The organism is Pseudaminobacter salicylatoxidans (assembly GCF_003148475.1).
GTDB classification, from domain to species: domain Bacteria; phylum Pseudomonadota; class Alphaproteobacteria; order Rhizobiales; family Rhizobiaceae; genus Pseudaminobacter; species Pseudaminobacter salicylatoxidans.
This window is the reverse complement of sequence record NZ_QGGG01000005.1, coordinates 226324-283994: the sequence shown is the minus strand read 5'-3', so window position 1 is coordinate 283994 and position 57671 is coordinate 226324. Positions and strand designations below refer to the sequence as shown.

At 62.6% G+C, this 57671-nt stretch carries 47 protein-coding genes, 2 pseudogenes and 2 riboswitches (1 of these 51 running past the window's edge); of the genes and pseudogenes, 23 read left to right on the top strand and 26 right to left on the bottom strand.

Annotated features, from left to right (window positions below):
• The first annotated feature begins 112 nt into the window (after positions 1-112).
• Entirely contained in the window at positions 113-454 is a 342-nt protein-coding gene (locus C7441_RS09615) for an ArsR/SmtB family transcription factor (protein ID WP_109612670.1), read from the top strand.
• A complete protein-coding gene (locus C7441_RS09610) occupies positions 451-1377 on the top strand; it encodes an SRPBCC family protein (protein ID WP_109612669.1) in 927 nt (308 codons plus the stop codon). The genes C7441_RS09615 and C7441_RS09610 overlap by 4 nt, the downstream gene beginning before the upstream one ends.
• Positions 1378-1538: 161 nt before the next feature.
• Here C7441_RS09610 and C7441_RS09605 read toward each other — a convergent pair whose 3' ends face one another.
• The 5 genes from C7441_RS09605 to C7441_RS09585 form a co-directional block, all read right to left on the bottom strand.
• Positions 1539-2480: a choline ABC transporter substrate-binding protein gene (locus tag C7441_RS09605; RefSeq protein WP_109612668.1), complete on the bottom strand. Its 942-nt coding sequence runs from the start codon at positions 2478-2480 to the stop codon at positions 1539-1541.
• A gap of 61 nt (positions 2481-2541) precedes the next feature.
• On the bottom strand, positions 2542-3369 hold the full coding sequence (locus C7441_RS09600) for an SDR family NAD(P)-dependent oxidoreductase (protein ID WP_109612667.1): 828 nt from the start codon (positions 3367-3369) through the stop codon (positions 2542-2544).
• Entirely contained in the window at positions 3370-3867 is a 498-nt protein-coding gene (locus C7441_RS09595; RefSeq protein ID WP_019170019.1) for an acetone carboxylase subunit gamma, read from the bottom strand.
• Between the two features lie 6 nt (positions 3868-3873).
• Positions 3874-6069, bottom strand: a complete 2196-nt coding sequence (locus tag C7441_RS09590) for a hydantoinase B/oxoprolinase family protein (protein ID WP_109612666.1) — start codon at positions 6067-6069, stop codon at positions 3874-3876.
• 10 nt (positions 6070-6079) lie between these two features.
• Positions 6080-8209 carry a hydantoinase/oxoprolinase family protein gene (locus tag C7441_RS09585; RefSeq protein ID WP_210205623.1) on the bottom strand — a complete coding sequence of 710 codons (2130 nt, stop codon included), beginning with the start codon at positions 8207-8209 and terminating at the stop codon, positions 6080-6082.
• Between the two features lie 194 nt (positions 8210-8403).
• Here C7441_RS09585 and C7441_RS09580 point away from each other — a divergent pair, with 194 nt between their 5' ends.
• The 7 genes from C7441_RS09580 (at position 8404) to C7441_RS09550 (ending at position 15178) form a co-directional block, all read left to right on the top strand.
• Positions 8404-9165, top strand: coding sequence for a helix-turn-helix transcriptional regulator (locus C7441_RS09580; protein ID WP_109612664.1), 762 nt, complete (start codon positions 8404-8406; stop codon positions 9163-9165).
• A gap of 63 nt (positions 9166-9228) precedes the next feature.
• Positions 9229-9906, top strand: coding sequence for an RluA family pseudouridine synthase (locus tag C7441_RS09575; RefSeq protein ID WP_425326571.1), 678 nt, complete (start codon positions 9229-9231; stop codon positions 9904-9906).
• 8 nt (positions 9907-9914) lie between these two features.
• Positions 9915-10541, top strand: a complete 627-nt coding sequence (locus C7441_RS09570) for a class I SAM-dependent methyltransferase (RefSeq protein WP_109612663.1) — start codon at positions 9915-9917, stop codon at positions 10539-10541.
• A 282-nt stretch (positions 10542-10823) separates the two neighbouring features.
• A complete protein-coding gene (locus C7441_RS09565; RefSeq protein WP_170125071.1) occupies positions 10824-11495 on the top strand; it encodes a GntR family transcriptional regulator in 672 nt (223 codons plus the stop codon).
• Positions 11496-11506: 11 nt separating this feature from the next.
• Entirely contained in the window at positions 11507-13045 is a 1539-nt protein-coding gene (locus C7441_RS09560) for an ABC transporter substrate-binding protein (RefSeq protein ID WP_109612661.1), read from the top strand.
• A gap of 55 nt (positions 13046-13100) precedes the next feature.
• The gene (locus C7441_RS09555) at positions 13101-14135 is read left to right on the top strand and encodes a succinylglutamate desuccinylase/aspartoacylase family protein (protein WP_109612660.1); all 1035 of its coding nucleotides are present in this window, start codon (positions 13101-13103) and stop codon (positions 14133-14135) included.
• Positions 14135-15178: a threonine aldolase family protein gene (locus C7441_RS09550; RefSeq protein ID WP_109612659.1), complete on the top strand. Its 1044-nt coding sequence runs from the start codon at positions 14135-14137 to the stop codon at positions 15176-15178. Before C7441_RS09555 ends, C7441_RS09550 begins: the two co-directional genes overlap by 1 nt.
• Before the next feature lie 154 nt (positions 15179-15332).
• Here the strand turns inward: C7441_RS09550 and C7441_RS09545 are convergent, their stop codons facing one another.
• Together C7441_RS09545 and C7441_RS24030 are read right to left on the bottom strand one after the other, a co-directional pair.
• Positions 15333-19076: an autotransporter domain-containing protein gene (locus C7441_RS09545; protein ID WP_170125070.1), complete on the bottom strand. Its 3744-nt coding sequence runs from the start codon at positions 19074-19076 to the stop codon at positions 15333-15335.
• Entirely contained in the window at positions 19073-19285 is a 213-nt protein-coding gene (locus C7441_RS24030) for a hypothetical protein (RefSeq protein WP_170125069.1), read from the bottom strand. Before C7441_RS24030 ends, C7441_RS09545 begins: the two co-directional genes overlap by 4 nt.
• Before the next feature lie 400 nt (positions 19286-19685).
• Here C7441_RS24030 and C7441_RS09535 point away from each other — a divergent pair.
• The 3 genes and pseudogenes from C7441_RS09535 to C7441_RS09520 all read left to right on the top strand — a co-directional run.
• Positions 19686-20377: pseudogene (locus C7441_RS09535) on the top strand (IS3 family transposase); the annotation flags it as partial.
• Between the two features lie 667 nt (positions 20378-21044).
• Positions 21045-22391, top strand: a complete 1347-nt coding sequence (gene ltrA / locus C7441_RS09525; RefSeq protein WP_244916101.1) for a group II intron reverse transcriptase/maturase — start codon at positions 21045-21047, stop codon at positions 22389-22391.
• Positions 22392-22624: 233 nt separating this feature from the next.
• A pseudogene (locus C7441_RS09520) lies at positions 22625-23064 on the top strand (IS3 family transposase); the annotation flags it as partial.
• A gap of 145 nt (positions 23065-23209) precedes the next feature.
• On the opposite strand, the gene C7441_RS09515 reads toward C7441_RS09520, so the two are convergent.
• The 7 genes from C7441_RS09515 to C7441_RS09485 form a co-directional block, all read right to left on the bottom strand.
• Positions 23210-24346: a helix-turn-helix domain-containing protein gene (locus C7441_RS09515; protein ID WP_244916100.1), complete on the bottom strand. Its 1137-nt coding sequence runs from the start codon at positions 24344-24346 to the stop codon at positions 23210-23212.
• A 311-nt stretch (positions 24347-24657) separates the two neighbouring features.
• On the bottom strand, positions 24658-24918 hold the full coding sequence (locus C7441_RS24535; RefSeq protein WP_342353269.1) for a Kazal-type serine protease inhibitor domain-containing protein: 261 nt from the start codon (positions 24916-24918) through the stop codon (positions 24658-24660).
• Between the two features lie 202 nt (positions 24919-25120).
• Positions 25121-25624: a DUF1269 domain-containing protein gene (locus tag C7441_RS09505; protein WP_109612655.1), complete on the bottom strand. Its 504-nt coding sequence runs from the start codon at positions 25622-25624 to the stop codon at positions 25121-25123.
• 219 nt (positions 25625-25843) lie between these two features.
• On the bottom strand, positions 25844-26257 hold the full coding sequence (locus C7441_RS09500; protein ID WP_244916099.1) for an efflux RND transporter permease subunit: 414 nt from the start codon (positions 26255-26257) through the stop codon (positions 25844-25846).
• A 16-nt stretch (positions 26258-26273) separates the two neighbouring features.
• Positions 26274-28109 carry an SLC13 family permease gene (locus C7441_RS09495; RefSeq protein ID WP_109612654.1) on the bottom strand — a complete coding sequence of 612 codons (1836 nt, stop codon included), beginning with the start codon at positions 28107-28109 and terminating at the stop codon, positions 26274-26276.
• Positions 28110-28282: 173 nt separating this feature from the next.
• Positions 28283-29485 (bottom strand): M20/M25/M40 family metallo-hydrolase, encoded by a 1203-nt coding sequence (locus C7441_RS09490; RefSeq protein ID WP_109612653.1) that lies wholly within the window; start codon positions 29483-29485, stop codon positions 28283-28285.
• A 52-nt stretch (positions 29486-29537) separates the two neighbouring features.
• A complete protein-coding gene (locus C7441_RS09485) occupies positions 29538-31088 on the bottom strand; it encodes an AbgT family transporter (protein ID WP_109612652.1) in 1551 nt (516 codons plus the stop codon).
• A gap of 461 nt (positions 31089-31549) precedes the next feature.
• On the opposite strand from C7441_RS09485, the gene C7441_RS09480 reads away from it, so the two are divergent.
• Positions 31550-33277 (top strand): hypothetical protein, encoded by a 1728-nt coding sequence (locus C7441_RS09480; protein ID WP_109612651.1) that lies wholly within the window; start codon positions 31550-31552, stop codon positions 33275-33277.
• A gap of 507 nt (positions 33278-33784) precedes the next feature.
• Here C7441_RS09480 and C7441_RS09475 read toward each other — a convergent pair.
• From C7441_RS09475 to C7441_RS09425, 11 genes are all read right to left on the bottom strand, one after another.
• Complete coding sequence (locus C7441_RS09475; protein ID WP_109612650.1) at positions 33785-34642, bottom strand: sigma-70 family RNA polymerase sigma factor; 858 nt, start codon at positions 34640-34642, stop codon at positions 33785-33787.
• On the bottom strand, positions 34632-35096 hold the full coding sequence (locus C7441_RS09470; protein WP_109612649.1) for a carboxymuconolactone decarboxylase family protein: 465 nt from the start codon (positions 35094-35096) through the stop codon (positions 34632-34634). The genes C7441_RS09475 and C7441_RS09470 overlap by 11 nt, the downstream gene beginning before the upstream one ends.
• A 159-nt stretch (positions 35097-35255) precedes the next feature.
• Positions 35256-35555 (bottom strand): I78 family peptidase inhibitor, encoded by a 300-nt coding sequence (locus C7441_RS09465; protein WP_109612715.1) that lies wholly within the window; start codon positions 35553-35555, stop codon positions 35256-35258.
• 82 nt (positions 35556-35637) lie between these two features.
• Positions 35638-36621, bottom strand: a complete 984-nt coding sequence (locus C7441_RS09460; protein ID WP_109612648.1) for a HesA/MoeB/ThiF family protein — start codon at positions 36619-36621, stop codon at positions 35638-35640.
• Complete coding sequence (locus C7441_RS09455) at positions 36618-37229, bottom strand: thiamine phosphate synthase (protein ID WP_210205622.1); 612 nt, start codon at positions 37227-37229, stop codon at positions 36618-36620. Before C7441_RS09455 ends, C7441_RS09460 begins: the two co-directional genes overlap by 4 nt.
• Positions 37226-37996, bottom strand: coding sequence for a thiazole synthase (locus tag C7441_RS09450; RefSeq protein WP_109612646.1), 771 nt, complete (start codon positions 37994-37996; stop codon positions 37226-37228). The genes C7441_RS09455 and C7441_RS09450 overlap by 4 nt, the downstream gene beginning before the upstream one ends.
• Position 37997: 1 nt before the next feature.
• On the bottom strand, positions 37998-38195 hold the full coding sequence (gene thiS / locus C7441_RS09445) for a sulfur carrier protein ThiS (RefSeq protein ID WP_109612645.1): 198 nt from the start codon (positions 38193-38195) through the stop codon (positions 37998-38000).
• 15 nt (positions 38196-38210) lie between these two features.
• Complete coding sequence (locus C7441_RS09440; protein ID WP_109612714.1) at positions 38211-39173, bottom strand: FAD-dependent oxidoreductase; 963 nt, start codon at positions 39171-39173, stop codon at positions 38211-38213.
• Positions 39174-39381: 208 nt separating this feature from the next.
• A riboswitch (TPP riboswitch) is annotated at positions 39382-39483 on the bottom strand.
• 163 nt (positions 39484-39646) lie between these two features.
• Positions 39647-40873 carry an aromatic ring-hydroxylating oxygenase subunit alpha gene (locus C7441_RS09435; RefSeq protein WP_109612713.1) on the bottom strand — a complete coding sequence of 409 codons (1227 nt, stop codon included), beginning with the start codon at positions 40871-40873 and terminating at the stop codon, positions 39647-39649.
• Between the two features lie 141 nt (positions 40874-41014).
• Positions 41015-41227 carry a hypothetical protein gene (locus C7441_RS09430; protein ID WP_146201442.1) on the bottom strand — a complete coding sequence of 71 codons (213 nt, stop codon included), beginning with the start codon at positions 41225-41227 and terminating at the stop codon, positions 41015-41017.
• Between the two features lie 209 nt (positions 41228-41436).
• Positions 41437-41610, bottom strand: a riboswitch (cobalamin riboswitch).
• A 140-nt stretch (positions 41611-41750) separates the two neighbouring features.
• Positions 41751-42866: an anhydro-N-acetylmuramic acid kinase gene (locus C7441_RS09425; RefSeq protein ID WP_109612712.1), complete on the bottom strand. Its 1116-nt coding sequence runs from the start codon at positions 42864-42866 to the stop codon at positions 41751-41753.
• A gap of 833 nt (positions 42867-43699) precedes the next feature.
• Here C7441_RS09425 and repA point away from each other — a divergent pair.
• The 4 genes from repA (at position 43700) to C7441_RS09405 (ending at position 49158) form a co-directional block, all read left to right on the top strand.
• On the top strand, positions 43700-44941 hold the full coding sequence (gene repA, locus C7441_RS09420) for a plasmid partitioning protein RepA (protein ID WP_051131359.1): 1242 nt from the start codon (positions 43700-43702) through the stop codon (positions 44939-44941).
• Positions 44942-44952: 11 nt separating this feature from the next.
• The gene (gene repB, locus C7441_RS09415) at positions 44953-45996 is read left to right on the top strand and encodes a plasmid partitioning protein RepB (RefSeq protein ID WP_109612643.1); all 1044 of its coding nucleotides are present in this window, start codon (positions 44953-44955) and stop codon (positions 45994-45996) included.
• Positions 45997-46217: 221 nt separating this feature from the next.
• The gene (gene repC, locus C7441_RS09410) at positions 46218-47699 is read left to right on the top strand and encodes a plasmid replication protein RepC (protein ID WP_244916098.1); all 1482 of its coding nucleotides are present in this window, start codon (positions 46218-46220) and stop codon (positions 47697-47699) included.
• 229 nt (positions 47700-47928) lie between these two features.
• Complete coding sequence (locus C7441_RS09405; protein WP_109612641.1) at positions 47929-49158, top strand: RHE_PE00001 family protein; 1230 nt, start codon at positions 47929-47931, stop codon at positions 49156-49158.
• Positions 49159-49170: 12 nt separating this feature from the next.
• Here the strand turns inward: C7441_RS09405 and C7441_RS09400 are convergent, their stop codons facing one another.
• Positions 49171-50094, bottom strand: coding sequence for a LysR substrate-binding domain-containing protein (locus tag C7441_RS09400; protein WP_109612640.1), 924 nt, complete (start codon positions 50092-50094; stop codon positions 49171-49173).
• A gap of 172 nt (positions 50095-50266) precedes the next feature.
• Between C7441_RS09400 and C7441_RS09395 the strand changes: the two genes are divergently transcribed.
• The 6 genes from C7441_RS09395 to C7441_RS09370 form a co-directional block, all read left to right on the top strand.
• On the top strand, positions 50267-51892 hold the full coding sequence (locus tag C7441_RS09395) for a GMC family oxidoreductase (protein WP_109612639.1): 1626 nt from the start codon (positions 50267-50269) through the stop codon (positions 51890-51892).
• Between the two features lie 29 nt (positions 51893-51921).
• The gene (locus C7441_RS09390; RefSeq protein ID WP_109612638.1) at positions 51922-53028 is read left to right on the top strand and encodes a mandelate racemase/muconate lactonizing enzyme family protein; all 1107 of its coding nucleotides are present in this window, start codon (positions 51922-51924) and stop codon (positions 53026-53028) included.
• Positions 53025-54515 carry an aldehyde dehydrogenase family protein gene (locus C7441_RS09385; RefSeq protein WP_109612637.1) on the top strand — a complete coding sequence of 497 codons (1491 nt, stop codon included), beginning with the start codon at positions 53025-53027 and terminating at the stop codon, positions 54513-54515. Before C7441_RS09390 ends, C7441_RS09385 begins: the two co-directional genes overlap by 4 nt.
• Positions 54516-54552: 37 nt before the next feature.
• Entirely contained in the window at positions 54553-56142 is a 1590-nt protein-coding gene (locus C7441_RS09380; protein WP_109612636.1) for an ABC transporter substrate-binding protein, read from the top strand.
• A gap of 99 nt (positions 56143-56241) precedes the next feature.
• Complete coding sequence (locus C7441_RS09375; RefSeq protein ID WP_109612635.1) at positions 56242-57198, top strand: ABC transporter permease; 957 nt, start codon at positions 56242-56244, stop codon at positions 57196-57198.
• Positions 57199-57208: 10 nt separating this feature from the next.
• Positions 57209-57671, top strand: the 5' portion of a protein-coding gene (locus C7441_RS09370; protein ID WP_109612634.1) for an ABC transporter permease. The gene runs 365 nt beyond the window's last position; 463 of the gene's 828 nt are visible here — the first part of the coding sequence; it begins with the start codon at positions 57209-57211; the stop codon falls past the right edge of the window.

Genomic DNA, 57671 nt, shown 5'->3' with positions numbered 1-57671 from the left:
TTCAGCAACAGAAACCGATGGCTCTAACCCCTCGCGTGCATCGAGGTCAAAACTTAGCTGATTGGCGAAGTTTTTGCTTGCATTGCCGACAAATCGGAAGATAGTTAGCAATATGGCTAAGCATGATCCCGATCTCTCCCTGCTCTTCCATGCCCTGGCGGATCCGACCCGCCGGTCGATGTTGACCCGCCTTGCCGAAACACCTGCGCGGGTGACCGATCTGGCCGGCCCCACGGGACTGCGACTGCCCACCGTGATGCGCCACCTTTGCGTGCTGGAGGAAGCAGGATTGATAACCACGTCCAAGGATGGGCGGATACGCACCTGCGCTATCGTCCCCGAGGCTCTGGATCCGATGCGGACATGGCTCGACGAACAGCGAGCCATCTGGGAGGCCCGGCTCAACCGGTTGGACGCATTTGTGATGAATGTGATGAAGGAAAGCGAAAAATGACTCAGAACCTGGCTACAAACACCACGATCGGCGCAGCGTCTGATGATGGAAAGAACCGTTTTGCAACGCTCACCTTCGAACGGGATGTGGCGGCGCCGGTAACCGTGCTGTGGGAAGCATGGACGGCCCCGGCGGCGCGGGCGACCTGGGCTGCGCCATCTCCCTCGGTCAGCGTGGAATTCCAGGAGGCCGACACCAGGGTGGGCGGTCGCGAAATCTCGCTCTGCAAGGCAGAGGGCCAGCCCGATATCCGCTGCGAGTGCGGTTGGCTGGCGTTGCAACCGGCGGTGCGCAGCGTGAACTATGAAGTGGTCTCGTGCGAAGGCGCGATACAATCGGCAGCACTGGTCACGGCCGATTTCTCAGGCTCGCATGAACGCAGCCGGCTGGTCGTCACGGTGCAGCTTTCTTCGCTGGCGCAGGACATGGAGGCAGGCTACCGGGAAGGCTTCGGCGCGGGCCTGGACAACCTCGCGCTCGCGGCCGAAAGAACCATGGTGCTGCAGCGGGTAATCCGGGCACCGCGATCCGTCGTGTGGGGCGCCTGGATGAACCCCGAGACGTTGCCGCAATGGTGGGGACCGGAAGGTTTCTCCTGCCGTACGCAAAGGATAGACCTGCGGACCGGCGGTGAATGGGTTTTCGACATGATCGCGCCGGATGGCACGGTCTTCCCGAATCACCACCTTTATATCGAGGTACGGCCCGAGGAGAGGCTCGGCTATACGCTGCTGTGGGGCGAGAACGGGCCGAAACATGCCGACGCCTGGGCCTCGTTCGAGGATCAGGACGGGGCGACGAAAGTCACGCTGGGCATGGTATTCAACACGGCTGCCGAGTTTCAGGATGCGAAGGGCTTCGGTGCCGTGGAACTGGGTCTGCAGACTCTGGGCAAGCTGGAACGCTTCGTCACATCCCGCTGAATGCCGCCAACGGAAAGCGAGGGAGGCGAGGCTCCCCACGCCTCACCTCACCAGCGTTGAGATTATCCGGCACCACGCGTGGCCTGATCGGCCACAGACGATGATATCACTGACGAGCACCGCAGTGCCGCCCTTCAAACTGCCAGCGCCAGTCGCCGATTTTACGATCCTATATGGCTTTCCACGGCCTTTGCGGCGTCGTCGCCAGAGAAGGTGGTGACGCCTTCCAGCCAGGGTTTGACGACTTCGGCGTGCGTTTTCAGCCATTCGGTTGCGGCAATCTTGGGGTCCTTCCCGTCATCTAGAATAGCGCCCATCATTTCGTTTTCCATTTCGAGCGTGAAACGAAGGTTGGAAACGAACTTTGTGACATTGGGACATTCGGCTCCGTAGCCGGCACGAATGTTGGTGAAAATCTCGGCACCACCGTAATTGGGGCCGAAATAGGCATCGCCACCTGACAGATATTCGATCTCAAACCTCGAGTTCATCGGGTGCGGCGCCCAACCGAGAAAAGCGATCCACTGCTTGTTGCGGACAGCCCGCTCGACCTCGGCCAGCATGCCTTGCTCGGAGGATTCGACCAGTTCCCAGTCCTTCAGGCCAAAATCGCCCTTGCCGATCATGTCGAGGATCATGCGATTGCCGTTGTTGCCTGGCTCGATGCCGTAAATCTTGCGGCCGAATTTGTCGGCGAACTTCTGCAGGTCGGAAAAGTCCTTCACACCGTCGTCGGCCACATATTTCGGCACGGCGAAAGTGTATTTGGCGCCCGTTAGGTTCGTGCCGACCACCTCGATCGACTTGTCGTCGAGATAGGGCTGGCGGTCTGTCTCCATGCTCGGCTGCCAGTCGCCCAGATAGACGTCGATGTTCCTGGCCTTCATGCTGGCATAGGTGACCGGGATGGAGAGAAGCTGGGTTTCGGGCTGATAGCCCAGCGCCTCCAATAAGACCGAGGCTGTGGCCGTGGTGGAGGTTATGTCGGTCCAGCCGACATCCGAGAAACGAACCCGTTTGCAGCTTTCGGGTTCGATCGCGGAGGCGGCGCCCGCCTGCACTATGAAACCGAGGGTCAAGGTGGCAAAGGCAAGTCTGCGCATGCTTCTTTATCTCCTGCTGTTAAGTTTCCCGTTATCGTTGTCGGCATGAGCGGGCGAGTCGCTACCAGAGCGACCCGCCCGTGATCTGAATATTCTCCATGGTTATGCCCTTGGCCTCCTCGCGGCACAGGAAGGCTGCAAGGGCTGCCACCTCCTCGGGCTGGATGATGCGCAACTGGGGGTTCTGCGTGGCGATGTCAGCCATCGCATCTTCCAACGTGCGGCCCTTGCCCTCGCGCGCCACGATCTGCTCGACATTGCGGCGCATGAGCTCGGTCTCGACCCAGGTCGGGCTGATCATCACACAAGTCACGCCATGCGGCGCGCCCTCCAGCGCCACGCAGCGCGTGAGGCCGAGAAGCCCGGACTTGGAAGCGCAATAGGCCGGATTTTCCTTCCAGCCGACGCTGGCGGCCGTGGAGCCGATATTGATGATGCGGCCGAAACCGCGCTCGATCATGCCGGGCAGCAGCCGGCGCGTCACCCGGAAGGCGCCGTTGAGGTTGGTGTCGATGATCTTCAGCCACAGCTCGTCCGAATGGCCGCTGACCGGATGCTCGGCGGTCGTGCCCGCGGCGTTGACGAGGATATCGGCGGGTCCGCAGTACTTGTCGGCCGCGCCGACGAAATCGTCGATCACGACGGTGTCGCGCACATCCAGATGCGCGGCGAAAACCTTGCCGCCATGGACTTCCAGCGCGCTTCGGACCTCAGCGATTTCCACCGGGTCCGGATAGGCGGCGGCATCTCCGCGGCGCCCCGCCATCTCGTTGACATAGGAACCGACGGCGACATTGGCGCCCTCCCGCGCCAGCGCATGGGCGATCGCCAGCCCCTGCCCCGTCAGTCCGCCGGTGATGATGGCGCTACGCCCGCTCAATGTTCCCATTCATTTTTCCTGTGGCAAAGGTTGTTTCAGCCAGTCGCGATAGAAGCCTTCGAGGTCGGGCTCGAAATCGTGCACGATCGGATAGCCGGGCGCTGCTGCCTCCACCTCGTGCAGCGTGCCGCATTCGGGGCAGATGAATTCACGGATTTCCATCCATTGAGGGTCCGGAATGTCGCTGTTGGGGTATATTTCCGACAGCGCCTCCTCGGTGTTGCGGACATTGATCGCCGCCTTCAGCTTCCAGTTCCTGCGATAGTCGCCGAAGGAGTGGCCGCATTCGCATTTCGTCACCCGCTCGTCAGCGCTCTGGCAGATAAACAGATGGTCGCTGATCGGAAGCAGGATGCGGTCGTCCCACGTGACGCGATCCTGCATCACCGCGATATATTTGAAAAAGCGATCGTCATCCTTGTAAGCGCTCATGATGCGCCGGGTCTGCGGCCAGGGCAGCCTGCCCGAAACCAGATCGTGAACGACTTCCTTGCTGTACGAGGTCATGGGACGTTACTCCGCAGGCAGGGTGAACTTGGGATCGAGCTTCCAGAAGTCGCGGAAGTCGGAGGCAAAGCGAGGCGACAACTTCATCGCACTGGCATACATCTTGCGCACTTCGGGCGCGAAGTCGGCCGCCTCAACGCGCTTGCGCTCCGAGGCGATCCACTCTTCCACGGGAATCGCCTTGCGAAGCCGCGTCTTGCGCATCTCCGCGCGGCGGGTGCGCGTGGCCTCCAGGTCGGCAACCGGCATGCCGTCGTCATCTTCGCTCAGGATAATGCCAAACACGCTTTCCGCCGCTTCCTGCGTCAGAAAACCGTTCTCGACGTCCCATGCCGTCTTGACCGGATCGCGCTCCAGCACGTCGCCATAGCCGCCGCCGCCATTATAGGAATGGGTGAAGATGTCGCCGGCCTTGTGCGGCGCGGTGATGTAGGGCCCTTCCAGCGTGACATGCTCGCCCTCGAAACGGCGCTCCAGATCGGAAACATGCGGGTCGGTTCCCGGCGCATGCGCCAGCGGCTCGCGCTTCTCAGCAAGCTCGTTGATGTTGGAACCGCGCACCGCACGGTGCTTCTGGCATGTCGGCGCGGGATAGCCGCCGCACATGCCGCCATTGTCGAACACGCGCGACGAATGTTCCGACGTAACCAATCTGAGATGGTCGGTCTTGTTGACCACCCAGGTGGAGATGAAGGAGCAGCCGCCGCGATATTTGCCTGCACCGCCCGAATTGGGAACGATGGAGCGACCGATATAGACCATTGGCATGGTCTGTTCCCAGATCTCGATATTGCCCATATCGGATTCGGGGTTCCAGCCGACATAGGCCGTATCGAGCCCGTCCTTGATGGCGAGCGCACCGGAGCCGGCGGCGGCGCATTCGAAATGCGCCATGCCGAACTGGGTGCCGTACTGGCTTTTGCCCCCCATCTCGATCATCGGGCTGTTGACCTGCCCGACGAACACTTCCTCGACATAGCCGCGCGCCAGGAAGCCACGCGACAGCAGCCGCTGGAACACGCCATAGGCCGGCAGAAGCAGCGCCCAGGACGTGGCGGTTGCGACCATCTCATTGTCGGGGTTGGTCCAGGTGCCGTGCGGGAGTTTCAATTCGGTCGCCATCCAGGCGCCGTCATTGACCAGCCCCTCGAAGTTCATGTGCTGGGTGAGCGTCACGAACATGCCGCCGTCCATGCCGGCCGGCGTGCAGTTCATGGAGTGATAGCCCCAGGGCTGCGTGCCGTCGAAATCCAGCGTGATCTTACCGTCCGTCGAGACCTCCATTTCCACCGGAATGTTGTAGAGCCAGTTCGGGTCGCCCAGCGGCTGGAAGCCTGGCTTGCCCTCGGTGACATGGCCATAGAAGGTGTGGCCGCGATATTTGCCCGGCACGGTGAGATGGCGGGTGCGCGCAAGCTGCCCGCGTCGCCCTTCCTCGATGAACTCCTTGGAGACCTTCATCCAGTAGTCGAGGCCGATCTCGTCGATCAGCGCCTTGACGCTTTCGCGCATGTCGATGCAGGAGGCCACCTTGGCCTTCTCGTCCAGCACCCAGTAGATGGGCATGCGCAGATTGCGCTCGCAGCGTATGACATAATCGCGCCGGAGCTCGTCGTTCTCGCCGACCTTCTCGGCGCAGACGAACAGGCCCTCGGTGAAACGCTCCTGTGCCAGGCAGACGTCGCCGCCGGGCGTGATGCCGCCGGCCTCAAGCTCATGGCAGACCGCGCCCGCCCAGCCGACCAGCGTGCCCTCGTAGAAGATCGGCACGACATCCATCACGTCCGGCACCTGCACTGTGCCGATGAAGGCGTCGTTGTTGGCGAAGATGTCGCCCTCCCGGATACCGGGATTGTCTTCATAGCCGTTGCGGATCATCCACTTGATGAACCGGCTCATGGTGTGAACATGCACCATGATGCCGTTGGACAGCGCGATGGCGTCGCCTTCGGGGGTGTAGATGGCGACCACCATCTCGCCCACCTCGCGCACGCCGGGCGAGGCGGAGATGCGGCGGGCCATTTCGCGCGCCGACACGCAAAAGGCGCGCAGCTTGGTGTGCAGCGTCTCGAATTTCAGCGGGTCCTGGCTGCGCAGCGTAAGCTCGGTAATGCCGTCGTAGCAGCCGGTGGTTTCCATCAGTTGCTCGGATTCGAGCAATCTTTCGCGCAGGCGTGCCGGTGAAGCTGATCTGTTCAGCATGGCCCTCTCCTCAGGCGTGGTTATAGTGCAGCAGCGTCCATTCATCGACGAAGACACGGTCTTCGGGATGGACGACGAGCGTGGTTGCGGGATGTTCGATGATAGCCGGTCCGGCCACTTCATGGCCGGGCTGCAGCAAATCCATCTCGTAGAGATTGGCCTTGTGCCAGCGCCCGCCGATATAGGCCTCGCGCACGCCCTTGTGCGCCGACGCCGGATCGGACTTGCCGAGCGGCCGCCTGGCCAAAGTCGGCTTGACCTTGTCGGCAGTGGCGATGAGACCCAGTTCGGTGATCGAGAAACCGGCTTCGCCGTAACGCGAGACGCGATGATTGACCTTGGCATAGACCGCCTCGAACTCGGTCAGCACCTTGCGCATGTCGTCCGCATTGCTGATGGCAGACAGCGGCGCCATCACCTCCACGTCCTCGAGCTGGCCGGTGTAGCGCATCATCAGGAACGGCGTGGTGGTGATCTTCTCCCGCGCATGGCCGTCGGCGATCATCTCGTCCACCGCGGCCCTGGTGAGATCGTCCCACACCGCCGTCACGCGCGCGCCGAAGGCTTCCAGCGCCGCGTCATCGGCCTTGGCCGGTATGTCGATCTGCGTCGAAACCGAATGGCGGCGCATATAGTCGGCCGTTGTACAGCCGAAGGCCGAGAAGGCGGCCGCGAACTGGAAGGTGATGATGTCCTTGAAGCCGATCCCGCGCGAGCAGCCGGCAAGGTGCAGCGGACCCGAGCCACCATAAGACAAAAGCGTGAATTCGGAGGGGTGGATGCCCTGCCCCGAAATCACCCGGCGCAGTGCGTTGTTGGCATCCGCTTCCAGCATGTCGATCATACCTTCGGCGGCTTCCTCCACACTAACGCCGAGCAAGTCGGCGCATTTTTCCTTGAACGCCTTGCGCGCCTTCTCGACCTGCAGGACGACCTTGCCGCCGAGGAAATAATGCGGGTTGAGGCGACCGAGGATGGCGTCACAATCGGCAATGGTCGGCTCCGTGCCGCCCTTGGCGAAACAGATCGGACCGGGGTCGGAGCCCGCACTTTCAGGCCCGAGCGAAACCTTCTTCGTCAGCGGATCGACCTTCAGGATCATTCCCGCGCCCGCGCCGATCGTGTCGAGATGCAGCGTCGGCACGTTGAGCTTGAAGCGGTCCATCAGCGGCTCGTTCTCGATGCGGGTCTGGCCGCGCGTGATGACGCCCATGTCGAAAGAGGTGCCGCCCATGTCCGAGCAGATGAGCGAGTCGTTGCCGATCAGCTTGCCCACATAGGCCGCGCCCAGAATGCCGCCGATAGGGCCGGAGATCATCGTTTCGTGCAGGCGCGGATGGTTGATCGAGGTCAGACCGCCGAAAGAAAGCAGCGTCTGCACGCCGTATTTGAAGCCGTATTTCCTGGAGACGTCCTCGATGCCCTTGAGCTGCTTGCGGCCGCGCGAGGTGGCGTAGGCCTCGATCAGCACCGAGTTCAGCCGCGACTGTTCGCGAATGACGGGGCGTACTTCATGGGAGGTGTAGACGGTGATGTCGGCGCCTGCCTTTTCGATCTCCTCGCGACAAATCTCGGCTATACGCTGTTCATGCACCGGATTGACGTGGGAGAAGATCGTCATGATGCAGATGGCATCGACCTTGTCCGCGATCAGCTTCCTGGCCGCAGCCCCGACCTCATGCTCATACAGCGGAATAATGACATCGCCGAAATGGTCGACGCGCTCGGTGACGCCATGCGTGCGGCGGCGCGGCACCAGCGGGTCGGGATGGTGATGGGTGATGGCGTGGAGCCGGTCAGCATAGGAATAGTCAGCCCAGGCCTGTAGCCCGCGCCCCATCAGGATCATGTCCTCCATGCCCTTGCTGGTGATGAGCCCGAGCTTTCGCCCGGTGCGCGACAGCAGTGTGTTGAGCATTCCGGTGCCTGAATAGAGCACCACGTTGACACCGGAAAACAGCGTCTCCAGCGAGATGCCCCAGGCATCGGCCGCGTCCTCGGCAGAGGTCAGGAAACCTTCGGCCTCATCGAGGGGAGTTGTTGCCGACTTGCCAATCTTGAAGTTGCCGTCGTGGTCCACAAGGATCGTGTCGGTCATGGTTCCGCCGGCGTCGATGCCGATAACGATGGGCTGGTTCACTGTCATCTCCCGAAAAGCTGGCCAGTATTGGAAGAGCCTAGCGCCGCGCGGCCGCGCCCGGCCATATGCCTAAAGGCACCCCCTCGCCTTACCCTTCAGGGTCGCCGCCACGCGGCGCGGGGGTTGCCTTGGCCCCCCATCCTGTCGAGACTGCGCGCCATTCGCGCTGGAATGTCTGGAAAAAGGATGCAGGGATGTGGGGAAAGCTGGCCGGGGCAATCGGGGCGGTGGGCACGGAGCGGCATATCGATTGCCTGATCGACCTGATCGGCGCCGACACCGCCCACGACCTGGTGACGGTCGCGCGCTATTCGGCCACCCGCAAACCCGAATTCGTCAAGCACCGGGGCTTTTCCGACGAGATGGTGCAGCACTATCTCGACAGCTACTACGTCTTCGACCCCTTCTACGCTTCATGGCGCGGCGAGCGGCGGCTCGGCATCATGCCGCTGAAGCGGCTGGCCGGCGACGAGGTCAAGCGCGGCCAGTATATTGCCGGCTTCCTGGCGCAATCGCAGATCTGCGACGAGGTCGGCATCATGCTGGCCGATGGCGGCGACTGGTGCCTGGGCATCTTTCTGGATCGCACAAGCCGGCCCTTCAGGGACAGGGAGATCGCGCTGCTCGAGGAAAGGCTGCCGGTCTTTTCCGCCCTGCACGCGCTCGACATCAAAGCGCGGGGCCCGGATTTCCTGCGCACTTCGGCACCGAGCGGTCCCGCCGCCTCGCCACGCACGCCCTGCATCCCCGGCGGTCTGTGGCCGGCGCTGACCCAGCGCGAGCGAGAACTGGTGCAGCTCGTGCTCGCCGGCCACCCTACTGCGGCCATCGCCAGGCGGCTCGGCATTACCGTGGGCACGGCCAAGAACCATCGGCGGCGCATCTACGAGAAGCTCGACATCACCACCGAGCGTGAATTGTTCCTGCAATTCTTCGAGTTCACGTCGCACGATTGAAGCCCCGCCCCTCATGCTACCTTCCGATAACGCTGTTCTCCGCACGGCTTGATTCCATGCTATATGGCCGCCATGAATTCGTTGTCAGGTGCATTTCCCGTCTATAATCCGCCGCTGGAGCCCTATGTCTCGATCCTCCATCGCGACGCGGATCTTCTCGTGCTCGATAAGCCGAGCGGTCTTCTTTCGGTGCCCGCGCGCCACCCCGCGCTGGCGGACAGCCTGGCAACGCGCGTTCAGGAAAAATTTCCGCAAGCCCTGATCATTCATCGACTGGACAAGGACACGTCCGGCCTGGTGCTGATGTCCCTAAACCGCAAGGCTCATGCCGCGGTTGCGGCGCAGTTCGAGGCGCGCACTACGAAGAAATCCTATGTGGCCGTAGTCTGGGGGCGGGTCGAGGATGAAGAAGGACTGATCGACCTGCCTTTGGCCATCGACCCGGACAACAAACCCCGGCATCGCGTCGACCATGACAACGGCAGGCCCGCGCAGACGCGCTGGCGCGTTCTCGGATATGGCGAGAACACCACGCGCCTGCGCCTTTTCCCGTTGACGGGACGCACGCATCAGTTGCGGGTGCACATGAAGGCGTTGGGTCACGTGATCCTGGGCGACGAGTTCTATGCCGACGGCGCGGCTCTGGCGGCCGCAGACCGCCTGCTTCTCCATGCCGAAGAGCTGAGCTTTCGTCATCCCCGTGGCGAGGACGTTACTTTCAACGCCCCCGTGCCCTTCTGAGAGCAACGATGGCGCAAAACATCGACACAACATCCCTGATCGTCGATTTCGTCGGCGGCGCGGTCGGCCACCGTTTTCGCTCCGGCGAGGGGCGTGGACAGGCGCTGGCGAAAGCCGCAGGGTTTTCGCGCGGCGTCACGCCGGAAATCGTGGACGCGACCGCGGGCCTCGGCCGAGACGCGTTTTTCCTGGCGTCGCTTGGTGCGCGCGTCACCCTCGTCGAGCGCTCCATGACGATGCATAGCCTCCTTGCCGAAGGGCTCGATCGCGCCCGACAACAGGGCGGGCGGTACGCCGAAACGGTTGCGCGGATGACGCTGATCCATGGTGACTCATGCGCCCTGCTGCCGCAATTGAACCCGCAGGTGGTGTTGGTCGATCCTATGCATCCGCCGAGCGGCAATACGGCCCTTGTGAAAAAGGAGATGCGGCTGATCCGCGAAATCGTCGGCACGGATCCCGACGCCTCGCAATTGATGCAGGTCGCCCTGGAGACTGCGCGCAACCGCGTGGTGCTTAAATGGCCCATGCGTGCGGAACCGATGCCAGAACTCCCCAAGCCGTCCCATCAGATCCTGGGGAAGAGCATCCGTTACGACGTCTTCGTGAAAGCCAGGATCGGCAAAACAAGCTGATCGATTCAGGAGGACACGGCACTGCCGTGCGCAATCGCCTCGCCAGCCCTCCCACCCGGCTTGGCCTGGAGGAGGACCGAAGGATTTCGACAAGGTCTCGCTCACGAGGTGCCCCGCTTGCGCCGGATGCGCCGCAATGGTGCGCTCCGGTCGGCGACGCCCGGTTACCGGTTCGGTCGAAGCTCTCCGGAACCGCGTCGAGCTAATTCTTTTAGGCCAGGATGCAAAGTTCATATTGACAATTGTCGACAATCGGCAATTGTACATCACAGGAAGATGATAATGAAACTTGAAAAGCTCAGTCTCGTGGATCGTGCCGTTCAGCAGCTGCGCCGGATGATCATTGGTGCCGTATTGCACCCAAATCAGCGCCTCACCGAACAGGAACTATGCGCCAACATGGAGGTCGGCCGCGGCACGGTCCGCGCTGCCCTTGCCGCGTTGACTGCGGAGAACCTGGTCGTGCGCAGGCCTTATGCCGGCTGGGCCGTGCAGGCGGTGGACGACAATGTCCTGAGGGAAACCTATGAAGTCCGTGGCGCCCTTGAGGAACTCTCCGCGCGTCTTCTTGCCAGACATCTGGATGAGCCTGCGAAGGCGCAGTTGCTTTCCTCTTATGAGCACCTCATCGCATCAGAGGCCGACGGAACGGCGGAAGAACGCCTTCGCGCCGATCTGGCCTTCCACGCCGGCATCGTCCGGACAAGCGGCAACGATCTTCTGATCCGGCAGTATGAGAGCATCTCCGGGCGAACAGAATGGCTTTATCGCTGGTCCGAGAAGAACTGGCCGCGGCGGATAAACCTTATCGACTGGCACAAGCCAATCTTCGAAGCGATCCTCGCGGGGAACGAAGAAGCCGCAGCGCTCGCGGTTCGGTCCCATACCTACCGGAGCCTGCATGACGACATGCGGGATCTCCAGAACAAGTCAGTCCAACAAGATCAGGAATAGGAAGTCATAGCATGCCCATCTATCAGCCTGCACTTACCAGACGCAACTTCCTGGCTACCGGCGCCGCCGCTGGGCTGCTTCTGCCATTGGGCATGGCTCGGGCCAGTACGCCCCGGAAGGGCTCGGAGTTTCGTCTGGCAATGGCTGGCGGCAGCTCTGACAATTCGCTCGATCCGCGAGCTTTCACTCAACAGGTGCAGCGGGTTATCGGCGTGGCGGTTTGCAACCAGCTCGTCGAAATCCTTCCCGACGGGAGCCTGATCCCTGAGCTTGCCGAAAGCTGGGATAGCTCCGATGCAATCACCTGGGTTCTCAAGATCCGCGAGGGAATTTCATTTCACAACGGCAAATCGCTCGACGCGGAGGACGTGGTCTATTCGATCAACCTCCACCGCGGCACGGACACGACCTCGGGAGCGGCTTCCCTTTTCAACGCCATCGTCGAGATCACGGCCACCGGACCGCATGAGGTCACCCTGAGGCTGGAAAGCCCCAATGCGGAATTCATGCGGACCTTCTCAGATTATCACGCAATGATCGTGCCAGCCGATTTCAAGGACTGGGAAAACCTGACGGGCACCGGCGGCTACATTCTGGAAGAGTTCCAGCCGGGTATCCGGGCGACGCTGAACCGCAATCCGAACTATTGGAAAACGGATCGCGCCCATGTCGACCGGGTTGTCCTTACAGTCGTCAATGACGCCGCCGCCCGGCTCTCCGGCCTTCAGAGCGGAACCGCGGATGTGATCAACCAGGTCGATCGGAAGGTCGCGGGCCTCCTCGAGCGTAACAAATCGGTGGAACTCGTCCGCTCACCCGGGGCGGTGCACTGGACGTTCATATGCGCATTCAACGCCGAGCCCACCAGCAACAACCATATTCGCCAGGCGCTGAAATATGGCTGTGACCGGCAGGCAATGCTCGACGTGGTCATGAAAGGGCTCGGCTCGCTGGGCAACGATCATCCGATCTCGCCAGACAATCCGTATTACAACAGCGCGCTGGAACAGCGGAGCTTCGATCCTGACCGCGCCAGGTTCCATCTCAAGGAAGCCGGGCTCGAGTCGCTGTCGATCGAGCTTTATACGTCGGAGGCAGCTCTGCCCGAGGCTGTCAGTCTTTCCGAGGTCTATCAGAGCAAGGCCGGTGCCGCGGGAATCAACCTGAACGTGATCCGGCGTCCCCCGGATGGCTACTGGACTGATACCTGGATGAAGAAGCCGCTGGCGGTATCCAGTTGGCTGAATCGTCCGATCGACCAGACGTTATCGCTGATATACGGCACGGACTCGGCCTGGAACGAGAGCTACTGGTCCAATTCGCGCTTCGACACGCTCCTGGCCGAAGGCAAGGCCACGCTGGACTTCGACAAGCGCAAGGAAATCTATGGCGAGTTGCAGGCCATCCTCCATGATGAAGGCCCAAGCGTGATTCCGGTCTTCGCTGATTTTCTCGATGCGAAGTCGGCCCGCGTCAAAGGCTTCGAGCCCAGCGGTGTTGCCGACCTGTCCGGTGATCGCATCATCGAGCGTGTCTGGATCGAGGAATAGAGCTACCCGTCGATAACGCAGCTTGGCCAACATCCTCCTTCAACAGAGAAGTCACATGTCATTGTCAACGGTCTGGACCGAGGTCGACCTGGAAGCCCCGGGTCGGCAGGTTGGGTTCATTCGGGTCGAGCATTCGGTGCATCGTTCCGCCTACGGGACGATCGCGCTGCCCTTCGCGGTTTTCGCCAACGGCAGCGGCCCGACCATTCTTCTCATGGCAGGCTCGCATGGGGACGAATACGAGGGACAGCTTGCCCTGACCCGGCTGATCCGCACTCTCGACGTCAGCCGCATCCGGGGCCGAATTCTGGTGTTGCCAGCTGCCAACCAGCCTGCGGTAAAGGCAGGCCGGCGTACCTCGCCGCTCGATAACGGCAATCTGAACCGGTCCTTCGGCGACCGCTTTGCGGATACGCCGACGGGCCAGATCGCAGCCTTCATCACCGAAGAACTGCTTGCCCGCTGTGACGTCTTCCTGGACCTGCATTCCGGGGGAAGTTCCCTCGACCACATCCCCTGTTCCTATGCAGACCTCGGAACGGACAGGTCGATGGCGCAAAGGACTTTCGCCGCCCTTGAGGCGATGAACGCCCCGCTGTCCTGGGCGCAGGCTGGCTGTCCGGAGGGACCGGTTGCCGGACGGGCCGCGGTTCGCAAACGCGTAATGCACCTTTCGGGAGAATTCGGCGGCGGCGGGAGGCTCGACCATGGTGCGCTCGACGTGGCTGAGCGCTGTATCTACCGCCTGCTTGATCATCTGGATATTTTGGAAATGGAAGAGAAATGGCGCGCCGACATCCGCACGCGCTTCGTTTTCAACAGTCAGGAACATTTCATCTATGCGCCGCAGGAGGGCGTTTTCGAACCGCTCGCCCGCCTGGGCGAGACCGTGGAAGCGGGACAACTCGCGGGCTACCTGCATCGCCCGGAATTGCCGATGGATCCTCCGGTAGAGATTCGCTTCAAGGCCGAAGGAACCGTTGCAGTCATTCGTTCGATGGGCCGTAGCGAGCAGGGCGATTGTCTGTTCCAGTTGCTGGGCGAGACGAGGCGCGAAGAGATTCTCGAAATGATGGAATCGATGCCTTGATGGACTTCCGTTCAGACAATACCTGCCCCCCTGCCCCGGAGGTGCTCGCCCGGCTTCAAAACTCTCTTGCCGTCGGAGAATCCGCCTACGCCGAGGACGAAATATCCGCCGCCACCAAGGCCCGGCTCAGCAGGATCTTCGAGCGCGAGGTGGATTATTTTCCCGTCTTCACCGGCACGGCGGCCAATGCCCTGGCCATTGCGCAGCTTTCGGGCAGCTTCGGTGAAGTGGTTTGCAGCGAAAGCTCACATATATTCGCCGATGAATGCGGCGCCGTGGAATTTCATTCCCAGGCGCGGCTTCGTCCCATTTCTGGCAATATGGGCAAACTGGTGCCGGAGAGCCTCCCACCTCTGACCGACAGCGGGGATGTGCATCGCGGCAGGCCGACCGTGCTCTCGCTGAGCCAGAGCACGGAGACCGGGCTGGCCTACCGTCCCGAGGAAATCGTCTCCCTCACGCAAAAGGCCCGAGCCGCCGGGGTAAGGGTACATATGGATGGCACTCGCTTCGCCAACGCCCTCGCTTTCACCGGCGCCACACCGGCTGAGCTGTCCTGGCAGGCGGGGGTGGACGTGCTGTGTCTCGGGGCGACCAAGGGTGGTGCGATCGGGGCCGAAGCGGTCATCTTCTTTTCCCCTGAAGACGCAAAAGAATTCCGCAGGATGATGAAGCGCTCGGGCCATCTCGGCGCGCGCATGTGGTTCCTTTCGGCCCAGATCTCCGCCTGGCTGGAAGACGATTTCTGGCTGCGCTCAGCACGTCATGGAAACATGATGGCCGCCCTTCTTGACAGGTTATTGCGGGCGAAAGGTATCCAGCCACTTTATCCCGTTGAAGCGAACATGATTTTCGTCGAGATGAGCGCCGGCCAGAGCGTGAGGCTCAGCGAAATGGGCTTTCTTCACTATCTGGCCGTGCAGCCAGACGGACGTATTGCCGTCCGTGTTGTGACCTCGCAAGCGACCCTGGAAACAGAGGTTGAAGCTCTTGCTGACGCCATCGGGAGATGTCTTGCGACTTCGGCGGGGCGTCTGGCCTGAAACGACCTGCGATCGTGTTTCACAAGCGGTATTGCTGAGCAGTTTCGATCTGATCGCGAACGCGCTGGCCGACGCGGGCGCAGAACTGGCCTCGCGCCCATGCGTCCGCGCCGTGGTTTCCCGGTGCGAGCGATGCCTCGTTGGTCCGATCTCCTCAGAACCTGACGTTCAGGTCGACCTTGAAGCCGTTGTCGCTGGTCCGGCTGGCGAGCTGGCCGCGATAGGACAGGCCGAGCGTCGCCGACGGCGCGACGGCGATGTCGAGCCCGGCCTCGATGACGGCGGCATTGCGGGCGATCGGCGTGCCGGCGATGGTGAACGCGTTGCCACCGGCAAAGGCCAACCCCGCCTCTGGCGTGACAGCGCCGAAGGCATGACGCAAGCCCAGCATGGCGCGCGCCGTTGCCGGCACGGCGCCGAGCGCGACATCGGCCTGCGCCCGGATGCCGAGCGTGGTGAAGGTCGCGTCCGTCGTCTGGCTGGCGCCGTACAGCGCGGCCGCGCCGCCGTCTTCGCTGAAGGCTGCGGTGCGCAGCTTGACATAGGCAAGGCTGGCGAACGGTTCGAACGACACCGCCTGTGTGTCGATGCGATAGCCAAGCTCGCCGAAGGCCTGGAAGCTGCCGGCATCATAGTCGGCGCTCAGCCTGTCGGCGAAGCCGGGCAAGGCGACCGATCGAGCTGTCTCTACGTCGTGCCATGTATAGGCAAGGCCGGAGCGGAAGCCGAGCTTGCCCCAACTGGTGCCGGCATAGGCCCCAAGGTGATAATTGTCGCTGGAGCCTGACGCCGCCCGTTCGCTGGCGTCGAAGCCGGCATGGCTGTAGCCGGCCACGATGCCGAGCCGCCAGGTCTCGAAGGCCAGCCCGTCGACCCCCATCAGGAGGCCGCCGGTGTCGTGGTCGAGGCCTGCCGCATTGCCGTCGCCGTCCGCCTTGCCCCAGGAGCCGAAGGCATTGCCCCAGGCGGCCAGGCGTTCGGTGCCGGCCGGGGCCAGTTGCGGCCCGTTCTCGCCATAGGCCATCACCGGCAGGGTGGCGGCGCCGACGCCCTCGAAGGCGGCGCGCAGGCGGTCCGTCACCGCATCGCGCAGGAAGCGGCTGTCATCGAGCAGGACGCCTCTGGCCGAGGCGTGAATCTCGCCCGAAAGCCGGTCGAAGGCGGCGCGGGCCTGCCTGGCATCGAGCATCAGCAGGGCATTGTAGAGGGCAAGTTGCGGGCCGCTCTGCCGCAGCTCGTCGAGCCCACCGGCGGTGGCGATCTGGTTGGGTGTTTCCGCCACGCTGCCGAATAGCGGATCGGGGGTCAGATCCTTGACCTTGATGGTCAGGTCGACGGCGTTGGCCTGACCGTCGAGCTGCAGGTCGAGGAAGGCGGACTGCGTGAGCGCATCCGCGAAGCTGCCGGAAACGCCGCCGGCGGCGGTCAGGATCGTGTAGGTCTGGCCGGTCCGGTAGCTGGTCTCCGGGTCGAGGGCGATGACCGCGACATGGCTTCCGGTGACGGTTGCCGTGCCGCTGGCGGCGACGCGGTCGGAGCCGCCATTGCCGGCGATCTCGACCTCGTAAATCGAGCCCGGATGTAAAAGCAGGTTCCCGGCAACCGTCAGCGTGCCGATCGAATTGCCCGGCGCCAGCCGCCCGCCCGAGGCAACCGTCACCAGCGACCCCGCTCCCGCGCCCACCGTGCCGGAGCCACCGAGCGCGCCGCCGGCCAGGACGGTCATCGTTCCGCCGAGCGTGCCATTCACGGAGAGCACGCCGCCATGAACGGTCGCGGCACCCGAAAAGCCGGCGCTGTTACCATTGAGGATCAGCGTCCCGGCACCGCTTTTTGCGAACGAGCCGATGCCGCCGATATTGGCGGCAAGCGTGGCTGTGTCCGTGAAATCGGCGATGATCCGGCCATCGTTCTGGATTGACGGCGCAACGAACGTTCCGGCTGTTGCGCCGCCGCCTATGTTGAGGATGCCCAGCGCTCCAATGGTGACGGGCCCCGTTGCCGTCACGATGCCGGCATCGGTGACGCTCAGTTCGCCAGCCTTGTCGATCTGGGCTCCGATTTCGAGCCCGACAGTCGCCAGCGACGAGTTCCGGTCGGTCACTGCCACCGACGATGCGTCGAGCCCGGTGGATGCCGTATCCGCTGCAATGAACGTGTCGCCGGTGACATTGACGGTGCCGCCTGCCGAGATTGTCAGCAGGCCGGTGCCACCGGCAATGGCATTGCCGACCGCGAGCCCATTGCTCACGTTCCATTTCGAGCCGGCACCCGTTACGACAGCGCTTGCGCCAACGATCGGATTCTCGATGATGGCGCCGCCTTCGCTTTCGAAGATCGCGCCGCCACTTATCGTCAGCGTGGCAGCCGTGTTGGCGATGCCGATGAAAGTCGGGCCATCGGTGACCGTCACAGTCGTCCCGAGCCCATCCGCGATTAAGTCTCCACCGATGAAGAGCAGATCGGTGTCGAAATCGGCGCCCCCTGAGATGTTCAGCGTTCCCAACACCCCTGCGCTCGCGAGGCCAGAAACGCCCGTGGAAAAGGAAGCACTCGATCCCACAATCGCTACCGTCGCGTCCTCTTCAACGATCAGGTCGCCGCCGATAGCGCTCGCGCCGGTCAGCGTCAGCGAGCCATCGACGACCACCAAGGAGCCGGTCCCGCCGATCTGGCCGCTGAAGGTGGTCGTAGCGCCAGTCTTTCCGACGGAAAGCATAGTCATGTCGCTCGTCGCGCCGATGGTCACCTTGCCGCCGCCGAGGGCTCCGTCAGCCAACGAGCCGATTTCGGCAACGACGGCGTCGGCGATCTCGAGCGCGGCGCCCGCGTCCACGAGATAGTCGGAATCAGGTGAACCCGCCCCGGGGCCAGCGATCTCGAGCGTGCCGGCGGAGATGGTCGTGCGGCCGGAATAGAGACTGTCCCCGGACAACGTCAATGTGCCGGTACCGATCTTGGTCAGGCCGAGCGCATTGGTCGCGCCGTCTTTGAGGGAACCGCTGAAAACAGTCGAAGAATTATCGCCTCCCACCGTCAGGATCGCATCCGCGCCGCCATCGTTGGTCACGAGACCGGCTCCCGACAGGGAGGCAACAGTCTGGTCGAAGCCGCCAAGATCCAGTACGCCGCCGCCGAGAACCGTGAAGCCGCTCGCAGCGGAGAACGCCCCGGCGGCACCACCCGCCAACGTGCCGTCCGAGACCGTGGTGGTGCCGGTGTAGATATTGCTGCCGGTAAGCGTGATCACGGCGTTACCCGACTTGATCAGCGATCCGTCGCCGGCAATGACGTTGCCGACCACCGTATCGATACCCGACTGCTCCAGTGTCAGGGAACTGCCGCCGGTCACGCCGATGTTGCCGATGAGGTTGCTCGTGGCTGCGCCGAAGGTCAGTGTGTTTAAACCGCCGACGAAAGTGATGGCATTGGCTCGAGCGCCGGCACCACCATCGGCGCGACCACCGGCAACATTACCGGTCGAACCGATAACGATGTTCAGGCCCTGACCGATGATGCCCGCGCCTCCCGCTCCTGCAGCCCCGTGATTATAAGCATTGCCACCGGTGCCGCCATCGCCGCCGCTCACCGCGCCGTCGATCGTGAGTGCGGCACCACCGACGATGTGGATTCCTGCGCCCCCGCTTCCGCCGTCACCGTCTGCGGGTTGGGGGGAATTAGCAAAGCTTCCACCGTTGCCTCCCGCCCCGCCATCGCCGCCGGTTACGTGGCCCTGCACCTGAACGGAGATGACGCCCGAACTCTCAAGATAAAGACCAGTGCCTCCGGAACCCCCACCGCCGCCGATAAACGACGGACTGTTGCCACCGTCACCGCCTGAGCCGCCGGTGACGTTGGTAGCGAGGGTTCCGAGACTTCCGGGGGATGCAACGATCACCGCCCCCCAGCCGCCGGCGCCTCCGCCTCCGCCGTCGCCGCTGTGGATGCCGGTGCCGCCATTGCCGCCTCGTCCTCCCGTGACCGCAGAGGCCGGCAGAATGCCACCGACATGGCTATGCGCGCCGCCGCCACCGCCGCTGCCAGCACCGTTGCCAGTATTGGGATCAGTCTGTCCGGCTCCACCGGCTTGTCCAGGTATACTTCCACCCGCTCCCCCTGGAATGTTTGGAGCGTTTTCGCCAGCCGAACCACCATTCCCGCCAGTTTGTCCGGCGCCCCCACCGCCGCCCCCCAGATACCTACCGGCATAGCCACCGGTGCCGCCTGAGCCGGTTGCGGTATCGCTGCCTCCTGTGGCTCCACCTGCACCGCTTGTGTTGCCGCCATCAGCAAATGCCGTGCCGGGTGACATTGTGGCCAGAGCGGTACTGCAAGCAAGCGCCAAAAGCCAAGACTGCGAGCGGTCGGCCATGTCATTCCCCCCTATGCGACACCTAGGCTCATAGAAAATCTCCATTCTCTTAGCAATCGCAGATTGCAACAAGGTGGCCTGCTGCCGGTTTCGTGGACACCGAGATAAGGTGTTTAACGGAACTGGAGAGTTGGAATGCAGAGAAGGAAGTTCAGCCGCGAGTTCAAGCTTGAGGCGGTGAGACTGGTGAAGGAACGAGGCGTTGCAGTGGCCCAGGCGGCTCGTGACCTTGATCTCTACGAGAATGTGCTGCGCAAATGGGTGCGCGATCTGTCGATGGATCCGCAGCATGCGTTTCCCGGCCATGGCCAGATGAAGCCGGAGCAGCAGGAGATTGACCGGCTGCGCAAGGAAGTGGCGAAGCTGAAGGCGGAGCGCGACATCCTAAAAAAGGCCGCAGCCTACTTCGCGAGGGAAGCGATATGAGGTTCGCTTTTATCGCGAAGCACCGGAACATCTGGCCGGTGGCATGGCTTTGCAGTGCGCTCGATGTGTCTCGCTCGGGCTTCCATGCCTGGCTCAAACGCAGCCCCAGCACGCGCTCCCGGCACGACGAGGTGCTGGTGACGGCGATCGATCGCAGCTTCAAGAGCAGCGACCGAACCTATGGTGCCCGTCGCGTCTGGCACGATGTGCTGGCCGAAGGGCTGTCCTGCGGTTTGCATCGGATCGAGAGGCTCATGCGTCAGAACGGGCTGCGTGCCCGGCCGCGCCGCCGTGGGCTGCCGAAAGACACCGGCGAGCGAGCGGCAGTGTCGGACAATCTCCTTGATCGCGCTTTCGAGGCCGCGGCTCCGAACCAGAAGTGGATCGCCGACTTCACTTACAGTGCGCCTCGTCCCGGAGGGTCCGGGGTGCATATGACTGGAATGCATTGAGAAAGGAGGACTTGAAGAATGCCTGCTCCCTGCTGTGAGGGGGCATGAGCCCAAGCGGCGGTGACCTGCCGTCAACTGGCAGGATGACGTAGCCCGCAGGTAAAGGGGATTGAGGCGAAGCCGTTACGCCGAGATGGTTCCCGAGGCTGTAGCACTGGAAGGTTGAGGAACACGAACCGGTTAATCCGCATCCGAGGGCTGAAATGTCGCCTTCGCCTACACGGCTTAACAGGCGAAATGCTGATGTTGTCGCCGGAGACGTATGACGGCGGCATCCGAATGTGGGCGTACATGTAGGCCGCCTGCAGGGAGCCATGGGAGAACACAGTCAGACCATGGCAGCGGCATCGACTTGCGGGACGCAAGGATAAGGACTGCGACCGGCAACCTCCCCAGTGCGTGGAATGTCCAGCATATGAACGAGGGAAGGCATGATGGAATGCCCACGATGTTCTGCGTCGCAAGGGAGTTGACCCTGATGTCCATCATGCTGGCGGAGTTCCCGTAGTAGTCCGCGGCAGGGAAAGCCTGCCACATGGCGAAGGGGAACAGTTCAATCTGCTTGGAGTGCAAATTATCTGACCACACGAGGTGAAGACCTTTGATAATCAGCGAAATGCAGCACAAGCTCGCAACGTGGGCCGAATGCGATACGACCCGTCGGTTTGATCGTCTTCTTCGGCTCATTGCTGACCGGGAATGGCTCGCCGAGGCCGCTCGGATCGTTCTGGCGTCGAGTGGCGCACGGACACCGGGCATTGACGGAATAGATAAGCGACGGATGCAGGCCGGACTGGGTCGCCATCTGGACGACTTGCGGACAAACCTGCTGAAAGGCACCTATCGCCCGAAGCCGGTCAAGCGGATCTATATCCCGAAAGCCAATGGCAAGCTACGACCACTGGGTATACCGACCCTGACAGACCGCATCGTCCAGCGCGCCATGCTGATGGCCATGGAGCCTATCTGGGAGAGCGACTTTCATCGCTTATCCTACGGCTTCCGGCCGGAACGCAGCGTGCACCACGCTGTTCGCACCGTGAAGATACAGTTGCAAGATGGCGGTGGCACGAAGGGACGCTGGATCATCGAAGGTGATCTGGCGAGCTACTTCGACACCGTTCATCACCGGCTGCTTTTGCAATGCGTACGGCGGCGGGTGCGGGACGGACGGTTTGTCGATCTTCTCTGGCGAATCCTGAAGGCGGGCCACATTGATCGTGGTCTGTTCTCGGCCTCCAGCGAGGGTGTTCCGCAAGGCGGTGTGTTGTCGCCGCTCCTGTCCAACATCATGCTCCATGAGTTTGATGCTTGGCTGGAGGCGAAACACCTGAACCGGAAAGCCCGCAAGGATCGCTGGGCATGGAACTTCGGCATTCAGCAGGGACGCCCCATAACGGTTCGAGAGAACCGGCAATGGAAACCTGCGATTGCCTATTGTCGCTACGCCGATGACTTCGTCGTCATCGTCAAAGGGACGAAGTCACATGCCGAGGAAATCCGCGGGGAATGCCGGGCCTTTCTGGAAGACCGCCTGAAGCTGACGTTGAATATGGATAAAACCCATATCACCCACGTCGATGACGGGTTCGTCTTTCTGGGGCATCGGATCATTCGCAAGCGAGGGTCGAACGGGCACATGTCCGTCGTTACGACGATACCCAAGGAAAAGGCCAGGGCGTTTGTTCGCAAACTGACCGAGACCCTTTCCGGCAATCATGATGTTGGCAAGGTCGACATGGTGGACCGCCTGAACCGTCAACTGGTGGGATGGGCGGCCTTCTACAAGTTCACCGACTTCACAGCACGCACCTTCCGGCACATCGACCATGTCGTGTTCTGGAAACTGGCGCACTGGCTGGCGCGGAAATATCGGTCACGCATCAAGCCTTTGATGCGGAGCTGGTATCGAGCGTCGGAGCGTCGGCAAGGCGAAAACCTGGCTTGTCTACGGGACGAGTGAACGTGGGCACCGTGTCGGAAAGGCACTGCGCCGGCTGGTCTCAAGTCCGAAGGCGCAGTTCCGGTGGCGGAATCCGGAGATCAATCCATACATCTTCCGGAGCGAAACTCGCAGCACCGTCACATCGCGATATCATGATGTTGCTATGGCCATGGGCCAAGCTTGAATGGAGAGCCGTATGCGCTGAAAGGTGCACGTACGGTTCGGGGAGGAGAAGCGCAGCAGCGCTTCTTACTCCACTCTGGACCGCCGAAGGTTGGCTCTACGTTGCCGCCGTCGTCGACCTGTTCTCCAGGCGTGTTGTCGGCTGGGCGATGAAGGTGGAGATGGCGGCACAGCTCGTCACCGACGCTCTCATCATGGCGATCTGGAGGAGAGGTCGACCCGACAGCCTGCTGCATCACAGCGACCAGGGCAGCCAATATACGAGCGAACAGTTCCAGCGCCTGATGGCCGATCACGGCATCACCTGCGCGATGAGCCGGTCGGGCAACGTCTGGGACAATGCTGCGATGGAGAGCTTCTTCTCGTCACTGAAACCGAGCGGACAGCTCGCAAGGTCTACAGGACGAGGGATGACGCCAGGGCCGATGTGTTCGATTACATCGAGCGCTTCTACAATCCCCGGCGACGGCACTCGACACTGGGCTATATGAGCCCCGTCGAGTTCGAGGGAGAAAGCTATGTTAGCTTAACCTGGTGTCCGAAAAACCGGCAGCAGGGCAAGGTGAGGAAGCGACCGCTGTGCTTAAACCGCCTTAATCAGGCGCCGCGCTATTGCGCCAGCTCTGCTCGTTCTCGTCGGAAACATGCATCGGTCAGCCTTGAAGCCGGCGCAGCAGTGTACCCCAACGTCTGGATGGATCGAGCTCCTCGATCTCGGCATGGAGTTTGACACTGCCCTCGCCCAGACCACGCATCCTGACCTCGCTGGGGCTGTAGCCGAACTTTCGTTTGAAGGCGCGACTGAAGTCGGACCCATCGCTGAAGCCCCGCTCTTCGGCGATGTCGAGAATCCGTCGCCCATCGCTTTGATTGGCCAGCGCCGCATGGGCGTCTACCAGGCGACGGTGCTGGATGTAGTTCACCACCCCGCCTGAGGGCTCGAACAAGCGGTAGAGCCGCGTACGCGAGATGCCGAGCGCCCGCCGCAACATTTCGGCATCGAGATCAGGATCGTAGAGATTGGCCGACACGAACCGGCGCGCTCTTTCGAGCAACACCGTGCCAATGGGATCGTGCGCAGCGTCAAGATGGTCGACGGTGGGCGCAACGCAGGCGGTGATCATCGCCTTGGTCGCGGAGGCCAATCCCCACAGGTCTCCCGCGCTCAGCGCAGGCAGGCTCGTCGCCAATCCGATCATGAAATCCGCAAAAAGCCGACCCATCCCTGAATCGAGCGCGGTGAATTCGGCGGCGTCCAGCTTGCCTACCGCATCGCGGCAAAAATCGCGGGGCACGATCAGGATCAGCATTTCGCTGTCGGTAACTTCGCCCTCGAAGGACCGGCCGAGCGGGTGCAGTTGCACCAGCCCGGCATTACAATCGAGCACCTTGGTCGGCGTCACCGTACGTGAACGACCATCGAGCAGCAGCGTCATCACCCAATGGTCGAGCGGATCGCGGCGAACATGCCTTGGCGGGTTGGCGAACCGAAGCCCGGCCGTGCGTATCCTCGAAAAGCCAAGGCAACCAAGATCCCAGATGACCTGCTCGCCGTCAAAGCCGTGCTCCGAGCCGTCAGGCTCATAGAGCGAAAGCATGGGCGCAAAATTGTCCCGCCACCAGGAAAACTGGTTGCCAAGCGGCAGTTTCGATGTCGAGAACCCGAAGCCGTGAAGTTGCTGTCTGGTCCGCCTCGCTGCATTTCGTGTGGAGTCCGACGCGCCTGGAAGGTTGGATGGCGCACCGGAAGACTGCCCGCTAAGATCGAAAGCTGATGCCTCGATGCTCATACTTCCTTCCCCAGAAAGTAAGCCCACCCCTTTGCAATACCGCCCAGATTGCTCAAATCGAGCTGTAGACTAGCAGAAGATCACAGGATTCGAAAAGGCGATTTTCAAGGATGGTTTAGGGTGGTTTACCAAAGATGTGGCATCCAGCGACCAGACTACCATCCCATCTGATTCAAACGACATCTACGGAAGCGCAGGCAAGGATCGCTTGCACAAGAAATCCCTCACCCCAGGGCAGAACACGCGCTCTGTTGCCCGCCCCTGCCCTTGAACTCCTGATACGCCGCATCATCCGGCCACCATCCGTCAGTTCAGCGGCAGCGCCCCTGATGCACGATGCGGAACCCGTCGGAACGGGCGAGACAGCTGTTGGAGAATGTGCGCCACCGGCTTCCCCTCACCGCGCAGACAGGTGCGTATACCATCGTGCAGGCAGGCTGCGGCCTGATCGGACGGCACTGGCCGCTGTGAATGACGCGGAAGCCATCGGCACGCGCCAGGCATGCGTTGGAGAAGGTGCGCGTACGGTCTGCGCGCTGTCCGCATACCGGCGCATATTCGAAGCTGCACATCTGCGGACGCGAGGGGGCCGGACCGGGACCGGGTGGCGGGGGAACACAGGCAGACAAGATGCCTGCGACCATCAACAGCAAGGCTGCTGGTTTGACGCGAAGGCTGCTCATGACAGTCGATCCCTTTGAATCCTGATCTCGGGAGCCTCGCGTGCTCCGCGACCGGTGGCCGCCCGCGTCGGCTACCCGCGCCAACCCGCATTCAGCTTGCCGCGGTGGCCGATGCCTTCTGCAAGGCTTCACGCAGAACCTGCTCCTTGGTCTCATCGAGCGAGGTCTTGAGCACCACGCCACCAAAGCCGGAAATTTCCTTTAGCACCTTGTCGGCGGTCATTTCCTGCACCAGCACGAAAAGTGCGGCGTTGTCGGGTTGAAGGCTGCCCGAAAGCTCCTTCATGAAGGCATCGTTGATACCGAAATCGCTCAGTGCTCCGCCAAGCGCGCCCGAGGCGGTGCCGACGGCAACGCCGAGCAGCGGATTGAGAAAGAGCACGCCAATCAACAGCCCCCAGAAGCTGCCCGACACGGCTCCCGCCACGGTGGTGTTGAGCAATTGGTTCAGCTTGATCTTGCCAGCTTCATTCTTGGTTGCGATGACCGCGTCGCTGATCTTGATAAGGTATTGTTTCTGCAGATCGAACAGGCGTTCCCGTACCTCCTCGGCCTTGGCTTCCGTAGGATACACGATGACGATCAGATCAGACATGACGGGCTCCGGTTTGTAATCGAGTGAACAAACGCAGTGCGTTGCGAACGCAAACTATAACGCGCAGAACGTGTGGAAGGGATTAGCGGTGCGTCCCGTAGCTACGCACTGCGTTTCATGCTGGGCGGCGATGGCCAGCATTGTCCGCCCACGTCCCGCGGGCAGAGCAACGCGCCCGGGGAGTACGCTTTCCATAAGGCAGCAAAACCTCGCCACCGCTCAGCCAGTCATAGCAGGTTCGGCAAGCGAGAGCTTCGACGGAACGCTGGCGTGGCCGGGAGGAATGCGGAACCACAATACATAGAGTGCCAGCAGGAAGATCAGCGTCAGAGCCGCGGCAACCACCAGGCCGCCAATGACCGTGAATGCCAGCGGCGCCCAGAACGGATCGCGCATGATCGGCAGCATGCCGAGGATGATCGACCCCACCGTCAGGAACACCGGCCGGACACGCGCGGCGGTGACGTCGATGACGACCTGCCAGGACTTACCCGTTTGCTCCATTCTCGTGTCGATCTGGTCGATCTGCACGACGGAGTTTCGCGCGATCATGCCGTGCACCGCGATGAAGCCGACAGGCGTGTTCGTCACCAGCATGATCAGCACGACGCCAATCAGTCCCAGCGGCACCATGGTCCGGCGGTCGCTGTCAGAAACGCCAGATCAACGGCACGATGAAAACCGATACAACGAAGAACCAGATCAGCAGCGGCAGTCCGAGCTTCCAGTAGTCGCTGAAGGCATAGCCACCAGGCCCCATCACCATCAGGTTCGTCGGTGTGGCGATGGGGGTCAGGAACGCGCCAGCGGCCGCTACCGCCGTGCTCATGAGTACGGGACGCGGCGAGATGCCCATCGTCGTTGCCGCTGCCACGCCGATCGGAATGACGATCAGCGCTGTCGCCGTATTGCTGATGAGCTGTCCCATGATGGCGGTAAGCAGGAACAGTCCCGCCAGCAGCGCCATCGGACCAGCGTCTCCAACCATGTAGACGAGGTATTCGGCCATCAGCCTGGCCGCCCCGGTCTCCATCATGGCCGTGGACAGCGGCATCATCGCGCCGACCAGGATTACCGTCGTCCAGCTGATCGCACGATAGGATTGCTCGACATTCATGATTCCCGACAGGATGATCGCGGCGGCAGCCAGCAGGCCGGCCACGGCGGGCGGGACGATGCCGGTGGCGAGCAAGAAGACCATGGCGAGCAGGATGACGATCGCCTGCCGGGCGCCGGGGCCCATCGGCACCGCCTGGCGACGCACCAGTTCGGGCGAGCTGACGACCAGCACGTCCGGATCGTCCAGGTGGATATCCAGCGCCTTCCATGTGCCTTGCAGCAGCATGGTATCTCCCGCCTGCAACGTGATGCCCCCGGCATCCCCGGCGGCACTGGCGGCGGCGATCTCGGCACCGCCGCGCTGGACGGCCAGGATGATCAGGTCACCACTGTCGGTAACCATGCTCGGAAAGACCTTTTGGCCGATCAGGCCCGAACGCGGTGGGATAACGACCTCGGCGAGGCCGGAATGACGGTTGAACAATGTCTCCTCGCCCTGCCCGGGCTCTGCCTGCTCGCGAAATGCGAGATGCATCGTGGCGGCCAATGAAGCGGTTGTTTCGGCATCGCCGCGCAGCAGCAGGTGGTCGCCTTCCGCCAACAGGGGCCGGCGGATCGGGCCCGCCGTTTCGCCGTCCTGCACGGCCACGAGCTGCAGGCCCGGATATTCGGCCAGGCTGATCGACGATGCCGCCAGACCGACATAGGGCGACGTCGCACGGATACGCAGCTGGTAGATGCCGCCGGCTAGGCCGTACTGCTCAACCAACGTCTTGGCATGGCGGCTGAAATCGGCCGGCATCGTTGCGCCGTTGCGCTCGGGCAGGAGCTGCCTTCCGAAGAGGACAATGATGGCCATCGTACCGGCAAGCAGCGGCACACCGACCAGCGCGAACTCGAAGAATCCGAAGGCGCCGACACCTGCATCGCTGGCGGCTTCCGACACCAGCACGTTTACCGGCGTTCCGGTCAGGGCCAGCATGGAGCCGGCATGCGCGGCAAAGACCAGCGGCATCAGGAGCTGCGATGAGTTGCGCTTGAGCCGGACCGCGATGACGACCACCACAGGCAGCAATGCCGCAACCGCGCCGTTGACGCTGATCAGCGCTGTGAGCAGCGAAACAAGGAGCATGGTCAGCAACAAAAGCCGCGTCCGGCTTTCTTCCCCCGCCCCGCGGATTAGCAACTGGCCGGCCCAGGCGGTTACCCCTGTGACCTCGAGCCCGGAACTGACGACGAACAGCGAGGCGATGAAGATGACGGCTGGGTCGCCGAAGCCGCCGAGCGACTGGTCAAGCGTCAGGACGCCCGTGGCCCAGAGCGCCAGAGCGACGCCCATCGCCACGAGGACGACCGGAAACCTGTTCCAGACGAACAGCACGACGGCAACGGCAATGATGGTGGCGGTATAGGCTATGGGGCTCAATCGCTCAGTTCCTCATCGGGTCATCACACGGCCGTCGATTCCCTCTGATGCAGGTCCCTGTCGCAGCGCCGGCACCTCCGAGCTTTTTTCGGTCACCTGAGAGTTCATCAGCGGCGTCAGGCAAGCCGCCATGACGGCTGGAGCGGAGGTCGCATGCGCGACCCCTCGATCTGTCAGTCTTCGAGTGTCGCCATCAGCACCCCGATACGACATCCTTTCTCAAACTCCGGAAGGTTCACATATTCCTTGATGGTGTGGATCTCGGCCTGGCCGGCACCGATGGTGATTGTCGGGATGCCATGTTTGTCGAGCCAGTTGGCATCCAGACCGCCATTGGAAAACAGCAGGTTCGGCTCGATGCCCAGCGCCTTGAGCGCTCTGGTGGCACGCCCTACAACGGCGCTGTCTTCGTCCAGCCTGAAGGGCGGATAAGACGTCGCGTAGCTGAAACTCACTTCGGCCGTGTCGCCTTCGTGATCGACAACGGCAGCCTTGGCCTTGCCGAAGGCCTCCTTGTAGCCTTCGGCGATCTGCTTTGCGAAGGCGGCTTCAGGGCTGCGCGCCTCGCCCCTGATGAAGGCATAGTCGGTGACGACATTGGTGGCATCGCCGGCCGGCTTGCCGTCTTTTCCGCCGAATATGCCGACATTGCTGGTGCCGCGGCCATCGTCCTTGACGACCTTGCCGAACCAGCCCGCGCGCTTTGCCTCGACAAGCCCCATGGCGCCAACCATCGTCGCCGAGATACCCTTGTCGGGCGCAACACCGGCATGCGACGCGCGGCCCCTGATCTCGACTTCCCAGTTTTCCTGCCCGACCGCGCCGATGATCAGGTCCGAGGCGGACTGGCCATCCACATTGATGCACATGACAGGCCCGCCAAGTTCAGCCAGATTCAACTCGCGGGCGCCATGCAGGCCGCTTTCTTCGCGGACGGTGAACAACAGGGTGATCGGCGGATGCGGAAGCTTGTGCTTGATCAGCGTCTCGGCAACGACGACGAGAACCGCGACGCCGGTGCGGGCATCGCCGCCAAGGGCGGTGGTGCCGTCCGAAACGATACGATCACCCTCGCGCCGCGGTCTGGCTCCGGCGCAGAGCGGCACCGTATCGAGATGGGTCGAGAACAGGAGGCGCGGTCCCGGCCGCGTGCCGGGGATGTCAACAATGAGATTGCCGGTCTCGGTCGGCAGCGGAATGCGCTTGTTGGCGTCATCGAAGCGAATTGCAGAAGCCGGCACTCCGACCTTTTGCAGGGCGTCGCTGACCGCCGCCGCGATATTGGCTTCATGGCCGGTCACGCCTTCGACCGAAAGGAACCGCATCAGATGCTCTTCGGCGGCAGCGACATCGAGATGTTGCGAAGTGTTGCTCATGACCTCATCCGATCGTTTGATTGTTGCTTGGTTTCGGGCTAGCCGGCGATCGTCACAGCCCCCATGGCAGACCGAGGGCCTTCCAGACGGCGAACAAGGCGGTCCACAGCACGAATATCCACACCACGTAGGGCAGCATCAGCGAGACCAGCGTGCCGACGCCGGCCGATTTGTCGTATTTCTGCGCAAAGCCGACGACGAGTGCGAAATAGGCATTGAGCGGGGTGATCGCGTTCATCGGCGAATCGCCCACGCGATAGGCCGCCAGCACGGCTTCGGGCTCCACGCCCAGCTTCATCAGCAAGGGCACGAACACCGGCGCGAAGATCGCCCATTTGGCGATCGCGCCCGTCAGCAGCAGGTCGATGATGGCGACGACGACGATGAAGCCGATCAGCAAGGGCAGCGGGCCGACATTGGCCGACTGCAGGACACCCGACAGGCTGAGCGCCATCACCGTGCCGATGTTGGTGTAGGTGAAGTAGGCGACGAACTGACTGAGAACGAAGAAGAGGAAGATGGTGTTGCCCATGTTCCGGATCGATTTCTCGATCGCTGCGATCACGTCGCTCAGGGTGCGCACGGTACCGGCGCCGATGCCGTATGCCCAGCCGGTGACCAGGAACATCAGCATGATCAGCGCGATGAGACCGTTCATGAACGGCGAGTTGCCGATGAGTTCGCCCGTGTCGGGATTGCGCAGCGGCCCCCACGACGGAAGTGTCAGCAGGCAGAATACAACGACCAGCCCGATCAGGCCGAACAGGGCGAATCTCAGCCCGCGCGTCTCGGTGTCGGAGAGCGTGGTCCCCGGCCCGGTGGTGGTGCCCTCGGCGGCCAGTTTCGGATCATAGGCGCCCAGGCGCGGCTCGATCATGCGATCGGTGATGAACGCGATGATCACCGTCAGAAACAGCACCGATACGGCGGAAAACCAGATGTTCGACGCCAGTCCGATCGACCTGTTGGGGTCGACGAGCGCGGCGGCGTCATTGGTGAATTCGACCAGCACGGCGTCGAGCGGCTTTATCAGCATATTGACCGTGAAGGCGCCGGCCACGGCGGCGAAGCCGAGGGCGAGGCCGGCGAGCGGATGGCGCCCGACCGCCATGTAAGCGACGCCGGCGAGCGGGATCAGCACCAGATAGCCCGCATCTGCGGCAACGCTGGCGATGATGCCGACGAAGGACAGGATGTAGGTCAGTGCCCAGCGTGGCGACACATGCACCAGCTTGTGGATGAGCGCGGTGACCAGTCCCGATTCCTCGGCCACGCCGGCGCCGATCATGGCGGCGATCATGAGGCCGACGGCGGTGAAGCTCATGAAATTCGGGACGAACGATTCATACATGAAGCGGATGCCATCGGCGTCCAGCAGGCTTCGGATGGACGCGCTTGCCTGTTCGATCGCATGCGTTTCGGGATTGATGCGCTCGAAGGTGACCGTCGCGCCGAACGCTCCCAGCAACGCCGACAGAACGATGACGATGGCAATGAGGATGAGGAAGATGACGACCGGGTGAGGGACCATGTTCCCGACGCGCTCGATCCCGTCGAGAAACCTTTGCATCGTCGTTTTTGGCGCGGCATTCGAGGTGGACATGACTTGCCTCCCTTGCGTCGAAGCTTTGCGCGCACGTCATGAAAATCCCGGCGGATCTGAAATATCCCGGACAAAATCCTGCGCGGACAACAATTCAATGAATCGCACGCTTTTCGGGCGGCGATGAGTAAAGCGCTATGTTTTCATGTTTTTAGCGCGCCGAAGCGCCAGCGGGATTAGCTTAAAATTCCAAAATTATGCACTCCGTCCTATTTTTCCGGCAAAAGCGCGAGCAGGCTTTGCAGTTCGCTCAAGTGGTGCAAAATAATACGACAGACCGCTCTTATTCCGGCGAACTGTCTCAGGTCGGTTCAGTGCCACTCACCTGCAAGGGCGAAAGGAGCAACCGTGAGCGATCTCATTCTCATTGCCTTCTACACCCGGATGGTTGACCTGAGCGCGCACAAGGAACCCCTATCGCGGCGACAAAGCCCGGCTGGGACCAAACGGATAGCGGCCGCATGAACAGCTACGCCCCCGATGCCCACCCTGTGCTTGCCGCGATGACCGGCCTGGACGACTTCCACCCCCTCAACGCGGCCGAGATGAAAATAGTCGCCAATCTGAGGTCGGGAGCCTTTGAAAGGCTTGGCGACGGCTTGCGCCCGGCCTGGGATGACCCTGCACGAACGGTTCGCGCGGGGCTGTTGCGCTTTCTCATCCTGAGCAATGACAGCTCCTTTCCCATGCATGAGAAGGGGTTGAGCGTCAGCGGCGCCCGGGTCACGGGCATCCTCGACCTCGAAGGCTGCCGCATACCCCGCGACATCCGTCTCAAGGACTGCTTGTTCGACTCCTCCCCCGTGCTCCGTTCAGCCATCATCGACAATTTGTTTCTCGATGGCTCTGCTTTGCCGGGCTTGCAAGCCGACAGGATCGAAGCACGCGGCGGTCTTTCCGTCCGCGGAGCGACCGTGACCGGCGAAATCCGGCTTTCCGGGGCGCGACTGGGCGGGAATATCGAGGCGGATGGCGCAACGATTACCGCGCCGGACGGCATTGCGATCACTGCCGATGGCCTGGAGGCCAATGGCGGCATCCTGTTGCGGGGCGCCGAAATACGCGGTGGCGTCAATCTCTCGGCGGCGCGCCTCGGCGCCGACGTCAATGCAGTTGGTGCGCGGATCGAGCGTCCCGGCGGTGTTGCCCTGGACAGCGATGGCATCGCGGCGCGCGGCGACCTGGCCCTGAGGGGGGCCACCGTGGAGGGTGAGATCCGAATGCGGGGCGCGCATTTCGGTGGGGACGTCGACCTCACATCGGCAACGCTTTCCGAGCCCGGCAGCTATGCGCTGAGGCTTAATCGCTCGCGTATCATCGGCGCCTTTCTCCTGTGCCGGGGGGCGTCGGTCAGAGGCACGCTCGATCTGACGGCCACGGAAATCGGCGCGATAGACGACGAACGAGCCTGCTGGCCACAGAAAGGTGACCTCCTGCTCAACCGATGCCGATACGGGGCCTTCATCGGCGGGCCGGTCGATGCGGCAAGCCGGCTGGACTGGCTGTCTCGCCAGGTGCCCGAGCGCTGGGAAGAAGATTTCTGGCCGCAGCCTTACGAGCAGCTTTCGACCGTGCTGCACGAGATGGGCCACAACGAGGATGCCCGCGCCGTTCTCATCACCAAGGAAAGGCTGCAGCGGCGCGCAAGGCGCGCACGGGCGAAGAACCTCGTCCTACGGTTTGCCCTGGCACTCGCGGACGGCATCCTGGCAGTGACCCTCCGCTATGGCCGCCAGCCCCTCCTGGCGCTGATCTGGCTGGCGCTGTTCTGGGGCATCGGCGTTGCTGTGTTCGGCTTCGCCCAGTATAGCAGCGCGCTGAAGCCCAACAGCCCCGTCGTCCTGCGATCGCCTGAATGGACGATGTGCAGGCTCGAACAGAGCGAAAACCGCTACATGCCTTCGATCGGGCAGGTCATGGCCGGGCGCGCGCTGGCCGGGCAGACCCAGCTCTCCTGTTTCCTGAACCAGCTTGAAGCTTCGAGCTATCCCGAATTCAATCCGTGGATGTACTCCCTCGATGCACTCTTACCGGTTATCGAGATTGGCCAGAAGCAATATTGGCGACCCGACCCGTCCAAGCCCAACGGGACGCTTACCTTGAATTACTACTACTTCCAGGCGGTTATAGGCTGGACCTTGAGCCTGTTGGCGGTCGCAGGGTTCTCAGGCCTCGTGAAATCGAGATAGCCAGTGCAGCCGATCTTCATCTTCACCGGATCCGCACCGCATGACCGTCGCGGCGCGCAATTGCAGGCCGCTTGGCGGGCAATTGCGCCCATTCGCTCGCAAACGGGCTGGAACTCGCTCATATCATAGGCTGGATCGGCCTGTTGACGACTGCCGGCGGCGCAGTGATGGCCCTGGACAGAACGACGTGAAGCGCTTGTTGCTTACTCGACCATGAGCCATCTCGGCTGTGCGCGCACTTGTCATGGCTGATTTACCGAAGCGCTACAGCCGCACGAAAACCGCGCATTGTTGCCCACCTCTGCCGTTTCTACCAGTCCGCTCTCACGCCAATCGTCATGCCGAGGAATCCTGGACATCGAGCCAGCCGCATGCCTGGCGCAGGCTCGATACAGGGATTGGCCAGACCTACCCCCCTCTGAGTGTTCTATTATCCTGTCGTGATCTGCGTGACGGCTATCTGAACGGGGAAGATAAGGCCCGGACAATTGCGCCCGGTCTGTCAGCTCAATGGAGCCCCAAACCAACCAGCTTGTCCGGATTCCGGGTAATGTAGATGACGGCGATGCGGCCGTCGACGATCTCCAGCGCCGTGGTCTGGGGCGGACCGTCGATGCGGCTGATAAATCCCGGAAGTCCATCGATGGTGACAGGCTCCAGATATTCCATTTGCGCACCGTGTTTGCGGGAAAGACTTTGGAAGAGACGGATAAGCCGACCGCGTCCCTGAATGACATTGGGGAAGGAAAATACCTTGCCGCCACCATCCGAGCGCAGGTTGGCGCCTTCGGCGAGCAGGATGGAGAGCGTGCTCGCATCTCCTGACCGGCATGCGTCAAAAAAGGCGCGTGTAAGTGCCCTGGCCGCGTCTCTGGGAACGGTATAGCGCGGCTGATCAAGGCGTACATGAGCCCGGGCGCGACTGGCGAGTTGCCTCGTGGCAGCGGAGGTTCGGTCAATAGTCCTGGCAACTTCGTCCAAAGGCTGACCGAAGACATCGTGCAGCAGGAAGGTGACCCGCTCGAGGGGCGACAAACGCTCCAGGGCCAACATCAGGGTCAGCGTGAGATTATCCTGCCGAAGGGTGTCGTCGTCTTCTTCGATCAGCGGTTCGGGCAGCCAGGTCCCGGGATAGGTTTCACGCCTTGCCCGCGCCGATTTCATCTGGTCGAGGCAAAGGCGCGAGGTCACGCGCGTGAGCCAGGCAGCGGGTTCTGTAATCTCGTAGTGATCGGCGGACTGCCAGCGCAGCCAAACTTCCTGCACCACGTCCTCCGCCTCGACCCGCGAGCCAAGCATCCGATAGCCAAGGCGCAGCAAACGGGGCCGCTGCGCCTCGAAGATCGTGACAGGATCAGGCGGCATTGGCCTGCCGCGGGGCTGGAAGCGTGGTGGGATGAGGTGCCCGAAAGCCAACCTGCACCCGGTTCCAGATATTGATGGCGCCGATGGCAAGCGACAACCAGGCCCGTTCGTCGGGCGTGAACGCCTCCTCCACCAGCACCCAGTCCGCATCCGGCGCACCGGTTTCGGCAACGCGTGTAAGCGCTTCGGTCCAGGCCAGCGCGGCCCGCTCGCGTTCCGAATACAGTGTGCTTTCGCGCCAGGCCGGCAGCATGTGAAGCCGCAGGGGTGTTTCGCCGTCCACCAGTGCCTCGGCGGTATGCATCTGAATGCAATAGGCACAGGCATTGATCTGCGAAGCCCTGAGCTTCACCAAATGCAGAAGCTGCGGCTCAATGGGGCTGGCCTTGATTGCGGCTTCCAAGGCAAAGAGCTGCTTGAACCCGGCATCGGCGCGCTTGATGTAATCGGTCATTCGAGGTGTCACTGCTTTCTCCTTTTCACATTGACACCTGCTTGACGATACGGCGTCATCAAATGTGACGTCACCCATCATTTTTTTAGGCAAGGTCGTTCGCGCAAACCGGCAACCAGCCCGCGAAGATCACGTTCTGGCGGCCAAGCAGCCGCTGGACTATCCGCATACCGCGCGGACGATCTTGCCTGTGTTCGGGTCCGTTTCGATCGTCACACGCTCCTGCCGGAAATCCATGGTGACGGGGTCGCCCGGCTTGACCTGGCGCACCATCGTTGCTCCCGTCAGACGCCTGGCTTCATCATCGGTGATCCGCTCCCTGCCGGCGAGGGCCTCCGCCGCCTGCCGGTCACAAAGGCCCGGCTTCGGGCCGGCGGCATCGGCATCGCTCTGGCACCCGGCGGCCGCGAGCAGAAGAAATGTCCCGGCAAACCCGGCAGCGTAACGCGTTGTAATCAAGGTCGTAATCCTCTCCAAATGGAAAGCCGCATGCCAAGCAGATCAATGCGGCGGCACCGAGGCTGAAGACGCGTGACGCCGCCTAGCGACCCTGATCCTCGCCGGCTGCAATCAACGCGATCGGACCTGCCCAGGTCGGCCGCAGCGCTTCGGCGGCCCGCCAGGCGCGAAGTCCCGAGCGGCAGCATAGCACCACGCGGGGCCCGTGTGGCAGCCGAGTGGAACAGCCAGGAAAATCGTCCACGCTCAAGCGCAGGGCATCGGCCCGCAGGCTTCGCGGCGCTTCCTCGATCGGCCTCAGTTCAACGAGAATATCCGTCGCCAGCAACTCCTGCCTGCCGATGAACGGAAACGGGATTTCGGCTGGCTCCTGCGCCTTGTCGAAGCGAAAGGAACGAAAGCCGAAGGTTTCCATGTCGATGGAGACCAGTTGTCCCAGCGGGGAAGGTTCGATACCCGCCAATATGGCAATGGCCATTTGTGCCTCCATGGCGCCAAGCGTGCCAACAAGAGGCCCCAGAACGCCGGCCGTGGCGCAGGTTGCAGTGGTTTTCGGCAGACCTGGAAACAGGGCGCGCACCGAAGGGGCCGGGCCGCAGAAGCCACCCGCATAACCGCTCAACCCCAATGCGGATGCCGAAACCAGCGGCTTTGCAAGCGCCTTGCAACTATCGGAGAGGGTATAGGTGACAGCGAAGGAATCCGCGCAATCGAGCGCCAGGTCGACCCGTGACATCAGGGCGGCGGCGAGCGTCGGGTCGAGTGCGGCGGCGATTGCGGTGACTTCGACATCCGGATTGAGATCGACAAGGCGCGACCTGGCGGCCTCGACTTTCAGCCGTCCGATGTCGCCTTCGGTGAAAAGCGGCTGCCGGTGCAGATTGCCGCGCTCCACCTTGTCGGGATCGACCAGCGTGATCCGGCCAACGCCCCCGCCGACCAGATATTGCAGGGCAGGACAGCCCAGCCCTCCGGCCCCGACGACCAGAATATGGGACTTGCGCAACCTCTCCTGCCGCTCGCGGCCCATCTGCGGGAGGATTTCCTGGCGTGCATAGCGGCTCATCGCGCAAATTCCCGCGTTGCCGTGAGCCATTCCCGAACGCGTTCGGCGGGATTCCGGTTGAGCGTGATGTCAGTCACCACCGAAACGATATCGGCGCCGGCCTCAAAGACGCCCGGCGCGCGCTCCACGCTCATGCCACCGATTCCAACGAGCGGAATGGCGCCGATCTTGCTCTTCCATTCGCCGACACGCGGCAGTCCCTGCTGGTGCCATTTCATTTTCTTAAGGATCGTCGGATAGACGGGACCGAGAGCGATATAGGCGGGATCGACGCGCAGCGCGCGGTCGAGTTCGGCCTCGTCATGGCTGCTCACACCGAGTTTCAACCCACCGGCATGGATGGCGTCGAGATCGGCTTCATCGAGGTCCTCCTGCCCCAGATGGATGAAGTCGCACCCTTCATCCAGCGCCAGCTTCCAGTAGTCATTGACGATAAGCTGGCAGTGGTGGGTGCTGCAGATCTCTCGCGCGGCGCGGATTTGCGCACGTAGAGTCGTTTGCGGCTCATCCTTGATGCGAAGCTGGACGAGCCTGATGCCGAGCGGTACCAGGCGTTCGATCCAGCTCACATGATCGAATATCGGGTAGAACGGGTCGAGAGCCATCACAGCAACGCCTTTCCCAGAAGCGGTGTGGAGGGGACGGCCATGTCCAGCGCGTCTATCGGATCTGCCTCGAAGGCAAGCCGCCCCGCCTCGACCGCCGCCGCGAAGGCGCGCGCCATCGCCACCGGGTCGCCGGCCTTGGCAACCGCGGTGTTGACGAGCACGGCATCATAGCCAAGCTCCATTGCAGCAGCGGCATGGGACGGCACGCCCAGTCCCGCATCAACCACCAGCGTGATGTCGGGGAAATGCGCCCGCATGGTTCTGAGCGCATAGGGATTGTTGAGCCCGCGCCCCGAGCCGATGGGCGCGCCCCATGGCATCAGCACCCTGCATCCGGCCTCGACGAGCTTTTCGGCCACGACGAGATCGTCGTTCATATAGGGAAAGACCTCGAAACCCTCGCTGCAAAGAATACGCGCGGCTTCGACGAGACCAAACGGATCGGGCTGCAGCGTATCGCTGTCGCCGATCACTTCCAGCTTGATCCAGGAGGTCGCGAATACCTCGCGTGCCATGCGCGCGGTGGTGACGGCCTCGCGGGCGCTGTGGCATCCGGCGGTGTTGGGCAGGATGTGCGTGCCGAGTTCCTTCATCAGCGCCCAGAAATCCTGACCCGCGCGCATGTCGCCGCTTTCACGCCGCAGCGAGACCGTCACGATCTCGCATGTCGATGCCCTCACCGCATCGGCGAGAATAGCGGGGGAGGGATAGCGCGCCGTGCCGAGCAACAGGCGGCTGCCGAAGCGCTTGCCATAAAACTCCAGCATGTCAGCCTCCCTGCATCGGGGCGACGATCTCGACCCGGTCGCCCGGTTGAAGCGATACCCCGTCACGCTGGTCCACGGAGACGAACTCGCCATTGAGGGCGGTTGCGACAATGGCGTCGGCAAAATCTATCTCGGCAAGCAGCGACGCGAGATCCGTTGACGCGGTCTCGTGGGATTTGCCGTTGAGGACGATTTTCATGGGGAGACTCCTCCATCAGTTCGGGGTGGACGCGGCCGCAACGGCCATGTGCGCAATCGCCGGCGACAGCAGATAGCCGTGCCGGTAAAGGCCGTTGACGTAGACGGTGTTGCCGCACCGCTGCACCCGCGGCAGATTGTCGGGAAAGGCAGGCCGCGCATCGACGCCGGTCTCGAGGATTTCGGCCTCGCCGAAGGCCGGATGCAGCGCATAGGCCGCGCTCAGAAGTTCCAGGGTAGAGCGCACGCTGATATGTGCGCGCCGGTCGCCCTCGATCATGGTCGCGCCGACCATGTGGACGCCCTCCCCCCGCGGCACGATGTAAAGCGGTATGCGCGGATGCAGGAACCGCACGGGGCGGGAAAGATTGAGATCGCGCGAGCGGATGACCAGCATCTCGCCCCTCACCCCGCGCAAATCCGGCAGACGGTCGCGGGCGGCCAGACCACGGCAATCAATGGTGATGTCCGCATCGAGGGCGACGTCGCCGGCGTCGACGCCGAGCCGGAAGATCGCGCCCTGCTCGCGCAGCTTCTGCGCCAGCTCCACGAGCGCCTTGCGCGGATCAAGATGCCCCTCATCCGCGAAGAACAGTCCTTGCCGGAAGCGGCCTGCGAGATCGGGTTCCAGCTCGTCGATGCGGTCGCCGTCGACGACTTCGGAAGCTTCCGTGCGCCGCGCGAAGCGGTGCAGTTCGGCCATGTCGCGGCCTTGGCAAAGCACGAGCGTGCCCCGACGACGCACGCCGGAAACATGGCGCTCCCACCAGCCGACGGCCTGCTGACCGAGCCGTATGACCTGCTCCCCGGCACTTTCGCCTTCACACCACGGAGCGAGCATTCCGCCCGCATACCAGGAACAGCAGTTCTCGCCGATAGCGGACCCACGGGCAATGAGTGTGACGTCGTGGCCCTGCTCTGCGAATTCGGTGGCGGTTGCGAGGCCCGCCACACCGGCGCCGATGATCGCGACCCGCATCATCGACCTCCAGCAGGATCGACACGAACGGCGTTGCCGTCAGCGCCTGCAATGAGGACGCTGATCGGGATGAAGGAGGCTTGCAAGGTCGTCTGGAAGACAGGCGTTTCTTCGTTCATCGTACCGTTTCTCATTCCAGGCGGAATTCGAAACGTCATGAACGCTATACGGAGACTTCTGCTCCGGCAGGGAAACTGCCCTGGTTCGCGACATGCCAAACTCCGTTCCCTACGCAGGTATTACCCGGATCAGGTTCAATGGGTTGGCACGGATCGCACCTCTCAGCCTTACGGCACCCCAACGAATTTTGCTTCGCTAGGCATAGGCCGGAATGGCGGAAGGATCAAGAGCAACGGAAAAAGCGTGATGGGAATGCTGCTGCGACCGGAGGTTTTCCGGGCTCGCGCGACCATGCCGGCACGCGATGCCGGCATGGTGCTTTGGAGGTTCGGGAGCGTGGCGGTCCCTTTACGTCAAGGCCGGCTGATTTCGTCGAGATACCAGCCTATATAGCGCAGCTCATTATACTCCATCGGAGCGATCGGACCCGGCTCGAAGAAGCGGGAGGCGACACCGCGCGCGGTGTGCTCGATGATCTTCTTGTCTTCCTCGGTGGTAACCTTCCACAGCCAGGTCAGCTTCTCCAGATCGTAGTCGCGGCCCTCCTCGGCGTCGCCGCGCACCAGCCAGATCAGCTCCATTTCGCATGTATCCACCGTCTTGGGGATGAAGCGATAGATCATGCCGTGGTCCGGATAGCAGACGAAGAAGCTCGTGCCGCCGAGATGGATGGAGGTGACACCGCCATCATAGTCGGTGAAGCGGCCCATCAGCGGCGCCACCGGCTTGCCGTCCTCGCTGCCGGTCGAGACGCCGTCATAGAGCGCGTAGCGGAATGTGTGGATCGCCTCCTGCCCGTTGATGGAGGTCTGCCAATGATTGCCGCTGCCGATCTCCACGCCCAGCGCGCAGGTGCGCCCTTCCATCGCCTGGTTGAGCTTCTCGATCATTTCCGGCGGTTGCTCGAGCGCATGGGTCTGCGAATATTCGGGATGCGCAGGGCCGCAATGATAGCATTCGACATAGTTCTCGACCGCCAGCTTCCAGTTGGCATCGACGGCGTAGGTCTGGCGGTACGCCACTTTCGCCTCGCCCCAGCCATACTGGCCGCAACTGGTGCGCAGCGACTGCTCGATCGGGTCGAAATCGAGCGGATTTTCGGCGAATGTGATGAAGACCAGCCCCGAGGCGACACGCACATGCAGCTTTTTCAGCCCATGTGCCGAACGGTCGAAATCCTTCGGCATCAGGCGTGCGGCGCGCAAGCTGCCGTCATTGGAATAGGTCCAGGCGTGATAGGGGCAGACGAAGAATTTTGCGTTGCCCTTGGGCTTGGTGCAGACCTCCGCGCCGCGATGGCGGCATACATTGAGCATGGCATGGACGCTTCCATCCATGCCGCGCGACAGAATGATCGCCTCGTTCTCGATCCTGAACAGTTCGAAATCGCCCGGATTGGGAATGACGCTTTCATGCGCGAGACAGTGCCAGTGACGCCTGAAAAGACGCTCCATGTCGCGCTCATAAATGGCAGGATCGCTGTAGAACGCCCGCGTCAGGCCGTGTCCCGGCTGGTGGGCCGCCACGAGTGCATCGATCGGATCGTTACTGGCATAGTTCTGAATGGAAATTACACCCATGGCGGCATCCTGTCTGGCTTGGGTTGGGAAGAATGAAGGCGGTGCCGGCAGCATCCGGCTTGCGGGCGAATGTCACAGGGGCGCTGGCCCGCCTGCGCGGGCTTCTCACGAAGATTGCGGATGCGCTGGTCATCGTGCGCCTCAATAGGCTGGAAGCCGGGAAGGGCCGGCACTGCCAGCCAGCGCAGACAGCAGCATGCGCAGGCGGCGGACGTCCGGATGAAGCGGCGCACGGCGGTCGATCAGCCCGATCTGATTGCGCGCGGCCGCCGCAAGATCGGCGCCGACCGGAACCGACATCAGCCAGTCGATGAATATTTCCGCGGGCGGCGGCAGCGGCGAGACGGAAGCCATGACGCGCGGACCGGGCCGACACCGCGTCCCGTCGGCGGATGGGCAACCGGCGGCCGCACCTGCCCGCTGCACCGGGATCGGAGGATTGCCCGTATCCATGTCCTGTCCTCGCCTTGCACAAGGACTGAACTGGTGGTGATGGAGGTTTAGCGGGCGGGCAAGCGATCTTGCCCTCAGCGCTGCCTCTTGACCGCCCACCGCGATCAGTCGGTTCGCAATCGTTCGAGGCTGGTTTGCGGACTCTGGAGCCGATCCTGGCGGATCGTCACGACCGCCGTGAATCTGCTCCACCACCGTTGCGGGGGCAGCGCCGGCTTTTTGACCGGCTTCCCAATTCTCCCCTCCGAAACCTTCGGAGCGGCACCTAGAACGGCCACGATCACATCACAGAAGATGCTGGCTCGCGCTCGGGAAAACGACATGCATCCGGCGCAAAGGAGACAGGCAACACTGGTCTTTGCGGGCATCTCGCGCCTCCTCAGCAGTCGCCGCGAAGCCGTATACTTACCCGGCTAAGTATATCCTAGCCGGCGATGCGGCCCCCGGTCATTGGTTCGGGCACGCCGGTCGTGCTGGGGAAGCTGATCGGCAGGGCACGCAACGCGCGCACTGCAAGGAACGCAAAGCATTCCGCTTCCACCGCATCACCCCGCCAGCCGAGCCGGTCGGCCGAAACCGTCTCGACCCGTGCCCGCTCGTCCAGCATCGCCATCAGCGTCGGGTTGCGCCGCCCGCCGCCCGAGACGTAGAGCTTTTCCGGCCGTCGTGGCAGGAGGTCGAGCGCCTTGCCCACACAGGAAGCGCTGAAGGCCGTCAGGAGGGCAGCGCCGTCCGCGTCGCCGAGCCCGTCGGCCATCGCCGCCGTAAAGTCGAACCGGTCGAGCGACTTCGGATAGTCCGCGGTGAGATAGGGATGCCGCAGCAGCTCTTGCAGCCGCGCCTCGTCCACCCTGCCCGCACCCGCAAGCGCGCCGTCGCGGTCCATCTCGCCCAGCCCCCTCGCCCGGACGAAATCATTGATCGGCGCATTCGCCGGACCGGTGTCGAAGGCGACCAGCTCGCCATCGCCGTCCCACCAGGTGACATTGCCGACGCCGCCCAGATTGAGGATGGCGCTGTCGCCACGCGCGCCGGCCTTGCCGAGCAGCGCGGCATGATAGGCCGCCACCAGCGGCGCGCCCTGCCCTCCGGCGCGAACATCGGCGGAGCGGAAGTCATAGACAACCCTCGTGCCGAGAATGGAATGCATCAGCTCGCCATCGCCGAGTTGGCGGGTGTCGCCGAGGCGACCATTGCGCGGTCCGCGATGCAGAACGGTCTGGCCATGGAAGCCGACCACGCCGATTTCGGCCATGGTCATACCCTCTTCTTCCACGACCTTCATGACTGCGGCTGCCTGCGCGCATGTCAGCTCCGCCTCGACCTCGGCGAAGAGGGCGGGTTCCGGCCCGTCGAAGTTCCAGGCGCGCGCGGCCTGCTGGGCTTCCTCAAGCTTGTCGCGGATCGTTGCCGGATAAGGCACGAGCGCGTAGGCACCGAACGTCTCAATGCTTTCGCCATCGGTCTTGAGCAAGGCGACGTCGATATTTCCGTCGAGCACGGTTCCGGTCATCAATCCGACCGCCCAGATGGGTTCCATGTCTACGCTCCGTTGCTGCGCTGCCTTGCCCGTGAAGGCCAGATGGCCAACGCAGATATTTTCGCAGGAAGGCGGCCGCATCTTCCAGCACAAACCGCATGTCGCCGGCATTCATCCCCGGCATTCTGATCATGGCGGGTGATTGCGGCGCCCCTCCCATCTCGACACTTCGGTCAGTTTGGAGCGGCGCCATGGCCTGCCGCCGTTCAAGCGAGCGGCGAAAAGGTTTTGGCGGCTCGCCAGACCCGCTCACGCGAGCGCCTGCGGTGCGGCGTGGCCGGCATGCATCGCCACGCCCTATTCGTTGACAGCTCCCAACCGCGCCCAACGCGCATCCTTGCCGGCCAGACCGCGCCCCGCGCGAACGGCGCAGGCTGATATATGAAGCATCGCGGTCGCAGATATATCTTGACGGCCGCGCCACGGCGGGCGTCAAGTCCGGTCATCCGCCCCGGACCAGCGCGCTGCCAGCCGGCGCCAAACCACCACCTCGTTGATAGCTGCCAACAAACCGCAGGCATCCAAAGTGAATGCGTCAGCAGCCTCGGCCAAATGGTTAATTTCCGTTAACTATAAATGCCTTGACGCGACTCACACGCCTCGGCAAGTTGTTACGGATTTCCAGCGTAATCAAGTACGGCAGCCGTAACCGGATTTCAAAATCGTTATTGCTGCCTTTCTGCGTAAAAACATCGGCTTGCGTAGGTCAGGATTCGACCTTGCAGGCCGAATCGGCGCATGATCCGCGAATTACCCGCTGTTTCGGGCATTTTGCGGCAAAACCGCGCCTCAAGAGCGACCGGACAGAAAGTTAAAAAATGATTGAGGCACACATGCAGGACCAGGCCTGGGGACATTCGGAGAGCGGGGTGGTGTTATCCACCGACCGCGCCATCGCCGCCGACGCGGAGATGCTGTCGGCGCAGCTTCAGGCCATGCGCAGCCGTCTGTTCCAGCCTGAATCGCGCAAGGCGCTACGCAAGTTCACCAGCGGCGAGGCGGCCAAGCTCATCGGCGTTTCCGATGGCTATCTGCGCCAGCTTTCCATCGCCGGCGAGGGGCCGCAGCCCGAGACCGGCCCCGGCGGGCGCCGGCATTATACTTTGGCAGACATCAACGCGCTGCGCCGGCATCTGGCCGATCAGGGTGGCGCCAAGGCGCGCACTTACCTGCCGCGCCGCAATGCCGAACTCGGCGAGCACCTGCAGGTGATTGCCGTTACCAACTTCAAGGGCGGCTCGGGCAAGACCACGACCAGCACGCATCTGGCCCAGCATCTGGCACTGTCGGGTTTTCGCGTGCTGGCGGTTGATCTCGATCCGCAAGCCTCGATGTCGGCGCTGTTCGGCTATCAGCCAGAACTCGACCTTACCGGCAACGACACGCTCTATGGCGCGATCCGCTACGACGACAGCCGGCGGCCGTTGCGCGACATCATCCGCAAGACCTATTTCGACGGCCTCGACCTCGTTCCGGGCAATCTTGAACTGCAGGAATTCGAACACACCACGCCGCATATGCTGTCAGCCCGCCAGAGTGGCGCGGACACCGGCGAAACGCTGTTCTTTGCACGCGTGCAGGCGGCTTTCGCCGAAGTGGCGGACGATTATGACGTGATCGTCGTCGATTGCCCGCCGCAACTCGGCTTCCTGACGCTGTCTGCGCTGTGCGCGGCAACCTCGGTGCTGGTAACGGTGCATCCGCAGATGCTTGACGTCGCCTCCATGAGCCAGTTCCTGTTCATGACTGCCGACCTTCTGGCGGTGGTGCGCGAGGCGGGCGGCGCCCTGAATTTTGATTTCATGCGTTATCTCATCACCCGCTACGAGCCAAATGACGGGCCACAAACGCAGATCGCCGGCTTCCTGCGCTCGCTGTTCGGCGCGCGCGTGCTGACGGCGCCGCTGGTCAAATCCACCGCCTTTTCCGATGCTGGCCTGACCAAGCAGACGCTTTACGAAGTGGCGCGCGAGAACTTTACGCGCAGCACATACGACCGCGCGATGGAATCGTTGACAGCTGTCAACTCCGAGATCGAGGGCCTGATCCTCAAGGCCTGGAACCGGGCAGGGTAAGGGAGGACGACATGTCGGGATTAAACCGCAAGGATCAGCTCAAGGCCCTGTTCGGCATGGATCAGCCGGCACAGCTCGCGCCTGCCTCGCTGCCGCAACCGGCAGCACCCGCACCTTCTTCCGCGCCGCAGCCAGCGCCTGCCCCACGCAGCGCCTCCGGCGCGGTCAAGGCCATGGGATTGTCGCTCGGCGGCCTCTCGCGCGAGCTCGAGGACGCCCGCAAGCTCAAGGAAAGCCTGGAGGCCGGCGAGCGTATCGTCGAGATCGATCCCAAGCTGGTCGATGCCTCCTTCATCACCGACCGGCTGAGCTTCGAGGACAGGCACGACCCCGAATTCGCGGCTCTGGTGGAAAGCATCCGCGCCAGCGGCCAGCAGGTGCCGGTTCTGGTGCGGCCGCATCCAGAAAAGCCGGGCCGCTTCCAGGCCGCCTATGGCCACCGGCGTTTGCGCGCCGTGCTGCGGCTGGAATTGCCGCTGCGCGCCATCGTGCGCAACCTCACCGATGCCGAACTGGTCCTGGCGCAGGGCAAGGAAAACACCGAGCGGCGTAACCTCTCCTTCATCGAGCGGGCGCTGTTTGCGCATGCGCTGATCAGGCATGGCTTCGAGCGCGGCGTGGTGCAGGAGGCGCTGTCGCTACACAAGGCCGACATGACGCGCTACCTGCAGGTGGCCGAAGCGCTGCCGGTGCAGGTCGCCAATGCCATCGGCCCCGCGCCCAAGGCCGGTCGCGCACGCTGGATGGAACTTGCCGAGATGCTGAAGGGTGAAGCCGCCCGAGTGAAGGCCGACGACGAGATCACCAGCCAGCGCTTCAAGGCCGTCGATAGCGACGCACGTTTTGCCATGCTTTTCAACCGGCTGGCGCGCAGGCCGAAACCGCAGCCAGCGACCGAGATTCGTGACGCCGGCGGCAAGGTTTTCGCACGCCTCGGCAACCTCGCCAAAACACCGCGGCTGGAACTGGTTTCGGCCCCGAAAGGATTTGCCGAATTTCTGGGCGAGGAACTGCCGGCATTGCTGGAAAGGTTCGAACAGCAGCGCGGCGAATAGACGTTTTATCCCCCATCCGGCGAATCACACGCATAGTGGGCGTCGCCAAAAACGGGCTGTGAGTGTGCTCAAAGCGTAGAAAAGACTGAGAAAGAAAGGAAACCGGCAAGAAAAAGGCCCCCGAAACGTTACCATTCCGGAAGCCCTCATCAATGTAGCGATTGTGAGAGAATCACTTCCGACCTGAATTGTCAAGGGTTGGGCACGTTCCGACAACGGCTTTGCTTGCCTCGAATCGAGGTGAAGTGATGACTGAGCGTTTTGCAACGACGCCGTTTGGCGGTCGATCGCTTTCGCATGCCTTGTTTACAACCCAGGAGCGGGTGAGACAGGCGCGCAAACAGCTTTCGGCCGGCAACAACGGTGAAAAGTCGGCTGCTGCCGACAAATGGCGGCTCTTGCGGTCGCTGACCGAGGCGAGGGGAGTTTTAGGCCTCTCGGACCGCACCATTGCCGTCCTGGAGGCCCTGCTGAGCTTCCATCCGGCAAGCGAGATCGACGGCTCGAAGCCGCTGATCGTGTTTCCGTCCAATGCTGAGCTTTCCCTGCGCTCGCGCGGCATGGCGCCTGCCACGCTGCGACGGCATCTGGCGGCTCTTGTGGACGCGGGCATGATCCTGCGCCGCGACAGCCCCAACGGCAAGCGCTACGCCTGCCGCGATACGAGAGGTGCGATCGAGACCGCTTTCGGTTTCGATCTTTCGCCGCTGGCCTTGCGCGCGGCCGAGATCGAAGCTCATGCCGCGCGCGCCAGAGCTCAGGCGCGCACCCTGCAGCGCCTGCGCATGGAAGTGACGATCCACCTGCGCGACATTTCCAAAACCGTTCAGGCCGGCCTGCAAGAGGGCAGGGGAGGGGCGTGGGAAAGTTTTGCCGACCAGCTGGAAGAGCTTTCCGGCCGGCTTGCCCGCAATGCCAGCGTCGAAGAACTCACCACACGGCGAAATGCGCTGTCATTGCTGCGTTCAACGGTGGAAAACGCCTATCTCGACAGCCTGACTCTTTCGGAATTGAGCGCCAATGAGTCCGAAAATGAGCGCCACATACAGAAGTCAGATTCAGATTCACCTTTTGATAGAGGCTTGCGAAAAAGCGCGTGTGAAAATCCGAATGGTTCCGGCGACGTAACGACCATGCCGACGCAAGAGATTGCAGCCTGCAACCCTTCCAGTCCTGCAACACCCCGCCAGGGAGCGGCAAGGACCGAAAACGGGGCTTTGCCGATATCGCACCTGCCCTCGCTCCAAAATCTTCTGTCGGCCTGTCCGCAATTTCCGCTTTATGCCCGTGATGGCATCGGGGACTGGCGAGACGTAATGCAAACGGCCGAACTCGTACGTGCCATGCTCGGCATTTCGCCCGACGCCTGGCAACGGGCACGGCGTGCCATGGGCGACCTGAACGCTGGCGTGACGGTGGCGATCCTTCTCGAACGCTCGACCGACATCCGCTCTCCCGGTGCCTATCTGCGCGCCTTGACGGATCAGGCGCTCAAGGGCCGCTATCAGCCTGAACGCCAGCTGGAAGGGCTGAACGGTGCAAGATCGGCCAATAGCGGAACGGGCAAGCCAAAGCGTGATACAGAAACCATCACCTCGGGAAAGGAGACCGAAAAGGGTCATGCGCCTTGGCGGACCGCAACCAACGGACTAACGGGAGCCGCCGGTCTGCCGAGCCACGATCTCACGATTGGAATGCGCTGATGCGAGCAGTTCTTGACTCCGGCACAGAGAATCGCCACCATGCCTGCAACGGCGGCCGGGAAGCACTGGCCATAACGCAACCGAAACAAAGCCGGCAGCGTTCGTTTCGGAAGCGGTTCAAGCCAGATTTCTCCTGCACTTCAGTTGAGTCATCAAAAACCGGTATCGGCAGTGGCGGAACCAAACTGGCGGATAGCTTCCGTTTGACGCTTTCTATATCCTCAAATCAATGACTTACGATTTGCATGGATTGCCCCTGCGCGAGCTGCTCGAACCCCTTATCCGGGCCGAGGATCAACTTGCCCGGTTGGACGAACGGCTGCGCAAGAGCGAGACCGGGCCCGGCTTCATCGAGCGCGCGCATTTCCATGATGCCGTTGCCCAGCTCTGGCTGGAGGGCGAACTGGTCCATGCGGAAGACCTCGTCCTTCATGACGCCATGATGGACACGCGTTCGCCCACTCACGAGCTGACACGGGCGCATGCGGTGCTGCGGACACGACGGCGCATCCTCGCGCAACCTCCTGGCTGGGCGCTGTCGTCGACAGGGCTGGCAATGCTGATGGCGCGCGAAAGCGCTGCGGGAAGCCAACTTGCGCGCCAACCGGACCATGTGGGAAGAGCCGCGGCGGGTGCGGAAGCCGGCGAGGACGAACAGCCCGATGCGCTGGCACTCCAGCTTGCCGAAATCGACGCGGTTCTGGCGCGAACCGAAAGATTGCTGGAAAGCGCGGGGCGGCGAGATCATCGCCGCGGAGGATGGGGGCCCGACGCTGATCGGGCTGAAGAGACTGGCGCGATAGCCGGTGACGTAGCTTCCGGCGCCGCTTCGGCTGCTCCGGCTGATCCTGATGGCGGGGCAAGCCGAAACCGTTCCTCCCGCAGTCCACTGGTGGACGATCCCGACTGGGATGAGGAAAAGCGACTGACCAAATGGCTGGATGTCGTAGAAGATGTTCGTGACGAATTCCCACCGCTGCTGGCTGCTGCCCTGGTGTGGGACGCCTGGGAGCGGATCGAGCCGTTGCAGCATCAGGCTTGGCTCGGCAATCTTCTCGTGTCGGGATTGCTGCGGGCCACCGACAAGACGAACGCGCATCTGGCCGGGATCAGCATTGGCTTGAAACAGGTTACGCGCGACAAGCGCCGGTGTCGCCACCGCGCCACCCGGCTCGCTGCATTTCTGGAGGGGATCGCGGGCGGGGCCGAGGCAGGCTTGAAGGAACTCGATCGGCTTGCTCTGGCGCGCACGCAGATGGAACGGCGGCTGCGCGGCAAGCGGCGCAATTCACGTTTGCCGGCATTGATCGAACTGGTGCTGGCGCGGCCCATGGTTTCGGCGGGGCTCATGGCGAAGGAACTTGGCATCACCCAGCGCGCCGCGCTCGATCTGGTTTCTGAGCTCGGCATTCGCGAACTGACCGGCCGGGGCCGGTTCCGGGCCTGGGGCGTGCTGTAGGAGGAAGCGTTTTTAACGAAGCGACCGGATCGCGGGGCCGGGCGGAGAACTCTCCTGGCACTCGGCGATAAGCCACTCCCGGAAAATGATCGCCTCGGGATTCGTGCGTTCTGCGGATCGTGCTGTCAGAACATAGTGGGCCTCGTCGATATCGATGCCTTCGACCAAGGGGCTGAGCAGGTTGCGCTGACGTAGGAAAGGTTCGGCATATCTCCTTTGCACGATGCAGGGTCCCAGCCCGGCCGACGTCAATTCGATGGCGAACAACGAATTGTCCGTCATCGTGCTGACCCGCACCCTTCGGTCGCTGATCTGATGTTTGCGCAACAGCCGCGTCCAGCGGTCCTCGCAGCCCATGATATGGACGACGCCGTGATCGAGCAGGGCAAGCACTTTCTGACGATCATCTCCGTCCGGCAGTTTCATATCGCTGCGCGCCACGACGATCGACGGTTCGCGCAAAAGCGGGCGCACCTCGAAATCGCCCCACTGCCCGTCGCCGAACCGGATATCGACATCGACCGCAGTGGTGGATTCCGCCCACACCGCCGTCAGGATCCGGAGCTTGATGTGCGGGAAGGCGGCATAGAATCTCGGCAGTCGCGGTGCGAGCCAGTTGGCCCCGAAAAGCACGGGCGTGCGCACGGTGATGTGGCTCTCGTGATCGGCACCGAACAGTCCGACGGTGGAGATCGTCAGTTCGTCAAAAGCCTTGCGCACACTTGGAAGGTAGGCTCGACCGATATCGGTAAGTTGCAGGCCGCGCGCCAGCCTTTCGAAAAGCTGGAAGCCCAGTCTTTGCTCCAGCGAACGCACCTGATGGCTTATCGCTGCTGGCGTCAGGTTCAGTTCGGCCGCCGCCGCGGAGAAGCTGGACCGTCGCGCGGCGGCCTCATAGGCGCGCAGCCATTGTAGGGGAGGAAGCGAAACCGTCATGGCTGAAAAATCCCGCAGCTTCAAATAAAATAGGGTCTTATCACATTAAAGCTTTGTTTGACTTGCTGCAAAGCCCCCCGCGATAATCCTTGCGATGGCCATGCGGCATTTGGCTGAGCGATTGGAGGTCGTTCAGACGATGCTGCGCTGATCGGGCGGAGAGGTTTCACGTTTGGGGGAATATGACTATATCGTCGTAGGCGCCGGGTCGGCGGGATGCGTCGTGGCCGAGGCCTTGTCGCGGGACGGCGCAAGCAGCGTGCTGGTGCTGGAGGCGGGTGGCTCGGATCGCAATTTCTGGATCAGGATGCCGATCGGCTATGGCCGCACCTTCTTCGACCCGCGCATCAACTGGATGTATCGGACCGAGGCGGATCCTGGGACGGGCGGGCGCGAGAGCTATTGGCCGCGTGGCAAGGTGATCGGCGGCTCGAGTTCCATCAACGCCCTCATCTATTGCCGCGGAATGCCGACCGACTTCGAGGATTGGAAGGCGTCGGGCGCCGCTGGCTGGGGCTGGGATGATGTACGCTCACATTACGAGGCGGTCGAGCGCCGCATCGGAGAAGACGGTTCGGTCAGCGGCGATGGCCCACTCTATATCAGCAATGTGCGGCGCGACATTCACCCGTCCAACCGGCATTATTTTGCGATGGCGCGCGAGATGGGGCTTCCCGTCACCGACGATTGCAACGGACCCGATCCCGAAGGCGTCACGCATTACCGCATCACCACGAAGAATGGCCGCCGGTGGTCAGCCGCAGATGCGTTCCTGCGACCCGCGCTGAAACGCCGGAACGTCACGCTTGTTACCGGCGCCATGGTGGAGCGCATCGTGATCGAGCGACAGCGTGTGACCGGCGTTTCCGTGTGCCTGCAAAGCGGCCGACAAACGTTTCGTGCCCGTAAGGAAGTGATCGTCAGTGCCGGTTCGGTGAATTCTCCCAAGCTGTTGCAGCTTTCGGGACTGGGGCCTGGCGCGCTGCTGCGGGACATGGGCATCGAGATCGTGCGTGCCAACGACAATATCGGCGGCAATCTGCAGGACCATCTCGGCATCAATTATTACTACAAGGCAACCGAGCCGACCCTGAATTCGATGCTGTCGCCGTGGTGGGGCAAGCTGCTGCAAGGCATGCGCTATGTGCTGGCGCGCCGGGGACCCCTCAGCCTGAGCGTCAACCAGTGCGGTGGCTTTGTCCGTTCGCGTGAAGGGCTCGAACGGCCCGACCAGCAGCTTTATCTCAATCCGGTCACCTACACGACCGCGCCGAGCGACAAGCGCCCGATCATCAATCCCGATCCGTGGCCAGGTTTCATCCTGTCGTTCCAGCCGGCCCGGCCAACCAGCCGTGGCCGGATCGACATCCGCTCGAACGATCCGGCGGATGCGCCGCGTATCGTCCCGAATTATCTGTCCACGCGCAAGGATCAGGAGGATGTGGTGGCCGGCGGCCGGCTGATCCAGCGCATGGCGCGCACGCCTGCTATCCGCACCTTCGCGAGGGAAGCGATCGCGCCCGACATCGAGAAGCTCGATGATGCTGGCATACTGGAAGATTTCCGTGAGCGCTGCGGCAGCGTTTTCCATCCGGTGGCCACCTGCCGGATGGGCCGCGACGAGACATCCGCGGTTGTCGGCCCCGACCTCAAGGTCTTCGGCATCGACGGCTTGCGGGTCGTGGATGCTTCCGTTTTTCCCAATGTCACATCCGGCAACACCAACGCTCCGACGATCATGCTGGCGCACCGGGCTTCCAGCCTGATCCTGCGTGAGCGGGCACGCCGACCGGTCTGATCCACCTTTGCATAGAGTGAGTTCCGTTCTTGAAAATCCGCAAGCTTGAAACCTTCACCAACGAATTTGTCGGCTTCGTTCGCCTCACCGCCGAGGACGGTTCGATTGGCTGGGGACAGTTGTCGACCTACAATTCGGACATCACCGCGGCTGTGTTTCATCGCCAGGTCGCACCCTGGACGCTGGGCCGCAGCGTGACGGATCTCAAAGCGCTTGTGGGCGAGATTGCGGAGCGCGAGCACAAGTTCTCCTGCTCCTATCTCTACCGGGCAATGGCCGGGCTCGACACGGCAATATGGGACCTGCGCGGTCGCCTCGCACAGAAGCCGGTGACGGAGCTCATTGGCGGAACGCCGGGCCGGCTGCGCGCCTATGCCTCTTCCATGCGCCGCGACATCACGCCGGAAGACGAGGTCGCGCGGTTCCAGCGCCTGCGCGACGCCCATGGCTTCGATGCCTTCAAGTTCAGGATCGGGTCGGAATGCGGCCATGACCGCGACGAGTGGGAAGGACGCACCGAAGCGATCGTTCCTGCGATCCGCACGGCGCTGGGGCCCGATATCTCGCTACTGGTAGACGCCAATTCCTGCTATTCGCCTGCTCGCGCGATCGAAGTGGGCCGGATGCTGGAACAGAATGGCGTCGAGCATTTCGAGGAGCCGTGCCCCTACTGGGAGATGGAGCAGACACGCGAGGTGACGCAGGCTCTGGCGCTCGACATCACCGGCGGCGAACAGGACTACGACATGCAGCATTGGCGGCGCATGGTTGCCATGCGCGCGGTGGATATCATCCAGCCCGACATTCTTTATCTCGGCGGCATGGCGCGCACGCTTCAGGTTGCTCGCATGGGCGAGGCGGCAGGCCTGCCGTGCACGCCTCATGCTGCAAATCTGGGGCTGGTGACGCTCTTCACCATGCATCTGCTGCGCGCGATTCCAAATGCCGGCAAGTATCTCGAGTTTTCCATCGAGGGACCGGACTACTACCCTTGGCAGGAAGGCCTGTTCACGGAAAACCCCTACGAAGTGACAGACGGCATGGTCACCGTGACCGACCGTCCGGGTTGGGGCATCGAGATCAGCCCGGAATGGCTGGCAATGTCCAGCTACCAGCAGAGTGAGCTTGCGGCATGATCGACGATGCCGCCGTACTCGTCAGGACGTATTTCGAGACAGGAACCCTGCCGGGCCTGCCTCAAGGCCATTTCATAGGCGGGCACTACGCCGCCGGCAGCGACGGCGAGATGCTTGAGAGCTTCGATCCCGGTTCGGCGCGTGCCTTTGCCAGCTTCAGTGCCGGCAAGGGCGAGGATGTGTTCCGCGCGGTCGAAGCGGCCGAAAAGGGGCTTGCCGTATGGCGCGATACGACGCCGGCCGAACGCTGCCGGATACTCAACCGCGCCGCGATATTGATACGCGAGCGCGCCGGGTATCTCAGCGTTCTGGAAGCGCTCGATTCGGGCAAGACCCTGGACGAGGCACGCGGCGACGTGCGCTCCTGTGCGCGGCTGTTCGAATATTATGCCGGCGCCGCCGACAAGCTGGAGGGCCGGTCCATCCCCTTGGGTCCGGGTCTGTCTTGCTGGACCGAGCGCGAGCCGGTGGGTGTCACCGCTCAGATCATTCCGTGGAATTATCCCACCTCGACCTTCGCGCGCGGTGTCGCGCCGGCGCTTGCGGCCGGATGCGCGGTGGTTGCAAAGCCTGCCGAGACCACGCCGTTCACAGCCCTGGTGCTGGCCGGATGGCTGGCGGAGGCGGGGGTGCCTGCAGGCGTGGTCAATGTGGTGACCGGCCTTGGCGCGGATGCGGGGGCCGCCCTGGTGCGCCATCCGGCGATCGCGCACATCACCTTCACCGGCTCTGTGCGCACTGGCGTGGACGTGATGCAGGTAGCCGCGCCGAATGTGACCCGGCTGACCCTGGAACTCGGCGGCAAGTCGCCATTGGTTGCGCTCGCGGACAGCGATGTCGACAAGGTCGTGGATGGCGCATTGTGGGCGATCTTTTCCAATGCAGGCCAGATCTGCTCGGCAGGCTCTCGCCTTGTTATCGACCGGAAGATTCATGCCGAAGTCCTGGAAAAGCTGATCGGCAAGGCGCGTGCGCTCAGGCTAGGGCACGGCCTCAAGGGGCCGGATGTCGGCGCGCTGAATTCACAGGCGCATCTCGAACGTGTCCACGCCCATGTCCAAGCGGCGCGCAGGCGCGGCCTCTCGATCCTGACCGGCGGCAAGCCCGCGACCGATGAACAGACGGGCACAGGATGGTTTTTCGAGCCGACGATCATCGATGGCCTCCCTTGCGACGATCCGGCAGTACAGGAAGAGATTTTCGGGCCGGTGCTGGCCGTCCAGATCGTGGATGGCGAAGAAGAGGCCGTAGCCGTAGCGAACGGCACCGAATTCGGGCTGGTGGCAGGTATCTACACGGGTGATATCAGCAAGGCCCTCCGACTCGCCCGTGCCATCGACGCCGGGCAGATAACCATCAACGATTATTGGGCCGGAGGCGTGGAAGTGCCTTTCGGCGGCAACCGGAAATCGGGTTTCGGGCGCGAGAAGGGGCTTGAAGGCATCGAAGCCTATGCGCGCACGAAGGCGATCACGATCCGGCACTGAGCGGGCTCGGCAGCATATTTCGCAACAGGAGGAACGGATGAAAGATCAAATCGAAACATTGAAGCGCTCCCTTATCGGGGGGCAGATCGACCGGCGCGGGTTCATGACGGGCGCGCTGGCGTTCGGAGCCGGCCTGTCGCTGTCATCGTCGGTCCTGGCTCAGGCCGAGGCCGCAACGCCGAAGAAGGGCGGTACGCTGAAGGTCGGCTTCCTGCAGGGCTCCACCTCGGACTCTTTCGATCCGGCGACCTACAACAACGACTTCATGTTCGTGACCAACTATGCCGTTTTCAACCATCTGACGGAGTTCGGACCCGCTGGCCAGATCGAGCCCGAGCTGGCCGAGAGCTTCGAGGCCGAGCCCGGCGCAAAAATATGGAGCTTCAAGCTGCGCAAGGACGCGGAGTTTTCGGACGGCAAGAAGCTGACCGCGGCGGACGTCCTAGCCTCGATCGACTACCATCGGGGAGAAGATTCCAAATCGGCGGTCAAGCCGGTGCTGGCCCAGATCGAGGAAATGAAGGCGACCGACGACCACACCATCGTCTTCACCCTTTCTACCGGCAACGCCGATTTCCCCTATATCTTTGCCGACTATCATCTGTGCATCCGACAGGCCGTCGAGGGCAAGATCGACGCGCATAGCCGCATCGGTACCGGCGGCTACACGGTCGAGAGCTTCGAGCCCGGCGTACGCATCCGGCTGAAGCGCCGCGACGGTTACTGGAAGCAGGACCGCGCCCATTTCGAGCAGGTCGAAATCACCACGATCGCCGACACTGCGGCCAGAATGAATGCTCTGATGACCGGGCAGGTGCACATCATCGACCGACCTGATCTCAAGACCATCCATCTCTTGAAGCGTGCGCCGGGCGTGCGCGTGGAGACCACTTCGGGCACGCTGCATTACACCATGCCCATGCATGTGAACACCGCGCCCTACGACAACCAGAATGTCCGCATGGCGCTGAAACATGCCATCGACCGTGAGGAACTGGTCGACAAGATCCTGCGTGGCTACGGCACGGTCGGCAACGACCATCCGGTCATGAGTTCCATGCCGTTCTTCGATGCCACCATCGAGCAGCGCGCCTATGACCCTGACAAGGCACGCCATTACCTGAAGCAGGCAGGGCTTTCCTCGCTGGATGTGCAGCTCTTCACGTCCGATGCCGCCTTCGAGGGGGCGGTCGACGCCTCGCTCCTCTATTCCGAACAGGCCAAGAAGGCCGGCATCAACATCGAGGTCGTGCGCCAGCCGAGCGATGGCTACTGGTCGAACGTGTGGCTCGTGAAGCCTTTCTGCACCAGCTACTGGGGCGGCCGCCCGACGCCGGACTGGATGTTCACAGCCGGTTATTCGAAGGATGCGGAGTGGAACGACACCAAGTGGCAGAACGAGCGCTTCAACGCCCTGCTGCTGGAGGCCCGTGCCGAGACCGACCAGGACTTGCGTGCGGAGATGTATTCGGAAATGCAGCGCCTGTGCCGCGATGACGGTGGTGCGCTTATCCCGATGTTCGGCAAGTATGTCTTTGCTCTGCGCGACGAGATTCAGCATGGCGAGCTGAGCGGGCAGTGGAATCTCGACAGCCTGCGCTTCGTCGAGCGCTGGTGGATGGCCTGAGGGCTTTGATGGCAATGCCGGCGCCGGAGGCAGGGCGTCCGGCATTGCGGCTGCGGACGGGGAAGGGTATCGCCAAATTCCGTCCGACTGGGAGGCTATGTGGCAAAAATCTGGATCCTGTTGGGCGAACGTCTGGCGCTCGGGCTTGTGACGCTGGTCGTCGTATCTGCGCTCATCTTCGTTGGCGTCGAACTCCTGCCGGGCGACCTTGCCCAGCAAATCCTCGGCCAGTCCGCCACGCCGGAGACGGTTGCCGCCTTCCGCCGGGAACTGGGCCTGGATCAGCCGGCCCTCTATCGTTACATGAACTGGCTCGGGGGGGTGGTCCATGGAGAATTCGGCAACTCGCTCGCCAACGGCCGGCCGATTTCCGACCTTCTGGGCGTGCGGCTGAAGAACACGCTTTTCCTGGCGGGTTTCGCCGCCGTGATTTCGGTCCCGACCGCGCTGATCCTGGGCATTCTGGCGGCGCTCTACCGCAACTCTATCTTCGACCGGCTGTGCAATGTGATCGCACTCACCTGGGTATCCCTGCCGGAATTCTTCGTGGCCTATGTGCTCGTGCTATTCCTTGCGGTCCGCATCAGCTTGTTCCCGGCCATTTCCAGTATCGATGCGGAGATGTCTCTGGCGGAAATGCTCTATCGCTCGTTCCTGCCGGCGCTGACGCTCATGCTGGTGGTGATTGCCCACATGATGCGCATGACGCGTGCGGCAATCATCAATGTTCTGGCCAGCCCCTATGTCGAGATGGCCAGGCTCAAGGGCCTGAGCCGGATGCGGGTCGTCCTTTTCCACGCCCTGCCGAACGCGCTGGCTCCGATCATCAATGTGGTCGCACTCAACCTCGCCTATCTGGTGGTCGGTGTCGTGGTGGTGGAGGTCGTGTTCGTCTATCCGGGGCTTGGACAATTGCTTGTCGATGCGGTGTCGAACCGTGACGTCATGGTGGTGCAGTCGGTGGGGCTCATTTTTGCTGCCGCCTATATCCTGCTCAATCTGCTGGCGGACATCCTGTCGATCGTCACCAATCCAAGACTCATGAACCAGCGCTGAGGGCGGGAAGATGAAGGATTTCCTGCAGACGTTCAAAAGCGCCCCGCCGACCGCCTGGTTCGGCATGGTCGTGATTGCCGTGATCGCGCTTACCGCTGTCTTTGCGCCGTTGATCGCCCCCTATGGGGAGACCCAGATCGTCGGCGGACAGTACGAGCCGTGGAGCGATGCGTTCCTGCTCGGCACCGACAATCTCGGCCGGGATATGTTCTCGCGGCTCGTCTATGGAACCCGCAATACGGTGGGCCTGGCCCTGCTGGCGACTGCAATCGCCTTTGGGGCCGGCTCCGTGCTGGGCATTGTGGCGGCCGTTATGGGCGGTTTCGTCGACCGGTTCCTGTCGCGGATCATCGACGTGATCATGGCGATCCCGTCGCTTATTCTCGCACTGATGCTGCTGACCATCGTCGGCGCGTCGGTCGCCAGCATGATCTTCGTCATCGCCCTCATCTATGTGGCGCCGGTATTCCGCC

Coding starts and splice junctions, on each gene's coding strand:
- C7441_RS09615 (WP_109612670.1), top strand. CDS start 113: ATGGCTAAGCATGATCCCGATCTCTCCCTGCTCTTCCATGCCCTGGCG.
- C7441_RS09610 (WP_109612669.1), top strand. CDS start 451: ATGACTCAGAACCTGGCTACAAACACCACGATCGGCGCAGCGTCTGAT.
- C7441_RS09605 (WP_109612668.1), bottom strand. CDS start 2,480: ATGCGCAGACTTGCCTTTGCCACCTTGACCCTCGGTTTCATAGTGCAG.
- C7441_RS09600 (WP_109612667.1), bottom strand. CDS start 3,369: ATGGGAACATTGAGCGGGCGTAGCGCCATCATCACCGGCGGACTGACG.
- C7441_RS09595 (WP_019170019.1), bottom strand. CDS start 3,867: ATGACCTCGTACAGCAAGGAAGTCGTTCACGATCTGGTTTCGGGCAGG.
- C7441_RS09590 (WP_109612666.1), bottom strand. CDS start 6,069: ATGCTGAACAGATCAGCTTCACCGGCACGCCTGCGCGAAAGATTGCTC.
- C7441_RS09580 (WP_109612664.1), top strand. CDS start 8,404: ATGTGGGGAAAGCTGGCCGGGGCAATCGGGGCGGTGGGCACGGAGCGG.
- C7441_RS09575 (WP_425326571.1), top strand. CDS start 9,229: ATGGCCGCCATGAATTCGTTGTCAGGTGCATTTCCCGTCTATAATCCG.
- C7441_RS09570 (WP_109612663.1), top strand. CDS start 9,915: ATGGCGCAAAACATCGACACAACATCCCTGATCGTCGATTTCGTCGGC.
- C7441_RS09565 (WP_170125071.1), top strand. CDS start 10,824: ATGAAACTTGAAAAGCTCAGTCTCGTGGATCGTGCCGTTCAGCAGCTG.
- C7441_RS09560 (WP_109612661.1), top strand. CDS start 11,507: ATGCCCATCTATCAGCCTGCACTTACCAGACGCAACTTCCTGGCTACC.
- C7441_RS09555 (WP_109612660.1), top strand. CDS start 13,101: ATGTCATTGTCAACGGTCTGGACCGAGGTCGACCTGGAAGCCCCGGGT.
- C7441_RS09550 (WP_109612659.1), top strand. CDS start 14,135: ATGGACTTCCGTTCAGACAATACCTGCCCCCCTGCCCCGGAGGTGCTC.
- ltrA (WP_244916101.1), top strand. CDS start 21,045: ATGCAGCACAAGCTCGCAACGTGGGCCGAATGCGATACGACCCGTCGG.
- C7441_RS09515 (WP_244916100.1), bottom strand. CDS start 24,346: ATGAGCATCGAGGCATCAGCTTTCGATCTTAGCGGGCAGTCTTCCGGT.
- C7441_RS24535 (WP_342353269.1), bottom strand. CDS start 24,918: ATGTGCAGCTTCGAATATGCGCCGGTATGCGGACAGCGCGCAGACCGT.
- C7441_RS09505 (WP_109612655.1), bottom strand. CDS start 25,624: ATGTCTGATCTGATCGTCATCGTGTATCCTACGGAAGCCAAGGCCGAG.
- C7441_RS09500 (WP_244916099.1), bottom strand. CDS start 26,257: ATGGTGCCGCTGGGACTGATTGGCGTCGTGCTGATCATGCTGGTGACG.
- C7441_RS09490 (WP_109612653.1), bottom strand. CDS start 29,485: ATGAGCAACACTTCGCAACATCTCGATGTCGCTGCCGCCGAAGAGCAT.
- C7441_RS09485 (WP_109612652.1), bottom strand. CDS start 31,088: ATGTCCACCTCGAATGCCGCGCCAAAAACGACGATGCAAAGGTTTCTC.
- C7441_RS09480 (WP_109612651.1), top strand. CDS start 31,550: ATGAACAGCTACGCCCCCGATGCCCACCCTGTGCTTGCCGCGATGACC.
- C7441_RS09475 (WP_109612650.1), bottom strand. CDS start 34,642: ATGCCGCCTGATCCTGTCACGATCTTCGAGGCGCAGCGGCCCCGTTTG.
- C7441_RS09470 (WP_109612649.1), bottom strand. CDS start 35,096: ATGACCGATTACATCAAGCGCGCCGATGCCGGGTTCAAGCAGCTCTTT.
- C7441_RS09460 (WP_109612648.1), bottom strand. CDS start 36,621: ATGAGCCGCTATGCACGCCAGGAAATCCTCCCGCAGATGGGCCGCGAG.
- C7441_RS09450 (WP_109612646.1), bottom strand. CDS start 37,996: ATGCTGGAGTTTTATGGCAAGCGCTTCGGCAGCCGCCTGTTGCTCGGC.
- thiS (WP_109612645.1), bottom strand. CDS start 38,195: ATGAAAATCGTCCTCAACGGCAAATCCCACGAGACCGCGTCAACGGAT.
- C7441_RS09440 (WP_109612714.1), bottom strand. CDS start 39,173: ATGCGGGTCGCGATCATCGGCGCCGGTGTGGCGGGCCTCGCAACCGCC.
- C7441_RS09435 (WP_109612713.1), bottom strand. CDS start 40,873: ATGGGTGTAATTTCCATTCAGAACTATGCCAGTAACGATCCGATCGAT.
- C7441_RS09430 (WP_146201442.1), bottom strand. CDS start 41,227: ATGGCTTCCGTCTCGCCGCTGCCGCCGCCCGCGGAAATATTCATCGAC.
- C7441_RS09425 (WP_109612712.1), bottom strand. CDS start 42,866: ATGGAACCCATCTGGGCGGTCGGATTGATGACCGGAACCGTGCTCGAC.
- repA (WP_051131359.1), top strand. CDS start 43,700: ATGCAGGACCAGGCCTGGGGACATTCGGAGAGCGGGGTGGTGTTATCC.
- repB (WP_109612643.1), top strand. CDS start 44,953: ATGTCGGGATTAAACCGCAAGGATCAGCTCAAGGCCCTGTTCGGCATG.
- C7441_RS09405 (WP_109612641.1), top strand. CDS start 47,929: ATGACTTACGATTTGCATGGATTGCCCCTGCGCGAGCTGCTCGAACCC.
- C7441_RS09400 (WP_109612640.1), bottom strand. CDS start 50,094: ATGACGGTTTCGCTTCCTCCCCTACAATGGCTGCGCGCCTATGAGGCC.
- C7441_RS09385 (WP_109612637.1), top strand. CDS start 53,025: ATGATCGACGATGCCGCCGTACTCGTCAGGACGTATTTCGAGACAGGA.
- C7441_RS09380 (WP_109612636.1), top strand. CDS start 54,553: ATGAAAGATCAAATCGAAACATTGAAGCGCTCCCTTATCGGGGGGCAG.